Source organism: Pseudomonas sp. B329 (assembly GCF_023127835.1).
GTDB lineage: Bacteria > Pseudomonadota > Gammaproteobacteria > Pseudomonadales > Pseudomonadaceae > Aquipseudomonas > Aquipseudomonas synxantha_A.
This window is the reverse complement of record NZ_SPKP01000011.1, coordinates 1-57671: the sequence shown is the minus strand read 5'-3', so window position 1 is coordinate 57671 and position 57671 is coordinate 1. Positions and strand designations below refer to the sequence as shown.

Here is a 57671-nt window from a genome sequence, read left to right as displayed (position 1 = left end):
TTGCGCCTTAAGGTGAGTCAGCTGATTTTGCAGTGACTGCCAGAATGCCATCGGGGGCAAGCCCCCTCCCACACTTTGATTTGTGAATACATTCAAATGTGGGAGGGGGCTTGCCCCCGATGAACGATAACGCGGTGTTACTTCAGGACCACGGCACCTTTCATCATCGAGATGTGGCCAGGGAACGAGCAGAAGAAGCTGTACTTCTCATCGGCTTTGAGCTTGGAGACGTCGAAGGTCACCGAGTCTTTCTCGCCAGCACCAATGATCTTGGTGTGGGCGATGATGCGGTCATCACCGGCTTTCAGATAATCCTTATCGATACCTGCAGCCATACCGTCAGTAGCCACAGGCTGCATGTTGGCTTCAGTGGTCAGCACCCAGTTATGCCCCATCACGTTCTTGGGCAGGTTGCCCGAGTGAGTCAGCTCAACGGTGAACTGCTTGCAGCTCTTGTCGATGGTGATTTCTTTGGTATTGAAAGACATCTGGTCGGTGGAGTCGACAGTGACCTTGCACTCTGCAGCAAGCAACTGGCCGCTAGCCAGAGTCAGCAGGGAAACAGCAACGAGTTTGGCGAACATGTGAATCTCCAGGGCAGGGTTAGAAAACGCGTATTGCGACAAGGGTGCCTCAAGCAGGCTTAGTTTCTTATGATCTGCATCAACAGATTGTATACAACTTTAGGCTATCAGGTTGATCAACACAATCAACCAGCCAAACTGCCGCACCCTGCCTATGATCGCCCCATCACTCACGGGAGTTCATGCCATGCACCTCAATCACCTGTTCAACGGCCTGCTGGCCGCCTACGCCTGCGGTAAGTGAAAGCAAAGGGCCCCCTGAAGCTGCTACCATGACGACCCAAGGCAGCTGCGCGCCGCCTACCCTCACCTTCGACCCTAGAGGATCGCCCATGGCCAAACCTAATTACTCCTTCGCCAAACGTCAGAGAGACTTGGCAAAGGAACAGAAGAAAGAGGAAAAGCTGCAACGCAAGAAAGCCGCTGCAGACGAAGAAGCCGGCGCGCTGAACCCGGATGCGGAAGGTGAAGCAGCAACTGACGAGACCGAAACCCCGAAAGACCCGGCTGAATAAATTTTGTTGGGGTGAGCAGGCCCTCCCTGTTCACCCCAACCCACCGCTACTCCAGCGGCATCACCGTCACCCGCACCTCCGGGTCATGGCTCCCTCCTCCCAGAATCACCCCACGCAACGGCGACACATCGGAGAAATCCCGGCCCCAGGCCAGAGTGATGTGCTCCAGTGCCGGCTGCACATTGTTGGTCGGATCGAAATCCACCCAACCCGACCGCGGGCAGAACACCGAGACCCACGCATGGGACGCATCGGCGCCGATCAGCCGTGGCTGGCCGGGCGGTGGCTGGGTCAGCAGGTAGCCGCTGATATAGCGCGCCGCCAGGCCCCGTGAGCGCAGGCAGGCGAGCATCAGGTGGGCGAAGTCCTGGCACACACCGCGACGACGCTCCAGCACCTCCACCAGCGGCGTGGCGACCTGAGTGGCTTCGGCATCAAAGGTGAATTCGCTGAAAATCTTATGCATCAACGCCTGCACGCCGACCAACAACGGCTCGCCAGGTGGGAAGCAGCTTTCAGAGAACTCGACGAAGGTTTTTTTCAGATGCACGTAAGGCGATTCGAAGCGATAGCGGCAGGCTTCAATCACCTCCATCGACAGCGCCTGGCTGCTGTAGGTAAAACTGTCACGGGTGCGGTCCCACGCCGGCGATTGCCCCAGATCCAGCGCGGGTCGCGCCAGCACTTCCACGGTCAACCCGGCATTGACCAGCAGCTCATCATGAGGACGCTCGAACGCCAGGCGCGTGATCGGGTTGCCAAACACGTCCAGCTCATCACGGCGTGAAGAGGGCGGCGGGCTGATGTCCAGGGTTTGCCAGGTGCAACGCTGCCACGCACACGGCCGTGGCCACAAATGCGCCAGCTGCTGGGCCAGGGACACCGGGCTGTCGTAGTGGTAATGGGTATCGTGAAAAATCTGATAGCGCGCACTCATCACACCGACACCGTTTGCTGGCTGACATCATCCACATGGGCAAAATGGCGCAGCGCCAGGCGATCCGACACTTGCCCGCTCTCATCGGCGACCGCTTGCAGCAGGTCGGCCAGGCCATCCAGCGCGGCACGCACGCTGGGCTCGCCAAACAACGGGTTCTCCAGGCACCCCAGGTCAAAGCGCCCCAGGCGCTCCACCAACGGCGCGAGGCCGGTTTCCCTGGGCACCCCAAAATCATCATTGAGGCGACGCACGGTACGGCTCACCAGTTTGAGCTGGAACAGCACCGCATGGGGATTCTGCTCATCGAGCAACAACAGGTCGAGCACCGGGATCAGCTGCGGCACCGCCAGGTAGCGCGAGCGATAGGTGATGCTGCTGTTGCCCAGCTCCAGCAACCACTCCAGCCCCGCCTGATCGAACACCGCCACACCGCGCAGGAACGCTGCCAGGCTGGTACTCAGAAATTGCAGACGCTCAATGCGCCGGCCCATCATCAAAAAGCGCCAGCCTTCATCGCGGGTCATATCATCCAGGGCAAACCCGGACAGCGCCGCCAAAGACATCACCAAACGGTTGAGAAAATCCAGCAGCTCGCCGAAGTCCGGGGCCTGGCTTTCCAGCTCCATGGCTTCGCGTTGCAGCTCCACCAGGGCCTGCCAGTTTTCCCGCGACAGCTTGCCGCGCACCTGGGACGCTGCCCACTGCAAGCGCTGCAAATTGGCGCGCAGGCTTGAGGGCCAGTCATCACCGAGCAAGGCCGCGAGCAGACGCTCCGGTAGCTCGCCCTCCTCCGGCAACAGGCGCAGGCTTTCTCCAAGTTCGACCGCCGCCTGCAATGCCAACGGATCGTCGCCGTCGACATAACGCGCCAGCACAACGCGCAGCCAGCGCGCACTGTCATCGCAGCGTTCGCAATAACGGCCAAACCAGAACAGGTTTTCCACCACCCGCGACGGCAGATACGGGTCGCGGCGCACCAGATCATGCACGCCAATGGCGCGCTGGGCACGCCACTGTTCACCAGCGCTGGCGCGCTCGCCGAGCACCCATGTGTCCTTGCTCGCACCGCCGCGTTGCATCGACACCACTTCGGCATCGGCGTCGGCGGCCACACGGGTCAGGCCACCGGGCAGCACGCGATACCCTTCATCGCTGGCTACTGCGTACACACGCATCCCGATGGCGCGGTGTTGCAGATGATCTTCTTCGGTATGCCACACCGGCGCCTGGGACAACTGCGCCAGCTCCTGGGCGACATAGGCGTAAGGCCGCGCGCGCATCCGCTCGGCCAGGGCCTGGCGTTGTTGTTCATTCAAATCACGACCGAACACCGGGGCGAAACTTTGCGAAGGAAACGCCGGCTTGATCAACAGTTCCGGGAGCTTCTCCAGTGCCTCGGCCAGCACCGGTGCCTCGCCGCACCACCAGGTGGCAATCGACGGCAGGATCAGCGCTTCACCGAACAGGAACTCGTTGATCTTCGGCAGGAACCCCAACAAGCCCGGCGACTCCAGCACGCCGCTGCCCAAGGCATTGGCCACCAGCACATTGCCTTGGCGCACGGCGTCAAGCAGGCCGGGCACTCCCAGGGCCGAGTCGGTACGCAGCTCCAGAGGGTCGCAGAAATCGTCATCCAGGCGGCGCATGATCGCGTGGACCCGGCGCAGACCGCTGAGGGTTTTCAGGAACACCGTGCTGTCGCGCACGGTAAGGTCGCCGCCTTCTACCAGTGGGTAGCCGAGCTGGCGGGCGAGATACAGATGTTCGAAATAGCTTTCGTTGAAACGCCCCGGCGTGAGCAGCACGATCAGTGGCGGCTGGTCATCGCCGGGCGCCTGGCGGGCCAGGGTTTCCTGCAAGGTGCGAAAAAAACCGGTGAGGTGCTGCACCTGCAAATCACGGTACAGATCCGGGAAGGCGCGAGACACAATGGTGCGGTTTTCCAAGGCGTAGCCGGCGCCCGACGGCGCCTGGGTACGGTCGGCGGTGACCCACCAACGGCCATCGGGAGTGCGCGCCAGATCCACGGCGTACAGGTGCAGAAAAGCACCGTCCGGCGGCTGGATACCCTGGCACGGCCATAAAAAGTTGTTATGCCCAAATACCAGCTCGGCAGGCAACAGCCCCTCTTTGATCAGGCGTTGCGGACCATAGAGGTCGGCGAGTACCGCATTGAGCAGACGCGCGCGCTGGGCGATACCGGCCGACAACTGCCGCCACTCATCAGCGGCCAGCACATGGGGCAGCAGGTCCAGCTCCCATGGGCGATCAGCGCCCTTGGGGTCGGCGTAGACGTTATAGGTCACGCCGTTTTCCTGGATCTGCCGCGTCAGCAACGCCTGGCGCTGGGCCAATTGTGCGGGCGTACTGCGTTGCAGATGGTCGAGCAGGCGCTGCCAATGGGCACGCACCGCGCCGCCGGCGTCCAGCAGTTCGTGATAGGTGCCCGCGGTCAGCGGGTAACGGTCGAGCAAGTCGGACATGGAACGCTCGGCAGAGGCAAGGGAAGTCAGGTTAACTCAAATTCACTACGATCCAATGTGGGAGCTGGCTTGCCTGCGATAGCGGTGTGTCAGTCACCAGAACTGTCGACTGAACCACCGCTATCGCAGGCAAGCCAGCTCCCACACTTGGATCATGTTCATTCCTTATTTTTTGTAAAACGCCGCAAATCCAGGGTCATTGGCAATTCACCGTTCACCACTACAGTCGGCACCACAAGCTTGCCCGGGCTATGCCCCAACCGGAAAAACCGCGCCATTCGCCGGCTCTCTGCCTCATTGGCATTGACCGGCAAGCTGTCGTAATTGCGCCCGCCCGGATGCGCCACATGGTATTGGCAGCCACCCAGCGAGCGCTGCATCCAGGTGTCGAGCAGGTCGAACACCAACGGCGCATGGACTGCAATGGTCGGTTGCAGGCAGTTGGCCGGTTGCCAGGCGCGGTAACGCACACCGGCAACAAACTCTCCCACCCGACCGGTCGGTTGCAGCGGCACGGGTATGCCGTTGCAGGTCAGCAGATAGCGCTGCGCCGGCAGGCCAGTCAACTTGACTTGCAGGCGCTCCAGGGACGAATCCACATAACGTACCGTGCCGCCTACCGCGCCCTCCTCACCCAGCACATGCCAAGGCTCCAGGGCCTGGCGCAGTTCCAGTTCGATACCGCTGACGGCGTAATCACCCACTTTGGGAAAGCGGAACTCCAGATGCGCGGCAAACCACTCGGCCCGCAGCGGATAACCGGCAGCGTTGAGCTCGACAATGACGTCGGCAAAGTCCTGTTCGATAAAATGCGGCAACAAAAAGCGGTCATGCAGTTCGGTGCCCCAACGCGCCAGCTTCGGCGGCGCATAAGGTTCGCGCCAGAACCGTGCGACCAGCGCGCGCAGCAGCAATTGCTGAGTCAGGCTCATGCGCGCATGGGGTGGCATTTCGAAAGCGCGCAACTCCAGCAGCCCCAGGCGGCCGGTGGCACCCTCCGGCGAGTAGAGTTTGTCGATACAAAATTCGGCGCGATGGGTGTTGCCGGTCACGTCGATCAGCAGGTTGCGCAACAGGCGGTCCACCAACCACGGCGGGCATTCCTCGCCCGGTGCCGGCATCTGCGCGAAGGCGATTTCCAGTTCATACAGCGCATCGTTGCGCGCCTCATCCACCCGTGGCGCCTGGGAGGTCGGGCCGATAAACAGGCCGGAGAACAGGTAGGACAGCGACGGATGGTTATGCCAGTAGCTGATCAGACTGCGCAGCAAATCGGGGCGACGCAGGAATGGTGAGTCCTTGGGCGTCGCACCGCCGAGTACGAAGTGGTTACCACCGCCTGTGCCGGTGTGGCGCCCGTCGATCATGAATTTCTCGGTGGTCAGGCGGGTTTGCCGGGCTTCTTCGTAAAGAAATTCGGTGCGTTCCACCAACTCATCCCAGGTGGCGGATGGCTGCACGTTGACCTCGATCACACCCGGGTCCGGCGTCACGCGAAAATTGCTCAGGCGTGTGTCGGCGGGTGGCTCGTAGCCTTCCAGCAACACGGGGCAATGCAGTTCCTGGGCGGTGGCCTCGATGGCCGTCACCAGCTCCAGATAATCCTCCACGCGTTCCAGCGGCGGCATGAACAGGTACAGGCGTCCTTCCCGCGCTTCGGCGCACAGCGCAGTGCGGGTCAGCCAATCGGCGGATTCGTCGACCTTTGGCACACGCTCATCACTTGGGGCCGGCTCGTCGTGGCTGTGCAACTGCGCGGTCGTGGGCAGCTGCGGCTGATCCTGGTTCGGGTCAGTCGGGTGTATGAACGGATACTCCGCCGCTGTCACCCACGGCTGCGAAGCCAACGGCAGCCGATAACCCAACGGCGAATCGCCCGGCACCAGGCGGCAGTGGTCATCGCGCAAGTACCAGCGCCCACTCTGCCAGCGATCATTGGCGGCGGTGCGCGCCAACGGCAGCACTTGGCCGATGACCTTGTCCAGGCCCTGGACGAAGACTTTGCGCAGGCGTTCGCGCTCCAGTTCGTCGCTTAAGCGCGGGTCCTGGGCGCTAACGTTTTGCGGCAGTGTGCCTTCGCGCCACAGGTAGTAGAAGTTGTCCTCAAAGGCAGGGAACACAAAGCGCGCCGGCAACTTCAGACGCTCGGCGACGCTGGCCAGGAAACGTCCGGCCATCGCGCCGTCAGCCCCATAGTCCTCTTGCTCATCGGCGATCAGCGCACTGTTGTGCCAGACCGGCACCCCATCGCGGCGCCAGTAGCAATTGAGCGACCAACGCGGCAGTTGCTCGCCGGGGTACCACTTGCCCTGGCCGAAATGCACCAGGCCCTGGGGCGCATAGTGCCGGCGCAGGCGCTGGAACAGCTCGGCGGACAGGCGACGCTTGTCCGGCCCCAGGGCGGCGGTGTTCCATTCGGCGCCGTCGGGATCGTCGATGGACACGAAAGTTGGCTCGCCGCCCATGGTCAGGCGCACGTCATGCTTGAGCAGGTCACCGTCAATCTGTCGGCCCAGGGCCTGGATCGCCAGCCATTGTTCTTCGGTGTAGGGCTTGGTTACCCGAGGGGCTTCCCATATACGCTCCACCGACATCTCATGAGTAAATTCGCATTCGCACGGTTCCACCAACCCACTGATGGGTGCGGCAGACGATGGATCGGGGCTGCAGGCCAATGGGATATGCCCTTCACCGGCAAATAAACCGGAGGTGGCATCCAGGCCGATCCAGCCAGCGCCGGGCAAATACACTTCGCACCAGGCGTGCAGGTCGGTGAAGTCCACTTCGGTGCCGGAGGGGCCGTCGAGGGCTTTGACGTCAGCGGTGAGCTGAATCAGATAACCAGAGACAAATCGCGCCGCCAAACCAAGATTGCGCAGCAATTGCACCAACAGCCAGGCCGAGTCGCGGCAGGAGCCGGAAGCGTTTTCCAGGGTGAATTCCGGGGTTTGCACGCCCGGTTCCATGCGGATCAGGTAGCCGATATCGGCGGCCAGGCGCTGGTTCAGCCCAACCAGGAAATCCACCGCAGGCAAGGGTGTGCGGTCAATACCGGCCAGGTAGGCGGCAAACCTTGGCGTCAGCGGCAAGGTTTCCAGGTACGGCGCCAGCTCGCGCTGCTCATCGGCGGCGTAGCTGAAGGGGATTTTTTCGGCGTAGGGTTCCAGGAAAAAGTCGAACGGATTGAACACCGCCATCTCGGCGACCAGATCGACTTCGATGCGCAGTTGGTCGGTTTTTTCCGGGAACACCAGGCGCGCCAGGTAATTGCCCTGGGGGTCTTGCTGCCAATTGATGAAATGCTGCTCGGGCAGCACTTTCAGCGCGTAAGACAGGATCCGCGTGCGGCTATGGGCTGCCGGGCGCAAGCGCACAATTTGTGGGCCGAGTTCGACAGCACGGTCGTAGCGGTAATGCGTAACGTGGTGCAACGCGACATGTATCGACACGGCGGCCTCCTGCGAGCCTGGGCATGAGTACAACGCGCGCAAGACTTATGCCACAGCGGCCGTCATTGCGCTTTATCGTGGAGCCCGGTGCAGTACAGCACTAAAACGGTGCCAACGTACGTACCACGGTGCAAGAGCTGCACACATTTATGGCGTTAGTGTGAGGGTGGATGGTGAATCTACCCAATCAACGGGCTTTGCGCTTTGCGATTGCGGCTTGGCGCAGATGGCGTATCCCGGACAGTTTTTTGCGCATTTCGCGGTGGCGTTTGCTGTTGAGCAGCAGTAACCCCAACAGTGGAAAGAGTACAGCCGAGCCATAGACCAGCTTGTTGAGATCGTATTGAATCATTGGCAGTGCGAACAACAGACAAGCGCCCAAGTACGCCGCTACCAGCCGTGTAGCCCAGGGATAGCCGCGTGCGATCATGACGTTGCCAAAGACAAGCACTGCCACTAGCACCAGGATCGCGCCTACTGAATAGTTGGCCTTGAGCGCAGGATCAACACCGCGCAAATAGGTCACGCCAGCCATGGAAACCGCAGCCGAGCCGGAGAAGATCGCCATGAAAATCGTCCCCATGAATACGGGGAAATAGCGCGCCAGGAATCTGTTTATCGAAGGCGGCTCCTTCACATGCGACTACTCGATCTGACGGTTGATTTGACAGACTGCCGAATGCGACGGATTTCCACGAGTTTCGTGCGCATCTCTCGTTGAACCTTGCTATTAAGTGTCAATAATCCGAGCAATGGGAATAACAGCGCCAACCCATAAAGAACTTTGTGAGGCCGGAATTGAGCCATCGGAACGACAAACAGTAGACAGGCGACGTAGATACCGACCATTACCCACACCCAGGAGGGTCTGCCCCGCAAAATCATAAAGTTACTATGGACCGTCAACAGAATGAGCAGCGCCCCGACAGACATGATCTTGAGCCCCACTTGAGCCATCGGCGCATCACGAAAATAGGTGACGAACGCCAGCGCCACAGCCAACGCCAACGAAAAGTACGCAGCGAATACGCCGCCAATAAACGTCAGAAAGTAATGCCTGAAAAAGTCTCGCAGCGTCATTAACTCGCTCATTCGTTTATTTCCTCATACAACCCTATCGCGATGGTATTGACGTTCCCGGAGTACGCACTCCCGCCGAACCCAACACTTGCGCCTAGGACGTCTTTGATCTGGGTAGTTGTGCTGTGCTTGAGCTGCGTAGGGGTGAAACGCTTGGTGAGTTCGCCCGATGCCTGTCTCAATTTGAGCATCTTCGCGGTCAAGCTGGGATGGTTGATGCTCAGCAGCTCTTTCGTCAGCTTGGCTCTTTCCTGGCGATTCAAACCGCGAAGCACTTCACGCAGACTCTTGCCCGTCGATGCAGTGGCGGCCCTAACCAGCTTGACCGTCGTCAGGGCCGAGGCGCCCACGCCTGCCAGGGATACTGCGTCCAGCACAATGGAAGCATTCTGGTACCAGCCTTCACTGTCGAGCCGGTCTTTAACCTCAGGTTTAGCGACTTCCAGCGCTGTCCGGGCAATGCCGTTGAAACACTGAAGCGAACTTGCGCCGGCAGCCGCATACCCCACCACAACGATGACGGAACTGGCGCCGGCACTGAAAGGCACCAGAATTGTTCCACTGGCGATCGCAGCCCAACTGATGACAGCCCCAAAGCAGGAGACTCCGGTATTCACGGCTTCGCCAATCAGTCGCGATTCTCGAGGATTGCTCACGACATGTTGAGCAAACTGCGTTGGCGCAATGTACTTCTGCGCTTCACGCAAAATGATGCGCTTGGGCTTGATGCTGCAGATGGGCCTGAATTCGCGCAGGGTAATGACGTTGAAGTCGGCGTCGATGTATACGACGCCTGCGCCAACGATACCTGGATCGGCGTCGATGGCCGCAAACAGGCGCGGCAGGTTGATCTGGCTTTCGATGCGCTGGCGCGCCATGAACTGGGAGCGGTTGGAGTCCATGCCGATGTTGAGCAAGGGGTTGCCCATAAGTGTTCTTCCTTGAAATTAATAGTGCCCAGACCGGCCTCATCGCAGGCAAGCCAGCTCCCACTGGGGAATGCATTCCAAGTGTGGGAGCTGGCTTGCCTGCGATAGCAATCTAATGGACGCCACCTTACCAAACAGGCTCACCCTCGACCAGAAAGCAAAACGCCAGCACGAGGCTGGCGTTCTGCATATTCAAGCGATGATCAACGCGGCACTACCGGCTTGCGCGCAGGCTTGCCGCCCTTGCCCTTGGCCGCATCGGCACGCTCTTTGGCGGCCTGCTTGTTACGCGCCTGAGCAGCCGCCTTGGCTTGCTCACGCTTGTCCCACGGGTTGCTGCCGTCGCTGCCACGGGGCGGCAGGCCGGTGTGCTGGGTAAGGATCCTGGTGGTGGTTTCCTTGGCGACCTTGTGGCTGCCGGCCGGCGTCGAGTTCTTGCGACGGGCGCTCTGGTAGCTGTCGGTGGCCGGCTGGTGCAGCGGGATCAACTGGTCTTTACCCGGCCCGATCAGATCGGCGCGGCCCATGCGCGTCAGTGCTTCACGCAGCATTGGCCAGCCTTTCGGGTCGTGATAACGCAGGAACGCCTTGTGCAGACGGCGCTGCTCTTCGCTCTTGACGATGGTCACCGCGTCGCTCTTGTAGGTGACCTTGCGCAGCGGGTTCTTGCCCGAGTGGTACATCGCGGTGGCGGTGGCCATCGGCGACGGGTAGAACGCCTGCACCTGATCGGCACGGAAGCCGTTGCCCTTGAGCCACAGGGCCAGGTTCATCATGTCTTCATCGGTGGTACCCGGGTGGGCGGCGATGAAGTACGGGATCAGGTACTGCTCCTTGCCCGCTTCCTTGGTGTACTTCTCGAACATGCGCTTGAACTTGTCATAGCTGCCGATGCCCGGTTTCATCATCTGGTTGAGCGGGCCTTCCTCGGTGTGTTCCGGGGCGATCTTCAGGTAGCCACCCACGTGATGGGTCACCAGCTCTTTCACGTACTCAGGCGACTCGACGGCCAAGTCGTAGCGCAGGCCGGAAGCAATCAAAATCTTCTTCACACCCGGCAATGCACGGGCGCTGCGGTACAGCTGGATCAAGGAGGAGTGGTCGGTATTCAGGTTCGGGCAAATGCCGGGGAACACGCACGACGGCTTGCGGCACGCGGATTCGATTTCCGGGCTCTTGCAGGCAATGCGGTACATGTTCGCAGTAGGCCCGCCGAGATCGGAGATCACCCCGGTGAAGCCCGGCACCTTGTCACGGATTTCTTCGATTTCGCGAATGATCGACTCTTCGGAACGGTTCTGGATGATGCGGCCTTCGTGCTCGGTGATCGAGCAGAAGGTGCAGCCGCCGAAGCAGCCACGCATGATGTTTACCGAGAAGCGGATCATGTCGTAGGCCGGGATCTTCTCGTTGCCATACGCAGGGTGCGGCACGCGGGCATAAGGCATACCGAACACGTAGTCCATTTCTTCGGTGGTCATCGGGATGGGCGGCGGGTTGAACCAAACGTCCACGTCACCATGCTTCTGCACCAGGGCGCGGGCGTTGCCTGGGTTGGTTTCCAGGTGCAGCACGCGGTTGGCGTGGGCGTAGAGCACCGCGTCACCGCGGACTTTTTCCACCGACGGCAGGCGGATCACAGTCTTGTCGCGGGTCATGCGCGGGCTGGCCAGGATCTGCACGACCTTGGCTTCTTCCGGGTCATCCACCGGACCTTTCTCTTGCTCGATGGCGCAGGCCTGGGTGTCCTGGGTGTTCACGTACGGGTTGATGATCTTGTCGACCTTGCCCGGACGGTCGATGCGCGTGGAGTCCACTTCGTACCAGCCCGCGGGTGTATCACGGCGAATGAACGCGGTGCCGCGCACGTCGGTGATGTCTTCGATCTTGTGGCCCCACGACAGGCGCTGGGCGACTTCGACAATGGCGCGCTCGGCGTTGCCGTACAGCAGGATATCGGCGGTAGCGTCGATCAGGATCGAGTTGCGCACCCGGTCCTGCCAGTAGTCGTAGTGGGCGATGCGGCGCAGGGAAGCTTCGATGCCGCCAAGCACGATCGGCACGTTCTTGTAGGCTTCCTTGCAGCGCTGGCTGTACACCAGGCTGGCGCGGTCCGGGCGTTTGCCGGCCATGCCGCCTGGGGTGTAGGCGTCGTCGGAGCGGATTTTCTTGTCGGCGGTGTAGCGGTTGATCATCGAGTCCATGTTGCCGGCCGCGACGCCGAAGAACAGGTTCGGCTCGCCGAGCTTCATGAAGTCGTCTTTGGACTGCCAGTTCGGCTGGGCGATGATCCCGACGCGAAAGCCCTGGGACTCCAGCAGCCGGCCGATGATCGCCATGCCGAACGATGGGTGATCCACATACGCATCACCGGTGACGATGATGATGTCGCAGGAATCCCAGCCAAGCTGATCCATCTCCTCCCTGCTCATCGGCAGGAATGGCGCAGGACCGAAACATTCGGCCCAGTACTTGGGATAGTCAAATAACGGCTTGGCTGTTTGCATGACGGTGACCGGTGTTGAGATGAAAAATCGCGGGCGCGGAATATAGCACAAATTTTGACCAATTCCGACGGCAATGGTCGGCTTTTAGCCACACCGCGCCCGACGGTGCTTATAGCCCGGTTTTGCTGGGGGGGCGAGGCCCACATAGGCGCGCTGATCACGCGTCGTCATTGAGGGTGCAACTACCAGGCGTTTTCAGCGCACAGCTTTATGCACCTCTTCTTCTGGTACTGCCGGCCCTAATGTCGCTCAATCTTTCCAACAGAGCGCCTGCCACGCTGCTGTGCCAAGCGCTCTCTTCCCGAGCACACACCATGACCAACTCAGTCACCTTTGATGCAGAGCAACCTGCATTACTCACCAACGAAAGCTGGGCCGAACAACAGATCTTTCAACTGATACAGGAAAACGTAAATGCCTTCATGGGCAAAATGGGCGTGGACGAGCAAAAAGAATACCTGCGTCTGAGCAAGGATCTGGTGGAGCGCGAGCAAACCCTCGGCAACGCCCTCACAGATCTTTACAACGACTTGAGCCAGCAAATGGTCGACGCTCTGGACAGCGCGCTGAAGAGCAAAACCGGCACGGTCATCAACTCGCGTACCACTTACCTGAAGACGCGGATCCGGCAGCTACCGGCCTCCCAGGATGACCTCCCCGCCAACGACCGCCTGGGCAACAACGTGCGCATCTACAAAGAGGACCTGGGCATACGTGAGTACGAACGCTCGATCACCTTGCTGGAGGCGGCGTATCGCAACTTCGGGTTTACTGCGTATTTCTCCACCGAAGAACAACGCGCCAGCTCTATCAGCGGCAACGTCATCAGCGTCAAAGCGTTCGTGGCCGTCGCAAGGAGCGTGGACATCGGCACGCGCATCAGCGACTACATCGAAAAAGAGTTCAAGAAGCGTCTGTCCAATCCGCTATTCGGCCTGCAAAGCACCAAGCTGCTGGTCGCATTGAGGGACGCCTACCGCACCAATGAGTCCTGGAGTATCAGCGAATGGGAATTCAATGAACTTAAAGACTGGCTGTTCGACACCAGCGTGTATTGGGACCTCTACCAACTGGACGCCGGCGGCGAAAAGATTGCCCTGCCGTTCTTTACTCGTCGCTTTGACACGCCCGACGGCTCTTGCGTCTACAGCTACTTCCCGGACCGCCCCAATGGCGCGTTACGCCGACATGCCTCCAGGCAAGAAGCCGTGGACTCGCTGCAGGACCAGATCCGCAACGACGTGGGGCTGGCACACTTCAGTTGGTTCATGAAGGCCATCTCCCTGAACAATCAGGAAAAGCTGCGAGCCTTTATCAAACCGCTGAAGGTCAACCGGGACGAGCTCGCCTGGCATGCCAAAATCCTGTATGACCTGTTCGCCAGCAAGACCCCAAACAGACAAAAACTGGCGGTGGAAAAAATCGGCACGGACATCCGTTGCCTCGCCCACACCTTGCCGATCCACCAGGCGTGGCCGATACAATCGGACCTTATCCGACTGGCCCGCACCAATAAACTCGCCGACCAGGAGGCCGCCGTTGCGTTGGCCACCTATCTGGTCAGCGAAACCTTGTCGATGCTGCTGATCCCCCTCCCCGGCGGTGTGACGGGCTTGGGCAAAATCATGTTGGTCGCAATGCTGGGCGCCCTCGTCTATCAGACCTGGTCTGCCATTGCGGCGCTGCGCCGAGGCCAGCAGGCCGAGCTGGTGCAAGCTGTCGGCGACATCCTTGACCTGCTGGTGGGGCTGCGCTTGCAGGGGGCGGCAGCCAAGTTGTCTGCACGCCGCACCCGTCAGTTGATGAACGCGCTGGGTAACCCCAACTATGCTCTTGGCACGAACGGCAAGCCTGGGTTGTGGTTCATCAACGACTACACACAAATCGACCCCAACTACCCGTCGGGAGTTGAACAAAACCCTCAAGGCCTGTTTGAAAAGGACAACCGAAGCTACATCAAGCTACAGGTCGACAACCAAACCAGATTCGCCCAGGTCACCCTCGAAAAAATCTCCGGGCGCTATCAACTGGACATGCACGGTTCTTCAAGCATTCAGCCCTACGTTACCTATTCAGCCAAGCATGACCGCTGGACACTCGACCCGATCGATACCCGTGCGCTGAACGAAGCCCAACTGTTGCAGCACATGATCTCGCCCAGCGAGCTGCCGCTGAGCCCGACAGCTTGTAAGCGCTCGCTGGATGTCGCGCGGGTGGATCGCCAGGATCTGCTGGATATCTGGTTCGATCGCCGGCGCGCGCCCGTCGCACTGACGCAGGCCATAGAGAATCAGCAACTGCGCGAAGGGCTCACCCAGTTACAAGCGGCGCTCAGGCAGAGCGATGGCCCGCTGCCGCCCATTGCCGATCAGGTCATGCCTGCGCTACTGGCCGACCTGGGCACCTGCACGATCAAACTGTATGCCCCTGACGGCAAAACCTTGCTGTCCAGCCACGCACCGGTGCTCGCGGGCAACACACAGCCCTTGGCCACAATCGAACTACGCCAGGACGGCCGCGATCGTTACCTGGCACTGGCATTTGGCTCGCCGGTGGGCTCGCTCATGCAACAGGTATTGCAGGAACATGAACGGCTCGTCCCCAATAGCAGGTTGGGTAAGACAGGCCACAGCAGTGAAGACCAACACCTGGCGAGCCGATTGCTCGAGCTGAGAAAAAAAATAGCGACACACCTTCAAGCACATCAAGCCGCTGTGTATGAGGCGTTACGCGACGGCCAACCGCGCGACCACCTGAATGCAAAAAATTCAGCAGCTCGGTTTGCACCCACGGCGCTGTCCGGCCAGCCCACCAGTGATGACCTGGCAATCGGCCTGTTGCGGCGTCGCTTTCCGGACCTTTCACGGGCAATGGCTGCAGACTTGCTGCGTCGTCATCCCTCATTACGCGACGTCGGCCTGTACTCCTTCCTGGAAGCTCCGGTACGCGAGGCCATTCACAAAAGTCTTCAACAAAGCATCATCACTGAGGCGCTCAACGCACTTTCGGACCCAAGCGGCCTCGGCCTCAACGCGCACAGTGAAGCCCTGTTCTGCAACCTGCTGACGCTCTTGCCAGGTTGGCCAAGCGATGTCGGCGTGCAGGTGTATCAAGGCTCTACCGATCAGACCGGGCGGACCATCCGTCGAGGATCCCTGCTGGACACCTATGGGAGCGAAGACGCAGACAGCTTCGTCATGTTGGTCAAGTCCGGCACTGAATATGCTGGCTACCGACCGGACAGTGGCGATCTGAAAACGGCGGCCGTCGGGGAAAACAGCTTACTCGGTGCCACCTTGCGCACTCTCACCGAAACCCAACGCAATGAGCTGGGCCTTGGTCGCCACGACACCGCCGTGCTGGCTCAGGACGTGCTTGAGCAAGCGCGCGTACAGCAGGCGCACCTGCCAGAATTCCTCACACAATCGCGGGAGTCGCCGCTATCGAACCAGAGCATCAGTGGTTTGCGGATACTCCACAAGCAGGTGCCGGACAATGCCGATGCAGACGGCGTTCATGCCCTGAGCGGGCGTCAATACGTGACGATCGACGGCGGCACCTATCAAGTCATGCTCGACCGCGATGCTTCCTCGGCGGCAGGCAAAGTCTGGCGCATCGTCAAACCTGGCGATCCCGTGGCGATGGACGCGGCTAACGTCTACAACAGCAGTCGCCTCGGTGCAAGCCACGCCATCAGGCGCAACGCCGCCAATGTCTGGGTCAGCGCCATCGTCGGCGCACCGGGGGGCGTACGAGGCGAGAGGCATGACTGGTCGTTCTTCCGGCAATTGGCCGACAGTGCCAGCGCAGCCTTAAATCAACTGCGCAGCCCGCAGCGTCGGGTACACAGCTTGTTCCCGTCATTTGACGAAGGACAGATCAACGCGTTTATCCAGTCTCTTGGCAATGACATTGCTGGCGGGCTGGATAGACGAGAAGCCGAGTACAGAAACCTCAGCAGGGAGTTGAAGGCATGGCGACATGCAAACGCTTCCGAATCTACAAGCTGGGCCAAGCTTGCTACCGATGAGATCAAGCGCTGCTGGCGTCGTGAGACCGGGACATCATTCACAATGCCGTCAGGCACCTCCGCGCTTCCCGGGTTGAAAGCCGACTTCAGCCACGTGCGGGAGTTGGATCTTGTGTCGATTAACTGGTCGGATGCGACGGATACGTTCATGGGCAATTTCTCCAACCTGGAGCGACTGAGCATCACACACTCCAAGCTCGACAAACTCCCCACCGCGATCGGCAACATGAGTCAATTGACCACGCTGAACTTGAGTTCGAACCAGATCAGGCTGGATGTACCCAGTGCTGAAAAATTGGCCGGCCTTACCCAGCTTGAACATATCGATCTATCGGAAAACCCGCTGGGGATAACGCCCGACTTCAGCGGTATGTCGAAACTGCAAACACTGGACCTCAGCAGTACAAAGATTGATCAGTGGCCCGCCGGCCTACTGAGTCAGACCAACCTGAAAAGCCTCAACTTGCTCAATAACAAACTGCGTGCAGTTCCCGAAACCTACCTGAAACCGCCGGCCGACCAGTTGGAAACCATCGTCCGGATCAATAACGTCACCCAGCTACGAGGCAATGACTTTCCCTCTCAATACTGGAGAAAATTCGAAAGCTACTGGCGCAATCTGCATGAAAACCATCCGGACCTGATCAAAGACGCAATTGACAGCGCGTTTGACTCGGGTAACCCCAGGATAGAAAGGTATCAGCGGCTATATCCGGGCAAGACCCTCAAGCAGGCTAGGGAGTTTCTTTGGAGCTTGCCCAAAGGAACAGTGGCGGCAGAGTTGGACAGACTCGAACTTGAGTTCCATAAGCTCCAAACCCAACTGGACGCCTGGGCGTTTTCAGGCGGTGTTCGCCGCCAGGGTTATGTTCGCTCTGGCCAACTCGCAACCAATGCAGTGACTTGGGACGATCGTAACATCGCCCTGGAACGCATTTTGAGTTGCTGGAGACAGGAAACACCGCAGATGCTGGCCAAGGACGGCACACCGATTGGCCTGGAACTCGATCTCAGTGGCCTGAGGCTGCCGAGTCTGCCGGACCTGGACGTGGACTTCAGCCACGTAGGCTCACTCAAACTGAACAACATGTACCTAAGCGTTTCTCCAGAAAGCTTCCTGACACGATACCGACACGTACGCTGGCTCGACCTGGCAGATAATCAGCTCAGGGACCTTCCTCCAGCCTTGGGCGAAATGCATGGGCTCACCCGTTTATATCTGCAGAACAACCGGATTCGCCTGACCCCGGACACCGCCCGCATCCTGGCGGAACGCATCACGCTCAGAGGCCTCGTATTACAGGGAAACCAACAACTAGGCGTGACACCCGACTTCAGCCAGATGCCCGACATCCGCTCGATTGATCTGTCGGGTACAGGCATTGAGACATGGCCGACCGGCCTGGCAGAGCAACCGCTACTGGACACGATCGACCTGAGTGCCAATCAGATAACAGAGATTCCTGACTCCGTCATCGCGCCTACAGACGCGCTCCTGCCCCGTTCGGCACGGCTCAATAACTTGACCTCTGTCACCGGTAATCCGTTGTCCGATCAAACGTTGGCACGGGTCAGGCGTTACGCAGCCCGGTTGATCACAGCCGGACTCGCCGAAGTGGGGCAGCCAAACCGTTTAGTGGTCACATCCACGCTAAACAGACCGCCAGCACTCTTTAGAAATCGGGGCGACGAGTCGTTTCGACGCTTGACCAAGGGATTGGACTCAGCTCAGGTTTCGGCCAGGCGATCGCAATGGACTACGCTACGCGAACAGCAGGGGGCGGATCCCTTCTTCGACCTGCTCAAGCGTCTAGAGCAACTGGGTACGGGCCAGGAGGATCATCGGCGAAGAGTCTGGGAGTTGATCGACGCTATTACCGAAAACAGTTCGGAGTCCGAACAGTTGCGCAAAGAAATCTTCGATCGAGCCGGCGAACCTGCGTGCTGCGACCGAGCGGCCTTCTCGTTCGGCAACCTGGAAACCGCAGTCCTGGTATACAGGGCCCAAAGTCAGGCGATGGATCAGTCACAAGGCAAGCCGTTATCGGCATTGTCCAGAAGCCTGTTCCGATTGCATGAAGTGGACAAAATCGCCTCAGCCGACATCCTGCGCAGCGAAACGATTGTCAACGATCCGACGGTATCGGAAGAAGCGAAGCGCCCGCATCGCCTGCGCCTGGGCGAGGAGGTCGAGATCAGACTGGCTTATCGCTACGGCCTTAAAGACCGCCTCCAACTGCCTGGGCAGCCTCAGCGGACGGCATACACCCATATGGGTGGAGTCACACAGGGCATGCTAGACAGCGCCTATGAAAAAATAGTGGCACTGGATAATTCACCCGAGGAATTCCAGGCGCTACTTTCCAGAGAGTTCTGGCAGGTCTATATAACCAACAAATACCAGGCGCAATTCGAAGCGCAGCGTCAGCCCTTTCAGGAACGACTTGAGGCACTACGCGATAGTCTTACCGCCGGTTTACTGTCGAAAGCGGCCTACAAGGAGCAAACCGATAGCCAGCAGGCCCTGCTTGCGATTGAAGAAGCCGAGCTGATCCAGACACTGACTCGACAAATCCTGGCCGAGTGACTCGGCCAACGGTTACTCGTCGTCGTCGAAGTTGTAACTGCCCGGCGCCAGGTTCTCGAAGCGCGTGTACTTACCGATGAACGCCAGGCGAATAAAGCCGATCGGGCCGTTACGCTGCTTGCCGATAATGATCTCGGCAATGCCTTTGTGTTCCGTTTCGGGGTGGTACACCTCGTCGCGGTACACGAACATGATCACGTCGGCGTCCTGCTCGATCGCTCCGGATTCACGCAAGTCGGAGTTCACCGGACGCTTGTTGGGGCGTTGTTCCAGGGAGCGGTTGAGCTGGGACAGCGCCACCACCGGGCAGTTGAATTCCTTGGCCAGGGCTTTGAGGGACCGGGAGATTTCGGAAATCTCGTTGGTACGGTTATCGCCGCTGGAACCGGGAATCTGCATCAACTGCAGGTAGTCGATCATGATCAGGGCGATATCGCCGTGTTCACGTACCAGGCGGCGGGTACGCGCACGCATCTCGGACGGGCTGATACCGGCCGTGTCGTCGATGAACAGCTTGCGGTCATTGAGCAGGTTGACAGCCGAGGTCAAACGCGGCCAATCGTCGTCTTCCAACTGGCCGGAACGCACTTTGGTCTGGTCGATACGACCCAGGGACGAAAGCATACGCATGATCAGCGATTCGCCTGGCATTTCGAGGGAGTACACCAATACCGCCTTGTCGCTGCGCAGTACGGCGTTTTCCACCAGGTTCATCGCAAAGGTGGTCTTACCCATGGACGGACGGCCGGCGACGATGATCAGGTCGGACGGCTGCAGGCCGCTGGTCTTTTCGTCGAGGTCGGTGTAGCCGGTGGAAATACCGGTAATGGCCGCGTCGGTGTTGAACAAGGTATCGATACGGTCGATAGCCTTGGTCAGCAGGTCGTTGACACTGACCGGGCCACCGGTTTTGGGCCGCGCTTCGGCGATCTGGAAGATCTGGCGTTCGGCTTCATCAAGGATCTCGGCGGCGGTACGGCCTTCCGGGTTGAAGGCGCTGTCGGCGATTTCGGTGCTGATGCCGATCAACTGGCGCAGGGTGGCGCGCTCGCGGACGATCTGCGCATAGGCCTTGATGTTGGCGACGGACGGCGTGTTTTTCGCCAGTTCACCGAGGTAGCCCAGCCCGCCAACCTGGGAGGTCTGGCCTTCCTTGTCCAGCTGCTCGGCCAGGGTCACCACGTCGATCGGTGAGTTCTGGTCGGCCAGCTTGGCGATGGCGCGGAAGATCAGGCGGTGGTCATGGCGATAGAAGTCACCGTCCGAGACTTGATCCAGCACGCGTTCCCAGGCGTTGTTGTCCAGCATCAAGCCACCGAGCACGGCCTGTTCGGCCTCGATGGAATGCGGCGGCACCTTCAGGGCAGCGGTTTGCAGATCGTATTGCTCAGGAGCGGAGATTTCGTTCATGGCCACTTGGAATTTAAGGGTGTGTAGAAAAACAAAAGGCACGACCTGTAAACAGGATCGTGCCCGATGTTAACCGGCTGACACGCGAGGTGCCAGTCAGTTAGGTGCGACTTAAGCTGCTACCACGACAACGCGTACGGTGGCTTCAACTTCGGCGTGCAGGTGCACGGCTACGTCGAATTCGCCTACGTTGCGGATGGTGCCGTTCGGCAGACGAACTTCGCTCTTCTGCACTTCAACGCCGGAGGCGGTCAGTGCATCAGCGATGTCGTGGGTGCCGATCGAACCGAACAGCTTGCCTTCGTCACCGGCGGTGGCAGTGATAGTCACTTCCAGCTCAGCCAGTTGGGCAGCGCGAGTTTCGGCCGAAGCTTTTTTGTCTGCTGCGGCTTTTTCCAGCTCAGCACGACGCTCTTCAAACGCAGCCAGGTTGGCAGCGGTTGCAGCGGTGGCTTTGCCGTATGGCAGCAGGTAGTTACGACCGTAGCCGGCCTTAACGTTCACTTTGTCGCCCAGGTTGCCCAGGTTGGCGACTTTTTCCAGAAGGATCAGTTGCATGTGAAAATCCTCTAACTTTTAACCTTCACCGTTCGCGCTATCGGCATCTTTCGACGCCAGACGTCCGCGAAAATCAATCAGGCCGTCGACAATGGCCAGAACCACGAGTAACGGATAGATCAGCTGCATGAACAGCAACAGCGTGACGTACAACCCCACCAGCCAGAACCTGGCCAGGCGCTTTCGCGCAACCAGCCCGTGAATCAGGGCCAGCCCGGCAAACACCAGCGGTACGCTGCAAATCGGCGCCAGCAAGGCCATCTGTGGACCGAAGTTCGGTCCGACAACCATGCACGCCAGCAGCAACATCGCCGGCCCCGCAGGGATTCTGATACTGCGAAACTCGCGACCAAAACCACCCGGGTTGTACAACAACGCCTGCCAATAACGCCCAAGAATCAGGCTCAGCACGCTGACGACCTGCAACAATGCCGCAATCAGGCCGGTCAGGACCGGGGCAATCAGTGACGCAAACCGCGCTCGCTCATCTACCGACAACTGCTGGTAGAGATCCCCGAGAGCCAGTGGCAGGATCTTGACGATCTCCTGCGACAGCGCCTCGATTTGCGGGCGGAAAGCCGCGCCAAGCATCACTGAGTACACCAACCCCAATGCCACGCTGACCAGCAGCGTACGGACCCAGGACTCACTTGCGCGCAGAACCAACGCAAGGCTCGATGACCCCAGCAGTACCAGAAGTACCCGTGGATCACCCATTTGCAGCCACCAGATCAAGGCCGGCAACAAACCCAGGGCAAGAACGCCAAGGGCGTCCTTCAAACCGCGCCGCAGCAGCACAAGGCAACCTGCGGCAGCACCCAACCAATAAAGCAACGGCAATGCCGCACAGCCAGCCACTACCAGAGTGGCCTGCACGCGACCGCGCATGATGAACTCAGCTAAGGCGCGCATGCATTCAATCCCTTACTACTTGTCGACTGCCCGGTCTCAGCGGCCGTGGCTGTCGGTGTAGGCCAGCAGGGCCAGGAAGCGGGCGCGCTTGATAGCGGTGGCCAGCTGACGCTGATAACGTGCTTTGGTACCGGTGATACGGCTTGGAACGATTTTGCCGGTCTCGGATACGTAAGCTTTCAGAGTGTTGAGATCTTTGTAATCGATCTCTTTCACGTCTTCAGCGGTGAAGCGGCAGAATTTACGACGACGGAAGAAACGTGCCATTTGATAGGCTCCTTAATAAGGTCCGTGGATTACTCGTCAGCGTTATCGCTGTTGTCACTGTCATCAGCGCTATCATCAGCGCCTTCTTCAGGACGGTCGCGACGCTCACGGCGCTCACTGCGGTTTTCTTCAGCCTTGAGCATCTCGGATTGGCCGGTAACGGCTTCTTCGCGACGGATGACCAGGTTACGGATCACTGCATCGTTGTAGCGGAAGTTGTCTTCCAGCTCGGCCAGGGCCTTGCCAGTGCACTCAACGTTCAGCATCACGTAGTGAGCCTTGTGAACATTGTTGATTGCGTAGGCCAGTTGACGACGGCCCCAATCTTCCAGACGGTGGATTTTGCCGCCGTCTTCTTCGATCAGCTTGGTGTAACGCTCAACCATGCCGCCGACTTGCTCGCTTTGATCCGGGTGGACCAAAAAGATGATTTCGTAATGACGCATGAATGCTCCTTACGGGTTGTAGCCTGCCGCTCAAAAACGGTCAGACAAGGAGTGAATGACACTTATGGATCTTGCCGTAGGGGAGGCACATCGGTGCCTGCCAGGAAGGCAAGGGGCGCAATTGTAGAGAAGGGGGAGAAGCGGCGCAAGGTGATTGGTGATTATTTGAACAACTTTCCAAACACCACAAAATTAAATGTGGGAGGGGGCTTGCTCCCGATTGCGGGAGTTCAGTCACATCATCTGTAACTGACCCACCGCTATCGGGAGCAAGCCCCCTCCCACATTTTGGTTCTGTGCCAGGCTCGGGATTACTTCTTGGCTTTGACCTTGGCACCACGCTGACGCTGGGCTTCAAACAGGCACACGCCCGTCGCCACCGATACGTTCAGGCTGCTGACGCTACCGGCCATCGGCAAGTGCACCAGATAATCGCAATGCTCACGGGTCAAACGACGCATGCCTTTGCCTTCGGCGCCCATGATCAGGATGGTCGGGCCGGTCAAGTCCTGGTCATAAATGCTGACCTCGGCCTCGCCTGCCGTACCCACGACCCACAGGCCGCGCTGCTGGAGTTTCTCCAGGGTGCGCGCCAGGTTGGTCACGGCCACCAGCGGAATCACTTCTGCCGCGCCGCAAGCCACTTTGCGCACCACCGGCGTCAAGGTTGCAGACTTGTCTTTAGGCACGATCACTGCAAGCGCGCCGGCAGCATCTGCCGAACGCAGGCAGGCGCCGAGGTTGTGCGGGTCGGTCACGCCGTCCAGTACCAGCAACAGAGGCGCGCCTTCGGTACGGTCGAGCAGCTCGTCGAGCATCGCCTCGCCCCATACCTGGCTCGGGCTGACGTCCGCGACCACGCCCTGGTGTACACCTTCAACCCACACGTCCATTTCACGACGCTCGGCCTGGCCGATGGCAACCTTGTTTTGGGTGGCCAGTTCGACCAGCGCCTGCACACGCGGCTCACTGCGGCCTTCGGCCAACCAAACCTGCTTGACCCGCTTGGGGTGATGACGCAGCAGTGCTTCTACGGCGTGCACGCCGTAGATTTTTTCCAGACTCATGACTTGGCCTTAGGTTTGCGCGACCCGCCGCTTTTCGCGGGGGCAGAGCCCGCTTTGGGCGGGCCTTTACGATGTTTACTTGGCTTGCTCGACGGTTTTTCCGCCCCTTGGGACTTTCCCCCAGACGCCGCTTTACCACCACTTTTGGCTTCGTTGAGCAGCTGCTGCTTCAACTCGCGGCTCTTGCGCAGCTCGGCGTTTTTCGCCGCAGCATCGCTTGGGCGGTAGGCTTCAGGAGCCTTGTCCTTGGCGGAAGAGCGACGCCCCGACTTGGCAGGTGCAGGCTCGGCAGCCGTCTTCGCGCCAGTGGCCTTGCCTTTGGAAGCCGGCGCTGCGGTTTCGCTGCCACGCTTTTTGCGGCCAGCCGGCTCAGCGGGCTTGTCAGGCATACCGAAATCGATCTTGCGTTCGTCCAGATCGACGCGCATGACCTGCACTTCGACGGTATCGCCCAAGCGGAAGCTGCGACCGGTGCGCTCGCCCGCCAGACGGTGGTGCACAGGATCGAAGTGGTAGTAGTCACCCGGCAAGGCGGTGACATGCACCAGGCCCTCGACGTAGATGTCGGTCAGTTCCACGAACAGACCAAAGCCCGTCACAGCAGTGATCACGCCCGGGAACGATTCGCCCACGCGATCCTTCATGAACTCGCACTTGAGCCAGTTCACTACGTCGCGGGTGGCTTCGTCGGCGCGGCGCTCGCTCATGGAGCACTGCTCGCCCAACTGCTCCAGGGCCGCCTCGTCGTACGGATAGATCCGCGCCTTCGGAATGGTCATGGCACCGGCGCGCTTGACGTGCGGGGTGTTCTGCCTGGAGTGGATCACGCTGCGGATCGCCCGGTGCGTGAGCAAATCCGGGTAACGACGGATCGGCGACGTGAAGTGGGTGTACGCCTCGTAGTTGAGGCCAAAGTGGCCCTGGTTATCGGCGCTGTACACCGCCTGGCTCAGGGAGCGCAGCATCACGGTCTGAATCACGTGGTAATCCGGACGATCCTTGATGCTGGCCAGCAGAGCCTGGTAATCCTTGGGCGTCGGGCCGTCCTTGCCTTTATGCAGGGACAGGCCAAGCTCACCAAGGAAGGCGCGCAGTTTTTCCAGACGTTCCGGCGGCGGGCCGTCGTGGACGCGGTACAGCGCAGGAATTTCGTGCTTCTTCAGGAACTCGGCAGTGGCCACGTTGGCCGCCAGCATGCATTCCTCAATCAACTTGTGCGCGTCGTTACGGGTGGTCGGGGTGATAGCGGCGATCTTGCGCTCGGAACCGAAAACAATCCGGGTTTCCTGGGTTTCAAAATCGATCGCGCCACGGGTATGACGGGCGCCCAGCAACACCTTGTACAGCGAGTACAACTGCTTGAGGTGTGGGACCACGCCAGCGTACTCGGTACGCAGGGCCTTGGCTTCGCTGGTCTTCGGTGTTTCCAGAATGGTGCTGACCTTGTTGTAGGTCAGGCGTGCCTGGGAGTGAATCACCGCTTCGTAGAACTGGTAGTCGGTCATTTCGCCGGTTTTGGAGATGGTCATCTCGCACACCATGGCCAAACGGTCGACTTTCGGGTTCAGGGAGCACAAGCCGTTGGACAGCTGCTCAGGCAGCATCGGGATCACGCGCTCAGGGAAGTACACGGAGTTGCCGCGCACCTGGGCTTCGTTATCCAGGGCCGAACCGATCTTCACGTAGCTGGACACGTCGGCAATCGCGACGTACAGCTTCCAGCCGCCGGAGAACAGGCGCAGCTTGCCAGGCTTGGCTTCGCAGTAGACCGCATCGTCGAAGTCGCGGGCATCTTCGCCGTCAATGGTGACGAACGGCAGATGACGCAGGTCGATGCGTTTTTCTTTGTCTTTCTCTTCGACTTCCGGCTTGAGCTTGGCGGCTTCCTTGAGCACGGCATCAGGCCAGACGTGAGGAATATCGTAGGTGCGCAGCGCAACGTCGATTTCCATGCCGGGCGCCATGTAGTTGCCGACCACTTCAACGATATCGCCCTGGGGCTGGAAGCGCGCCGTTGGCCAATGGGTGATTTTCACCTCGACGAACTGGCCGACCTTGGCGGCACCGTTGCGGCCGGGGGTGATCAGCACTTCCTGCTGCACCTTCGGGTTATCCGGAACCACAAAGCCGATGCCGCCTTCTTCGAAGTAACGGCCGACGATGGACTCGTGGGCACGGGACACCACTTCGACGATCACGCCTTCGCGACGACCGCGACGGTCCAGGCCGGAAACCCGCGCCAGGGCGCGGTCGCCATCGAACACCAGGCGCATTTGCGCCGGGCTCATGAACAGATCGTCACTGCCGTCATCCGGGATCAGGAAGCCGAAACCGTCACGATGGCCGGCAATGCGGCCCAGGATCAGGTCGAGCTTGTCTACCGGCGCGTAAGTGCCACGACGGGTGTAGATCAATTGAGCATCGCGCTCCATCGCACGCAGACGGCGGCGCAGGGCTTCGAGCTGGTCTTCGGTGGTCAGACCGAATTCTTCGACCAACTGCTCGCGGCTAGCAGGCGAACCACGATCGGCGAGGTGCGCCAGGATCAGTTCGCGGCTAGGAATAGGGTTTTCATATTTTTCCGCTTCACGAGCGGCCTCGGGATCGAGGGACTGCCAATCGGCCATTAGAGAGTTTTCACCTTGTCTATATGTGGGTTAGTTTGGCATACGCGTATTGAAACGGGAAATTTCAGGTATCAACAAGCGTTTAAAAGACCTTTACGCCCCCCCACCGCGCACCTTGCACGACCACTGGCGAAATTTTCCAGGGTTTTTTCATGGCAGGGGTTTACAGCTCAAATATCGCTCCGTATAGTGCGCGCCATCGACGACGGCAACGTTGTCAGATAATGCCCAGGTGGTGAAATTGGTAGACACGCCAGCTTCAGGTGCTGGTGATCGCAAGGTCGTGGAAGTTCGAGTCTTCTCCTGGGCACCAAATTCAGATCAAACCCGCGAAAGCGGGTTTTTTCGTTTCAGACCTTTGATTTTTAACGGAAAAATTGATTTATATTTTTCGAATCAGGGGTTTACAGATCAAAAAGCCCGCCGTATAGTTCGCCCCATCAACAGCGGCAACGTTGTTAGATAATGCCCAGGTGGTGAAATTGGTAGACACGCCAGCTTCAGGTGCTGGTGATCGCAAGGTCGTGGAAGTTCGAGTCTTCTCCTGGGCACCAAATTCAGATCAAACCCGCGAAAGCGGGTTTTTTCGTTTCTGACGCTCGAAAAACTCCCCAGCGATTTCCCCCCCTCGTCCGCACTTGAGAAGTTTTATCGTTTATCCTTGCAATGATTTGTTGCATATAGCGAGGAACACTTCGGATGATGATCCGCGATAACCGTCTCAAAACATCCCTTCTGCGCGGCCTGAGCCTCACCCTGCTCAGCCTGACCCTGCTCTCGCCCGCCGCCTATTCTGCCGACAAGATCGCCCTGACCTTGTACAACGGCCAACACAAGGAAGTCGGCGATGAACTCGCCAAAGCCTTTGAAGCCAAGACCGGCATTCACGTCAACGTGCGCAAAGGCAGCAGCAATCAGTTGGCCAGCCAGGTCGTCGAAGAAGGTGACCGCTCCCCCGCCGACGTGATCTATACCGAAGAATCGCCGCCGCTGAACAAACTCGGCGAGCAAGGCTTGCTGGCGAAGATCGATGCCAGCACCCTCGACGTGCTGCCCAAGGATTACGTCGGTCGTAATGGTGATTGGATGGGCGTGACTGCACGCACCCGCGTCGTGGCGTTCAATCCAAAACTGATTGCTGAAAAGGACCTGCCCAAATCCGTCCTGGATTTCGCCGGCCCCGAGTGGCAAGGCAAGGTTGGCTTCGTGCCCACCAGCGGTGCCTTCCAGGAACAAGCCGTGGCGATCATCAAACTGCACGGTCGCGAAGCCGCCGAAGAGTGGCTGACCGGCCTGCGCGCCTTCGGCAAGGTGTACAGCAACAATATGGTCGCCCTCAAGGCCGTTGAAAATGGCGAAGTGGCCACCGTGCTGGTGAACAACTATTACTGGTTTGCCCTGAAAAAGGAAAAAACCAACCTGGACTCCCAACTGCACTACTTCACCGATGGCGATGCTGGCGGCCTGATCACCGTATCCTCCGCTGCCGCACTGAAATCCAGCAAACACCCCAAAGAAGCTCAGCAACTGCTGGCATTCATGGCCAGTGAAGAAGGCCAGCGCGTGATCACCAACACCTCGGCCGAGTACCCGCTGCGCAAGGGCATGCAATCCAACCGTGGCCTCAAGCCCTTCAGCGAGCTGCAGCCGCCGAAAGTCACCCCAGCCGACCTTGGCAACGCCGAGGAAGCGCTGGAGCTGGAACGTGATGTTGGCTTGAACTGATGACCGCCTCGCTAACGGCCGGGGCATTCAGCCCACGGCGCAAACGGCCGTCGATCTGGCTGTTGCTGCCGGTACTGCTGCTAGTGGGCCTGAGCCTGCTGCCGCTGGCGTATGTCGGGCTCAAGGCCTGGCAAGCGGGCTGGGCAGAGGCGGTGCATCTGCTGTGGCGGCCTTATGTGTTTGGCCTGCTGCGCAACACCCTCGCGCTGATGGTCGGCGTGACCGTGACCTGTGGTGTGATCGGCCTGTCCCTGGCTTGGCTACTGGAACGCAGCAACCTGCCGGGACGAAGGATCTGGGGCGTAATCCTGTGCCTGCCGTTTGCGGTACCTGCGTTTGTCAGCAGCTTTACCTGGGTGTCCCTGAGCGCGAGCTTCGAAGGGCTCGGTGGCGCGATTCTGGTGATGAGTCTGTCCAAGTACCCGCTGGTATTTCTACCGGTGGCAGCAACCTTGCGCAACCTTGACCCGTCCCTGGAAGAGTCCGCGCGCACCCTGGGACTGAATCGCTGGGGCGTGTTCTTTCGCGTCACCTTACCGCTGCTATGGCCGTCGCTATTGGCCGGGGCACTCCTGATAGCCCTGCACATGCTGGTGGAGTTCGGGGCCTTGTCGATCATCGGCCTGCAGACCTTTACCACCGCGATCTACCAGCAATTCGAACTGGAATTCAGCAACGCCAATGCCGCGATGCTCTCGGCGGTGTTGCTGGTGATGTGCCTGACCTTGCTGTGGCTGGAGTTGCGCGTGCGTGGCAAAGGCCGACACGTGCGCATTGGCCAGGGCGCGGCGCGACATGCCGAGCAGGTCCGGCTGGGCAAGTGGGCACCATTGGGGCAGGTGTATTGCCTGGCGCTGGCGATCATTGGCAGCGGCATTCCACTGGGGATGCTCGGTTATTGGTTGGCCGTCGGATCTTCCGCCGCGTTTCCACTGGCTGAAATTGGCGAGGCGTTGCTCTCCTCACTTGCCTTGTCGCTGGGAGGCGCGGCGTTGTGCCTGGTACTGGCGGTGCCCGTAGGTTTGCTGGTGGTGCGCTACAAAGGCCAGTTGGCACTGTGGGCCGAACGCCTGCCTTACCTGCTACACGCCCTGCCCGGCCTGGTGATTGCACTGACACTGGTGTATTTCGCGCTGCATTACGTGCCCGCGCTGTACCAGACCTCGGCGTTGTTGCTGATCGCTTATGCGTTGCTGTTTTTGCCATTGGCCCAGGCGCCGATTCGTACGGCCTTGAACAAAGCGGCACCACAACTGGAGGAGGCGGCGCGCACGTTGGGCGCTTCGTCGTTCAGTGCGTTTTGCCGAGTGACGTTGCCGATTATCTTCCCGGCGTTAGGGGCGGCATTTGCGCTGGTGTTTCTGGATGCGATGAAGGAATTGACGGCGACTTTGCTTCTGAGCCCGACCGGGTTGAATACCTTGGCGACGGCCGTGTGGGCGCATACTTCGAATGTGGAGTTTGCGGCGGCGGCACCGTATGCAGCGTTGTTGATATTGGTGTCGGGGTTGCCGGTGTATCTACTTACGACTCGGATGTATCTGAGTCGCTGAGACCGCTATCGGGGGCAAGTCGAATCGTCGCACCGCCCCTCCCACATTTGAATGTGTTCGCAAATCAAGTGTGGGAGGGGGCTTGCTCCCGATGAGGCCGGTATGGACACCACTAAGCCCGGAACTGCCCCAGGCTCGCCTTCAACTGCGCCGCCAACCCATCCAGCACCTTGCCACTGGCCGTCGTCTCCACCACAGCCTGCGCCGCACGCTCGGCCTGGGCATGGATCACTTCCACCCGCCCACGCACCGCATGGGCGCCCTGAGCCTGGTGCTCAGCCGCACGCGTCGCCAGACCAATCGCGGCGTGCACCTGCTCCACCGACGCTTGTACTGTCTGCTGCAAACGCACACTGTCGCGCAACACCAGCAAGCCCTCATTGGCCTGGCGGCCAGCCTTGCCGATTGTTTCCACCGCCTCACGCGCGCCCTGTTGCAACGCCACGATATGCGCCTGGATGTCGCCTGTGGAGCTTTGGGTCTTGCTGGCCAGCGCACGCACTTCGTCCGCCACCACCGCAAAGCCACGTCCAGTCTCGCCCGCCCGCGCCGCTTCGATAGCCGCATTCAGGGCAAGCAAATTGGTTTGCTCGGCGATACCGTGGATCACGGTGAGCACGACTTCGATCTGCTCGCTTTGCTGCGCCAGCCGCTCAATTACCTGGGAGCCAGCCTGCACCTGCCCCGCCAACGCCTCGATCAAGCTGCCGACCTCAGCCGAGGTGCGCGAGTTCTCATCCGTGGCCTGGCGAATATCCACCACCTGCTGCAAGGCCGCTTGCATGGCGTGACTTTCGGCCTGGGCCTCGTCAGCCATTTGCGAAAGTGCGCGCAAGCTCTCTGCAACCTCGTCGCGCTGCAAACCCGCTGCCGCGTCGGCGCCCGCGTTACGCAATGTCATGGCGCCGATTTCCACACCGGTACGCTGGGCCACATCGCCCGCCTCACGCACGATGGGCTGCAACTTATCCACAAAGCGATTGACCGCCGAAGCCATATCACCGATTTCGTCCTTGCTGTTGATCTGCACACGCTTGGTGAGGTCGCCCTCGCCTGCCGCCAGGTCGTCCATGGCGGCAATAAGCAGCTTGAGACGATTGACCACGCGCCGGCCCAACACAACAGCGAGCAACAGCAATACGCCAAGCCCCACCAATGCCAGGCCCATGCCGATACGCCAACGCAGGGCGCCCGCCGCTTCTTGCACGGCGCTGGAGGTGTTTGCAGTCATTTGGGTGGCAGTTGCCTGTGCCGACTGCAGCCTGGCGCCCATGGCGCTGGCACTATCAGCCGCCGCCCCCTGGAGGCTATCGCCCACCAGTTGATCACCGCTGGCGATCAGCGCGGCAAAGCGCTTATCCAATGCTTGCAGGTCGGCCTCAACCGCGACGGTCGACACGCCCATGCGCACCTTGCCGATTTCCACACCATTTGGGCTGATGGAGGCTTCGACGTAGTACACCGACGGGTCTGTCTTGGCCGCGTTCAGCACTTTATCGAGGGCACGCTCACCCGCGCCCTTTGCCAGCAACGCCTGGTTGATCGGGTTATCACGGTTCAGATAACGCGTCAGGTGCTCACCCGCGGCGTCGTCATACACGACGAACAACACGTTGGGATTGCGTTGGGCACGCCGGGCAAATTCCGAGAGTGTTGGCACATCGCTGTCCCACATGGCGCGGGGCGCGACCGAGGCCAGCAACTGCGCCATGTCATTGGCGGAGTCCTTCAGGTCTTTTTCCAGGGTCGCACGCAGTTGCTTCTGCTCTTCCTGCAGACGCGTGGAAAGCCCGGCTGTCAGGCGCTGGCGCGTGCTGGAGGACAAGCTGTCGAGGCTGGACGTGACCTCCTTGCCGGCCTGGGCCAATTCGCCAGACAGTTTCTGACTATCGATGCCCAGACGATTACCCAAATCAGCTTCCAGCGCGGTCACGGTGCTCCGCGTCAGCGCGACGGCAACCAGCACTTGCACCAAAAGGGCGATACCAAGGGTAACGAACACCGGCCGCAACAGACGGCTTTGTAACAACGAGAGAACGGCAGACACTGGAAACCCCTCCACCACGGGTGCCACTAATTTGATAGCACCTCGAAAGGGGGAAACACAGCAAGGGTCGTGCCGTTTGCCAGGCAGAAACGACAAAGGGCTCCCGAAGGAGCCCTTTGCTTTTTACATCAACACTTTATTAAGCGAACGGGTGACGCAGAACGATGGTCTCGTTGCGGTCCGGGCCGGTCGAAATAATGTCGATCGGTGCACCGATCAGCTCTTCCACACGCTTGATGTAAGCGCGGGCGTTGGCTGGCAGTTCTTCCAGGGTCTTGGCGCCCACGGTCGATTCGGTCCAACCTGGCACTTCTTCGTACACAGGCTGCAGGCCCACGTAGCTGTCAGCGTCGGTCGGGGCAACGTCGTTGCCTTGCGCGTCTTTGTAGCCGACGCAGATGTTGATGGCTTCCAGGCCGTCGAGTACGTCCAGCTTGGTCAGGCAAATGCCCGAAATGCTGTTCACATCGATAGCGCGACGCAGGATAACGGCGTCGAACCAACCGCAACGACGAGCACGGCCAGTGGTGGCGCCGAATTCGTGACCCTGCTTGGCCAGGTGCGCGCCAACGTCGTCGAACAGCTCAGTCGGGAACGGACCCGAGCCTACACGGGTGGTGTAAGCCTTGGTGATGCCCAGGATGTAGTCCAGGAACATCGGACCAACGCCTGAACCTGTGGCAACGCCGCCAGCAGTGGTGTTGGAGCTGGTCACGTACGGGTAGGTGCCGTGGTCGATGTCCAGCAACGAGCCCTGGGCGCCTTCGAACATGATGTCTTTGCCGGCGCGACGCAGGTCGTGCAGCTCGGCGGTCACGTCCAGCATCAGCGGCTTGAGCAGCTCTGCGTATTCCTTGCACTCGGCCAGGGTCTTGTCGAACTCGATGGCAGGCTCTTTGTAGTAACCCACCAGCATGAAGTTGTGGTAATCCACCAGTTCACGCAGCTTGTCTTCAAAGCGCGGCATGTTGAGCAGGTCGCCCACACGCAGGCCACGACGCGCAACCTTGTCTTCATAGGCCGGACCGATGCCGCGACCGGTAGTGCCGATCTTCAGCTCGCCACGGGCCTTTTCACGGGCCTGGTCCAGTGCAACGTGGAAGGACAGGATCAGCGGGCAGGACGGGCTGATGCGCAGGCGCTCGCGCACCGGTACGCCTTTCTCTTCCAGCTTGGTGATCTCGCGCAGCAAGGCGTCAGGTGCAACTACCACGCCGTTGCCGATCAGGCACTGCACGCCTTCGCGCAGTACGCCCGACGGAATCAGGTGCAAGACGGTTTTTTCGCCATCGATGACCAGGGTGTGGCCAGCGTTGTGGCCACCCTGGTAGCGCACTACGGCGGCAGCATGTTCGGTCAGCAGATCAACGATCTTGCCTTTGCCCTCATCACCCCATTGGGTGCCCAGGACTACGACATTCTTACCCATAACACTTGTCCTCATTCGCGCAAACTTGGTGCCGGCGATGGCCGGCAGGAAAACTCAAGAAGCCAGTGGCGATACTTGCCAAAGCCCGTTCTGCTGAATCAATTGCCGGTCGCAGTCCGCTTCACGGGCGGCGGCCAATGGCTGCCCAGGCAAGGCCTGGACCACACGCTGACCCTCACTGCGTAACTGGCAAACCTGCTGCCAGAGCGCCGCGTCCGTACTGTCGGGCATCCAGATGCCACCAGACGGCAGCTCGACCTCAGCACGCCCCAGGGTCACCAGGGTTTTCAAATCGGTGGAAAAACCAGTGGCCGGACGCGCGCGACCGAAGTCGGCGCCGATATCGTCGTAACGACCACCTTGGGCGATGGCCTGGCCAACACCCGGGACAAATACCGCGAACACCACACCGGTGTGGTAGTGGTAGCCGCGCAACTCGCCCAGATCAAAATACAGCGGCAGCTGCGGGAACCGCGCCGACAAGCGTTCGGCAATCGCCAGCACGTCATCCAGTGCCGCCAATACCGGCGCCGGCGCATTGGCCAGGCGCTCACGCGCAGCCACCAGCACTTCACGACCACCGCACAGGTCCACCAGCGCACGCAGCATACCGGCCAGTTCAGCCGGCACACCCTCGGTCAGGGCGATCACTTCGTCGATCGCCTTGCGCTGCAGGGCATCGAACAACTGTTGCTCCACTTCACCGGACAAGCCGGCCGCACGGGCCAGACCACGATAGATACCGACGTGGCCCAGGTCCATGTGGACATCCGGCACGTCAGCCAGTTGCAGCATGGCCAGCATCAGGCTGATCACTTCAACGTCGCTGCTCGGGCTGGCATCGCCGTACAACTCGGCACCCAACTGGATCGGGCTGCGCGAAGACGACAAGGCTCGCGGTTGGGCATGCAACACGCTGCCGGCGTAGCACAGGCGGCTCGGACCTTCGCGGCGCAGGGTGTGCGCGTCGATGCGCGCCACTTGCGGCGTGATGTCGGCACGGAACCCCATTTGCCGGCCCGATTGCGGGTCGATCACCTTGAAGGTGCGCAGATCCAGGTCCTGGCCCGCGCCGGTCAGCAGGGATTCCAGGTACTCGATATGGGGAGTCACGACAAACTCGTAACCCCAGCTCTGGAACAGATCCAACACCTGGCGACGCGCTACTTCAATGCGCGCAGCTTCTGGTGGCAGTACTTCTTCGATGCCATCTGGCAGCAGCCAGCGGTCTACCGTTGCCATTACGCCATTCCCCTTTGATCCGGGCGGCCAGCCCTCGGCCGAGCCTTGAGTGAAGCAGAAAATACCCGCCTCCTGCATAAACCACGCGCAAGAGCGACGTGACGAACGGCCTGCAAACGGCCTCGTCGGGCACTTTCCTCGAAAAACCTGTCACGCCTGCCGAATCAAACATGCAGACGCAAAAAAGCCGGGAATTTCCCGGCTGCCGCATCATACACCCGTTTTCTGAAAGGATCACCCCGCCAGGCATTTTAGCCGCCCGACGGAGTGCCCCCTACAGAATCACAGGCCTGTTACTTGGACTTTTCCAGGTAGCGGAAGAAGTCGCTGCTTGGGTCCAGCACCAGTACGTCGGTTTTGTTCGCGAAGCTTTCACGGTAGGCACGCAGGCTACGGTAGAACGCGTAGAACTCCTGGTCCTGGCCGTAAGCCTTGGCGTAGATCGCCGCCGCTTGAGCATCACCATCACCGCGGGCCTCTTCAGACTCACGATAGGCTTCTGCAAGCAGGACTCGGCGCTGACGGTCAGCATCGGCGCGGATACCTTCAGCCAGCTCGTTACCCTTGGCACGGTGCTCACGAGCTTCACGCTCACGCTCGGTGCTCATACGTTCGAACACGCTGCGGTTCACTTCCTTGGGCAGGTCAATGGCCTTGACCCGGACATCGACGACTTCGATACCCAGCTCTTTTTCCGCCATGGTGTTCAGCGAACGGGTGATATCCGCCATCAGCGCATCACGTTCACCAGAAACCACCTCATGCAGGGTGCGCTTACCAAACTGGTCACGCAGGCCCGATTCCAGACGACGGGACAAACGCTCGTCGGCAATCTGCTTGAGGCCGGAGGTCGCGGTGTAGAAGCGCTCGGCATCCTTGACGCGCCACTTGGCGTAGGCGTCAACCATCACGGCTTTCTTTTCCAGGGTCAGGAAGCGCTGTGTCGGTGCATCCAGGGTCATCAGGCGGGCGTCGAACTTGCGCACCTGGTTGACGTAGGGGACTTTCACATGCAGGCCTGGCTGGACATCCGCCTGGACCACGCGACCGAATTGCAGCAGCACCGCACGCTCGGTCTGAGCCACGATGTAGAAGCAGTTCCAGGCAGCGATGACCACGACGACGCCCACAATCAGGGCGGTCAGCGATTTATTGCTCATCAACGACTCTCCCTGGTACGTGTTTGCTGTTGCAGCAAGTCAGCGGCCGCACGGGCGCTCGCTTCGTTGGCAGCGGCATTCGAACCGGTGGACGGTGCGCTGGTGCCGCTACGACCACTTTCGATCATCTTGTCCAGCGGCAGGTACAGCAGGTTGTTCTGCCCACCCTTGTTGCCGGTCACGAGAACCTTGCTGGTGTTGCTGAAAACTTCCTGCATGGTGTCCAGGTACAGACGCTCACGCGTGACTTCCGGCGCCTTGCGGTACTCGGCAACCAGCTTGGTAAAGCGATCTGCCTCACCCTTGGCGCGCGAGACCACTTCGTCGCGATAACCGTTGGCATCTTCAAGGATGCGCTGGGCCTGACCACGGGCTTCCGGCACAACGCCGTTGGCATAGGTTTCAGCCTGGTTGCGCGAACGCTGCTCGTCTTCACGGGCGCGGATCACATCGTCAAACGCTTCCTGCACTTCACGCGGTGCCGCGGCGCTCTGTACGTTCACCTGAGTGACAGTGATACCGGTGCGGTAGGTATCGAGGAACCGTTGCAGGCGCTCCTTGATTTCACTGGCCATCAATTCACGACCTTCGGTCAGCACCTGGTCCATGGCGGTGGAACCCACCACATGGCGCAGGGCACTTTCGGTTGCGTGTTGCAGGCTGATCTCCGGCTGATCAACGTTCAGCACGAAATCCTGCAGGTTGCTGATCTTGTACTGCACGGTCAGCGGCACTTCGACGATGTTCTCGTCTTCGGTCAGCATCTGGCCCTGCTTGGTGTACGCACGCTCACGCGTGACGTTTTCCATGTACTTCTTGTCGATCGGCGGGAAATAGATGTTCAGGCCCGGCCCGACAGTCTCGTAGTACTTGCCGAAGCGCAGCACCACGGCTTGCTCCTGCTCGTCCACCACGTAGACCGCGCTGTACAGCCATACGGCCGCGAGCACGACAAGACCCAGGCCCAGCAGGCCGTAGCCGCCGCCCTTGCTGGTGCGACCGCCGTCGTCACCGCCACGTTTTTTTCCACCACCGAACAACCCATTCAGGCTTTCCTGCAGCTTTCGGAAGGCCTCGTCGAGATCCGGTGGCCCCTTGCGGTCGCCATTATTGCGGCGCTTACCACCCCAAGGATCCTGATTATTCGAGTTGCCACCCGGCTCATTCCAAGCCATAGCGCTCTCCATCTGATAAAGCAAAGACGCACCCACGGCGCGCCGACCAATGCTACAGAATGCCTGCTACTGCGGCACAACCGCTTTCTCAGGCTTTTATTGCAAAGTGTGTTGTTCAATGAACTCCGCCGGCACAACACCCTCGCGACTGACCAGTCGATTGAGCTCCGAGCGTGGCAATCGAACGGCCAGCAAGCTGACACCTTCTTCGTCGTGTTCTTCTTTCTGTACCGCACCCAGTTCGAAAAACTGTGCCCGCAGTCGAGCAAAACGCTGCGGCAAGCGCAAGGTGCCGACAAACAAATCGCTGCCCAGCAGTTCGGCAATTGCTTGCTCAAGCAGGTCCAAACCACTGCCATCACGCGCCGACAGCCAGACCCGCTGGGGCTTGCCGTTTTCGTCACGCTGGATTTGTGGCTCAACACCTTCAAGCAAATCGAGTTTGTTATAGACCTCGAGGATCGGCAAGTCCTGGGCACCAATCTCGCCCAGCACCACCATGACCTGTTCAATCTGCAACATGCGATCCGGTTCGGCCGCATCGATCACGTGCAGCAGCAGGTCGGAATTGCTCGACTCTTCGAGCGTAGACCGAAATGCCTCGACCAGCTTGTGCGGCAAGTGACGAATGAAACCCACGGTATCGGCCAGGACAATCGGCCCCAGGTCGTCTATGTCCAGACGGCGCAAGGTCGGGTCGAGGGTGGCGAACAGTTGGTCGGCCGCGTACACGTCCGATTTCGTCACGTTGTTGAACAGCGTGGACTTGCCGGCGTTGGTATAGCCCACCAGGGACACGGTAGGGATATCCGCACGGGAACGGCCACGGCGCGATTGTTCGCGCTGGCTGCGGACTTTTTCCAGGCGGCCCTTGATCTGGCGCAGGCGAACCCGCAGCAGACGCCGGTCGGTTTCCAGCTGGGTTTCACCCGGACCGCGCATACCGATGCCGCCACCTTGACGCTCAAGGTGAGTCCAGCCGCGAACCAGGCGGGTGCTCATGTGATCAAGCTGAGCCAGTTCGACCTGGAGCTTGCCTTCATGGGTACGGGCGCGCTGGGCGAAAATATCGAGAATCAGGCCGGTACGGTCGATCACGCGACACTCGAAAACACGTTCGAGGTTACGTTCCTGACTGGGCGTGAGGGTGTGATTGAAGATCACCAGATCGGCTTCTTCAGCGTGAACCAGGTCGCGCAGTTCCTCGACCTTGCCGCTGCCGATCAGGTATTTGGCGGTTGGCCGATGACGCGGCACGTTAAAAAACGCAACGGTCTCGGCGCCGGCCGAATTTGCCAACTCCTGAAACTCCTGCGGATCTTCGCGCGCCTCAGGGTCCTGTCCATCCAAGTGAACGAGGATTACTCGCTCACCACCACCGTGGCGCTCAAAGAACAAAGGAGACTCCTATCAGGCGTTACCTGGCTCAGCGTCACCCTGTTCATCACCTGCTGCGCTAGGCAGACGGATTGGACGAACTGGAACGACTGTCGAGATAGCGTGTTTGTAGACCATCTGGCTGACGGTGTTTTTCAGCAGGATCACGAACTGGTCGAACGACTCGATCGTGCCTTGCAACTTGATACCGTTGACCAGATAGATGGAAACCCCAACTTTCTCTTTACGTAAAGTATTCAAGTAAGGGTCTTGTAGCGAATGCCCTTTTGACATGTGCCGCACTCCTTTAAGGATCAATAATAAAAAATCGGAAAATAGATAGCTTATGGCCGTCACACCCCCAAGGATAGACGGCAATTGCAAGGACTCAGCTCAATATGGAGACCGTTCCCAAGTATTTCAAGGCGCGTGACAGATTGTCGCTGTCCAGGCTGTCCAACCAGTGCAAATCGCTCCAGCTGCGCAGCCAGGTGAACTGGCGCTTCGCCAATTGGCGCGTGGCGATGATGCCGCGCTCCTGCATTTCGGCTGACGTCAGCTTGCCATCCAGATGATCCCAGACTTGGCGGTAGCCTACAGCACGTATCGAAGGCAGCCCGGCATGCAGGTCACCTCTTGAACGCAGTGCTACGACCTCGTCCACAAACCCCTGTTCCAACATAATTGTGAATCTTTGTGCAATTCGTTCATGCAGCACCTGGCGATTTGCCGGAGCGATGGCCAGATTCGCCACAGTATAGGGCAATTGTGACTGTCCAGATGCGCCTGCATCAGCACTTTGCGCACTTTGTTTGCGCCGATGTTCAGTCATGGTCTGGCCGCTGACACGCCAAACTTCCAGGGCACGGGTAAGGCGCTGGGGATCATTGGGGTGGATGCGCGCTGCGGACACGGGGTCCACCGCTGCCAACTGGTCGTGCAGGGCTTGCCAGCCAAGGCGTACAGCCTCTTCTTCGAGTTCGGCGCGCACCTGGGCATCGGCAGGCGGCATATCGGCCAGCCCCTCCTGCAATGCCTTGTAGTAGAGCATGGTGCCACCCACCAGCAGCGGGATATTGCCGCGCGCGGTGATCTCGGCCATGGCCGCCAGGGCATCGGTGCGAAAATCCGCAGCCGAATAGCTCTGCGCCGGGTCGATGATGTCGATCAATTTATGCGGATATTGGGCCAATAGCGCTTTGGACGGCTTGGCCGTGCCGATATCCATGTCCCGGTAAACCAGGGCAGAGTCGACACTGATCAACTCGCAGGGCAACACCTTGGTCAGCTCGATGGCCAGGTCCGTCTTGCCGGCGGCCGTGGGGCCCATCAGGAAGATCGCGGGGGGCAAGGCGCTCATCAACGGCCGCGCAAGAACAGTTTGTCCAGATCGTCCAGGCCCATTTGGGTCCAGGTCGGTCGGCCATGGTTGCATTGGCCGCTGCGCTCGGTGTTTTCCATGTCACGCAGCAGGCCGTTCATTTCCGGCAGGGCCAGGCGGCGATTGGCGCGGATGGCGCCGTGGCAGGCCATGGTGCCGAGCAATTCGTTGATATGCGCCTGGATACGGTCGCTGGTGCCGTATTCCATCAGGTCTGCCAGCACGTCGGCCACCAGGCGGTTGGCTTCGGCCTGCTTGAGCAGCGCGGGAATCTGACGGATCGCCAGGGTTTCCGGGCCCAGGCGTTGTAGCTCAAAACCCAGCTTCTGGAACACGCTGTGGTGTTCTTCGGCGCAATCGGCCTCGCGCTGGCTCACGGCCAGGGACTCCGGCACCAGCAGCGGCTGACCGCTGAGGCCTTCGCTGGCCATGGCGATCTTCAGGCGTTCGTACATGATCCGCTCATGGGCGGCATGCATGTCCACCAGCACCAGGCCATGGGCGTTTTCCGCAAGGATGTAGATGCCCTTGAGCTGCGCCAGGGCATAGCCCAGCGGCGGGATATCACCGCCGCCTTCCGGCAACGAGGGAGCAGCACCCGGCTCGGCACCCGGCAGCGGCGCGAAAAACTCCCGGTAAGCCGCCTGGGCCTCAGCCACCGGCACCGTCGATTGCGGACGCGGTGTGTATTGGTACTGGTAACCCGCACCGGCACCCGAGTTTGGCGCCGTGTAGGCTGGCTGCGACGGCGTCGATTGCAGCAGGTTGGCCGCCAGGCTCATTTCACCTTGCGGACCGAACTCACCGGCCTCAGGACCGCTCGGGCGCACCACCGCCGTGACAATCGGCGCTAACAGTTGATCATCCGGGCGCACATCGCCCAAGGCGCGGTGCAGCGTGCCATACAGGAAGTCATGCACCATGCGCCCGTCCCGGAAGCGTACTTCGTGCTTGGTCGGGTGCACGTTGACGTCGACCACCGACGGGTCGACCTCGAAGAACAGCACAAACGTGGGGTGCCGGCCGTTGAACAGCACGTCGCGATAAGCCTGGCGCACCGCGTGGGCTACCAGCTTGTCGCGAACCGCACGGCCATTCACAAAGAAGTACTGCAAGTCGGCCTGGCTACGGGAGAACGTCGGCAACCCCACCCAACCCCACAACCTCAGGCCATTGCGCTCGATTTCAATCGGCAGCGCCTGCTCCAGGAAACCGCTGCCGCACACGGCTGCCACACGTCGTGCGCGGGCGGCGTCGTCGTTGGCTTCGTGCAGACTGAGGATGGTCTTGCCGTTGTGGCGCAGGTGAAACGCCACATCGAAACGGGCCAGGGCCAGGCGCTTGATGACTTCTTGCAGGTGATCGAATTCGGTTTTCTCGGCCTTGAGGAATTTGCGCCGCGCCGGGGTGTTGAAGAACAGGTCGCGCACCTCCACCGAAGTGCCCACCGGGTGTGCAGCCGGCTGGACCCGAGGCGCCATGTCGCGGCCTTCGGTTTCCACTTGCCAGGCTTGCTCGGCGTCGCGGGTGCGGGAGGTCAGGGTCAGGCGCGCCACGGAACTGATGGAGGCCAGGGCTTCACCGCGAAAACCCAGGCTCATGACCCGCTCAAGGTCTTCCAGATCACGGATCTTGCTGGTGGCGTGACGGGCCAGAGCCAGCGGCAGATCATCGGAGGAGATGCCGCTGCCGTCATCACGTACCCGCAGCAACTTGACGCCGCCCTGCTCCACGTCGACATCGATGCGCCTGGCACCAGAGTCGATGCTGTTTTCCAGCAGCTCCTTGATCACCGACGCAGGGCGCTCGACGACCTCACCCGCAGCAATCTGGTTAGCCAGGCGCGGGCTGAGCAATTCGATGCGCGAGCCGCTGTTCAACAAGGATTCGCTCATTACTGTGCCGCCAATTCAGTGCCGGGAATGGTCAACACCTGGCCGATCTTCAACTCATCGGTTTTCAGGTTATTGGCGCTGCGCAAGGCCGCAGGCGTGACCTGGAAACGTACCGCCAGCATGGCAACGGTGTCGCCGGGCTGCACACGATGGTCACGCGGGCCCTGGGCGATTTTGCCGGAATCGCGTAGCCAGGCGATATAAGTGCCCGGTGGTGGGTTCTGCTGGAAGAACTGGCGCACGCCCGCACTGATGGAGCGCGCCAGCGCTTGCTGGTGGCTGGCGCTGGCCAGCTTGGAGGCCTCGTTGGCGTTGGAGATAAACCCGGTTTCCACCAGGATCGACGGGATGTCCGGCGACTTCAACACCATGAACCCGGCTTGTTCCACCCGCTGTTTATGCAGCGACGTCACACGACCGATATTGCTCAGGACTTTCTGGCCAACGTTAAGGCTGGAGGTCAGCGAGGCGGTCATCGACAGGTCGAGCAGCACACCGGCGAGCATCTTGTCCTTGTCATCGAGGGACACGTTGCCGGCCCCGCCGATCAAGTCGGAGCGGTTTTCACTGTCGGCCAGCCAGCGGGCGGTCTCGGACGTGGCACCGCGATCCGACAGGGCAAATACCGAGGCACCAAATGCAGCAGTTGAAGGCGCGGCGTCGGCGTGAATGGACACGAACAGGTCAGCGCCCTTCTTGCGCGCAATTTCGGTACGGCCACGCAACGGAATGAAGTAGTCACCGGTGCGGGTCAGCTCGGCGCGGTAGCCTTTCATGCCGTTGACCTGGCGTTGCAGCTCGCGAGCGATGGCCAGTACCACGTCTTTCTCATGCTGGCCGCGTGAGCCGGAAGCCCCCGGATCTTCGCCACCGTGGCCGGCGTCGATCACCACGATAATGTCGCGCTTGCCTGCCGGCGCGGGCGGCGGCGGTGGCAATTTGACCTGGGGTTGCGACGGGTTGACCGGCACCGCAGGCACGGTAGCCACGCTTGGCGTCGGCGCAGGCGGTGGTGCCGCGTCGGCGGGGTTGTCGAACAGGTCGACCACCAGTCGGTTACCGTATTGGGCGTTGGGCGCCAGGGAGAAGCTCTTAGGCGTCACGGCCTTTTTCAGGTCGATGACCACGCGCAGGTCGGTCGGCGTACGCTGGGCCGAGCGCATGGCGGTAATCGGGGTATTGGCGGTAGACACCTTCAGCGGCGCGGCCAGGCTCGCACCGTTGATGTCGATCACCAGGCGATCAGGCGCCGTCAGGGTAAAGACGCTGTGCTGGACCGGGCCAGACAGGTCGAACACCAGTCGCGTGTTATCCGGCGCTCGCCACAGGCGAACGCTCTTTACCTGTGAAGCAGCCAGAGCATTGACAGTCATTGCCGCAAGCAACACCCCCACGACAGCAACCAACGCGCGAAAGCGCATACCTAACCCCACCAATTTTATTTGAATTCCAATGCCAGAGCGGTGCACCACGCTTCAGCGCGCACGCTCTGGGGCAACAACTTCAGCTGACGTCCGTGCTCATGCGGCGTAATGGTAATGGTCATGTCTGGCTTTGGCAAAAAGCCTGTGCCTTTATCTGGCCATTCGATCAGGCACAGCGCATCTTCATCGAAGTAATCACGGATGCCCATGTACTCCAGTTCCTCTGGATCTACCAGGCGATAAAGATCGAAGTGGAAAGCACGCACGTCGCCGATCTCGTAGGGCTCGACCAACGTAAAGGTCGGGCTTTTTACCGCGCCGGTATGGCCCAGGCCGCGAATAATCCCCCGGGACAATGTGGTTTTGCCTGCGCCGAGATCGCCTTCGAGAAAGATCAACCCTGCCCCTTGCGTGACCTGCGAAAGACGCTGCCCCAACGCGACCATGGCCTCTTCATCTGCCAGGAAAAGAATTACTTCAGGCACGGCGACTGCTCCTCCAGCAATTGACGAATGGCAGGGATCAGGTCGCTGGCAGCCAGCCCCCGACCAAAACTGCCCTGGCGGTCGCCAGCGGTAGCGTGCAACCACACGGCCAGGCAGCTTGCCTCGTACGCGGGCATACCCTGAGCCAATAGCGCGCCGACCAGACCAGCCAAGACATCCCCAAGCCCCGCCGTCGCCATCGCCGGGTGGCCTTGATCACAACGGGCAAGCCGTCCATCCGGGCTGGCAATCAAACTGCCAGCACCCTTGAGGATAGCCACTGCATTGAATTTGTGACTCAACGCGCGCGCCACATTAAGGCGATCGGCCTGAACCTCGGCTGTCGATAGCCCCAACAAACGCGCAGCTTCGCCCGGATGAGGCGTAATCACACAGTTGGCCGGCAGCTCGACGCTGCCAGTGGCCAGTTGATTGAGCGCGTCGGCGTCCCACACCTGCGGCTGGCGGGCATTGGCCGCGACCGACAACAGGCTTTTGCCCCAAGCGGCATCGCCCAGGCCTGGGCCAATGACGATCACCGAGATTTTTTCCAGCAGGCCCATCAACTGGTTGGCCGAGCTCACGCCGACAGCCATGACTTCCGGCAGCCGGGCCAGAGCGGCTGGCACATGTTCCGGTCGAGTTGCCAGCGAGACCATGCCGGCGCCACCGCGCAGGGCACTTTCGGTGCTCAGCAGCGCCGCACCGCCAAAGCCACGGTCACCACCGATGACCAGCAGGTGGCCGAACTGGCCCTTATGGGCGTCCGGAGAACGCGCAGCCAGTTGCGGCAAATGGCCGGGCAACAACAGCTGAACGTCGGTAATTGGGTGTTTTGTCTGAGGCATGCGTCTTCAAGCTCCGATGTCTGGCAGAATTATACGCATCTAACCTGTGGTTTCCCGTGTCTCATGCCTGCTATTACCTCCGATTTGCCCGCCCTCGCCCAATCGATCAAAGACTGGGGCCGCGAGCTGGGCTTTCAACAAGTCGGCATCAGTGGCCTGGACCTGGCTGAGCATGAACAGCACCTGCAACGCTGGCTCGACGCGGGCTACCACGGCGAGATGGACTACATGGGCGCCCACGGCAGCAAACGCTCCCATCCCGAGGAACTGGTACCCGGCACCTTGCGCGTGGTGTCACTGCGCATGGACTACCTGCCCGGCGACACCCAGATGGCGCAACTGCTGGGCCAGCCGGAAAAAGCCTATATCTCGCGCTACGCCCTGGGCCGCGACTACCACAAGCTGATCCGCAAGCGCGTGCAGCAGCTGGCCGACCGCATCCAGGCGCAGATCGGGCCGTTCGGCTTTCGCGCCTTTGTCGACAGCGCGCCGGTCCTGGAAAAAGCCATCGCCGAACAAGCCGGACTGGGCTGGATCGGTAAAAACACCCTTGTGCTCAACCGCAAGGCCGGCAGTTATTTCTTCTTGAGCGAACTGTTTGTCAATTTACCGTTGCCGGTGGACCCACCCCACACTACCGAGCACTGCGGCCGTTGCACGGCGTGCCTGGACATCTGCCCCACCAACGCCTTCGTCGGCCCTTACGTGCTGGATGCCCGGCGCTGCATTTCCTACCTGACCATCGAACTCAAGAGCGCCATTCCCGAGGACCTGCGCCCACTGATCGGCAACCGCGTCTTTGGCTGCGATGACTGTCAGATCGTTTGTCCATGGAATCGTTTCGCTCGACCCACTGCCGAAAGCGATTTCAAGCCCAGGCACAACCTGGATAACGCCGAGTTAGCCGAACTATTTATGTGGGACGAGGATAAATTCCTCAGCAGCACCGAGGGCTCCCCCCTGCGCCGCGCCGGTTACGAGCGCTGGTTACGCAATCTGGCGGTGGGCCTGGGCAATGCGCCGTCAAGCATTCCGGTATTGGAAGCCTTGAAGGCGCGGCGGGACTACCCCTCAGAGCTGGTTCGCGAGCATGTGGAATGGGCGCTGAACCAGCACGCGGCCCGCTAGTGTACGTCGTCGTTGTAGACGAACTTGGGCATTTCCCAGTGAAAACGGATCGCCAGCAGGCGCAATAGAAAGCCGCTGAACAGCGTCAACAGAATCGCCTGTTCGCTCGGCAGTTCCAGATACAGGCACAGCAAGTAGAACCAGGCGGCCAGGAACGACACGCTGGCGTACAACTCGCGGCGGAAGATCAGCGGAATGTCGTTACAGAAGATATCCCGCAGGATGCCCCCGAATACGCCGGTGATGACCCCGCTGACGGACGCCACCAACATGCCGTGACCCATTTCCAGGGCGGTCATGCAGCCGATCAGGGTGAATGCCACCAACCCCAAGGCGTCCAGCGCCAAAAACAGTGAGCGCAGGCGGCGCATCAGCGGCGCGATAAAGATCGTCACCAGCGCCGCGACGGAGGTCAGCACCAGGTACTCCGGGTGCTTGACCCAGGTCAGCGGGTAGTGGCCGAGCAGCACATCGCGCACCGAACCACCGCCCAGGGCCGTCACGCAGGCGATGAGCACCACGCCAAACCAGTCCATGCCGCGCCGACCGGCGGACAAGGCGCCGGTCATGGCTTCGGCGGTGATGGCGATGAGGTAGAGCATCAACAGCATGATGGCGATCCTTGCAGGGAGGCCGGCAGTCTAATCATTTGCTGATGGCACCAAAAGGGGGCAAACGCTCTCCAACACTTGGATTTGCAAACCCATTCAAGTGTTGGAGGGGGCTTGCTCCCGATGAGGGAGTGTCAGTCAATGCATCTGGGGCTGACACAACGCCATCGGGAGCAAGCCCCCTCCCACATGTTCAGCAGTCGCCCGTTTTCAAGCCTTGATGAAATGCTTGCGGTAATGCTGCAACTCGGCGATCGACTCACGAATATCATCCAGCGCCAGGTGCGTGCTGCCTTTATGGAAGCTGTCTTTGACTTCCGGCGCCCAACGCGCAGCCAGCTCTTTAAGCGTCGATACGTCCAGGTTGCGATAGTGGAAGTAGCTCTCCAGCGCCTTCATATGCGTATAAAGGAAGCGACGGTCCTGGCAGATGCTGTTGCCGCAGATCGGCGACTTGCCCTTGGGCACCCATTTTTCCAGGAATGCGATGGTTTCGGCTTCGGCTTCGGCCATGCTGATGCGGCTGTCGCGCACACGCTGGGTCAGCCCGGAGTTACCGTGGGTGCGGGTGTTCCACTCGTCCATGGTGGCGAGCACGGCGTCGCTGTGGTGGATGGCGATCACCGGACCTTCGGCCAAGGTGTTGAGGTTGCTGTCGGTGACAATCGTCGCCATCTCGATGATGACGTCGCTGTCGGGGTTCAGACCGGTCATTTCCAGATCGATCCAAATCAGGTTCTGTGGGTTTTGCATGGCTTGATTCTCTTGGCACCTTGGCGTAGCTGCGCAGTTTAGCAGGCGGGGCCGTGCTAGACTCGCGACCGTTTTACCCAACTTTTGCATTATCGACACGGAACACCAATGGCCAAACGCCAGCTCAACCGTCGCCAAAACTGGCGCATCGAAAAGATTCAAGGTGAACGCGCAGCGCGTGCCGCCAAACGTGAATCCTCCGCCGTGGAAGCGCTCGAGGGCGGCGACTTGGGCCCCGAACAAACGGGCCTGGTGATCGCGCACTTTGGTGTGCAAGTCGAAGTCGAGGCGCTGGAAGGCGAACTCGCAGGCTCGGTGTCCCGTTGCCACCTGCGCGCCAACCTGCCTGCGCTGGTGACCGGCGACAAAGTCGTGTGGCGCGCCGGCAACCAGGGCATCGGCGTGATCGTCGCCCAGTTGCCGCGTAGCACCGAACTGCGTCGCCCCGACAGCCGTGGCCAGCTCAAGCCGGTGGCAGCCAACGTCGACATGATTGTGATCGTGTTCGCACCGTTGCCCGAGCCCCATGCCAACCTGATCGACCGCTACCTGGTCGCGGCCGAACACGCCGGCATCCGCCCGCTGTTGCTGTTGAACAAATTCGACCTGATCGACGAGCAAAACGCCCCGGCGCTCAATGCGTTGCTGGCGGTCTATCGCACCCTGGGCTACCCGGTGCTGGAAGTGTCGGCCCATCACGGCAACGGCATGGAACAGCTGCAACAGCAGCTGGACGGGCGCATCAGCGTGTTTGTCGGCCAGTCTGGCGTGGGCAAGTCATCGCTGGTCAACAGCCTGTTGCCGGAAGTCGATACCCGCGTGGGGCCACTGTCGGAACTGTCCGGCCAGGGCACTCACACCACCACTACCGCGCGGTTGTTCCACTTCCCCGGCGGCGGCGAGCTGATCGACTCCCCGGGCATCCGTGAATTCGGCTTGGGCCACGTCAGCCGCAGCGATGTGGAGGCGGGCTTTATCGAGTTCAACGACCTGATCGGCACCTGCCGCTTCCGCGACTGCAAACACGACCGCGAGCCGGGCTGTGCATTGCTCAAGGCCCTGGAAGATGGCCGCGTGCAACAGCAGCGGATGAACAGCTATCGGTCGATTATTGCGAGCTTGCCTGAGAGCAGTTATTGACGGTCAATTTCTTGATACACATAAACCACGGCGCTGAACGCCCTAGCCCATTGATTTAACAGGAGCGGGAATCAAGAATCCGGATCAACTGGGTGGCTCATACACACAAGCCAGCTTGTATTCAGATTTCCTGATGCCCATAATTGCTCCGTCACCAGCGAAAGCTGGCAGGAGTCTGGATCCTTTTCGGGGTTGATCCAGCGGCGCAGAAGGGGCGAAGCAAGCTCCGCTGTGTGTCGAATGAAGCCGCCTTCGGGCGGCTTTGCTTTTTGTGGGGAATTAACATTGGCTCTCTACTATCACCCCAAACAAGGCGACGTGCTGCTGTGTGACTTCACACGAGGTTTTGTTGCACCGGAAATGCTGAAAATCCGCAAGGTTGTCCCACGCCTGTGCGCCGACGACATGCGAGGCGTAGTTAATGGTGTCAAAGCCTACCTGCCACTCTGACCGCCAATGAAAACGCCCCGAATGATTCGGGGCGTTTTGGTTTCTGCTGTAGAGAGATAAGTTACGAGGCCGGCGCAGGCACCGTAGGATCCTTCATCCCACCATCATCAAACAGGTTCAGCTTCTGCCGCAACTCATGGGCCGGCAGTGGTTCCTGCTCAGGCGGCAGTGCGTTAGGGTCGGCCGGCACTTCGCCAGGGGCACCATCGCCCTGAGTCGGTACCGGTGGCGGTGGCTGGTCGCCTTCAATCGCACGCTGGGCCTTTTTGGTCAGCACCACGATATCGATACGGCGGTTGACCGGGTTGAACGGGTCTTTGGGATCAAATAACTGCGATGAGGCAAAGCCCACCACCCGTGCCACTTGTGGGTCCGGATAGCTGCCGGCCACCAGCGCACGGCGGGCGGCGTTGGCGCGGTTGGCCGAGAGTTCCCAGTTGCCGAAGTCGCCCTGGCCCGCGTAGGGCTTGGCGTCGGTATGGCCGCTGATGCTGATCTTGTTCGGTACCGCCTTGATGGTGTCGGCCATGGCCAGCAGGATGTCTTCAAAGTACGGCTTCAAGCGCGCACTGCCGGAATCGAACATCGGCCGGTTGGCGGCGTCCGTGATCTGGATGCGCAGCCCTTCGGGCGTGATCTCGAACGAAATCTGGTCCTTGAACTTCAGCAGTTGCGGGTTTTCCTCAACCTTGGTCTGCAACTCCTGCAGCAACAGTTCCAGGCGTTCCTGCTCGACCTGCTCGGCCATGGTTTCGACGGTATCGCGCTCAATCGGGATTTTTTCCTGGGGCGACTCAGTTTGCACTTCCGGGTTGATGGTGCGCTCTGGCGCCAGTTGCGGTGAACCGCCCAGATCGATGACAAATGGCGTACCGCTTTCCGAAAAGCCAATCGGGTCTTTGAAGTAACCGGCGATGGCGATCTTCTGTTCCGGTGTGGCGGTGGACATCAGCCACAGCACCAGGAAGAACGCCATCATCGCCGTGGCAAAGTCGGCAAACGCGATTTTCCAGGCACCACCATGGTGCCCCGCAGCGAAGCGCTTGACGCGCTTGATGATGATCGGCTGGTTGTTTTCCATGGCTTAGCGACCGCGAACCGCTTGTTCCAGCTCGGAGAAACTTGGGCGATGCTTGGGGTACAGCACCTTGCGCCCGAACTCCACGGCCAGCGATGGCGGCATCCCCGATGCTGATGCCACCAGGCACGCCTTGATCGCTTCGTAGAGGTTGACCTCTTCCTTGGCATCGTGGGCCAGGGAAGTAGCGAGCGGGCCGAAGAAGCCATAGGCCGCGAGAATACCGAAGAAGGTACCCACCAGCGCCGCACCCACGTGCATGCCGATGGCCGCTTGATCGCCCTCGCCCAAGGACGCCATGGTCACCACGATACCCAGCACCGCCGCGACAATGCCGAAACCGGGCATGCCATCGGCGATGCCGGTCACGGCATGGGAAGGATGCTCCAGCTCTTCCTTGAGGCTGAACAACTCCATGTCGAACAGGCCTTCCAGCTCGTGGGGAGCCATGTTGCCGGAGGACATGATGCGCAGGTAGTCACAGATATAAGCGGTCATGCGCTCATCTTTGAGCACGGCCGGGTACTTGGCGAAAATCGGGCTGGCGGCGGCGTCTTCGATGTCGCCTTCGATCGCCATCATGCCTTCGCGGCGGCTCTTGTTGAGGATCTCGTAGATCAGCCCCAGCACTTCCAGATAGAAGGTGTGGGAAAAACGCGAACTGAACATGCCCAGCGATTTCTTGATCACGTGCATGGTCATGTAGCCGGGGTTGGCCTGCAAGAATGCGCCAAACGCGGCGCCGCCGATGATCAGCACTTCGAAAGGTTGGATCAATGCGGCGATTTTACCGTGGGAGAGGACGTACCCTCCGAGCACACTTGCGATGACGACAATGATGCCGATAATTTTAGCCATAGGAGATGGGTACTTGCGCCGTCGGGTTCATGGACATAGTGGGTGCAGCAGAAAACTCTTGTTCTACTTATCGGCAAAACTGCGCCAGACTATAGCCCGTTAAGGCGAAAAGCCAATTCGGCCCGTTCCGGGTGTGTTGAACACAAGTGATGATCGCGCCCCAATCATGGCAATCGAAACGACAGTCCCAACGAACCGCCCCACCACCCTCGCCGCTTGGATCAAGCGCCTGGACGACGTGCTGCTGCCCGTTCCCCAGGCCAACCATGAGCGCGTGTGCAAAGCCATCCGCGACAGTCGCAGTTCATTGCGAGATATTGCCGAGCTGATGCAAAACAGCCCGGCGCTGGTGCTGAGCGTGATGCGCGAGGCCAACAGCCAAGCCCATGGGAGCCTGGCCGAGCCCGCCGAAAACCTCGAAGTAGCGCTTAACCGTCTCGGCCTCAAACGTGCCGAGGAGTTGCTGGCACGCCTACCTTCGGTGCCGGCTGGAGAAATCCCAGCCGCATTGCGCCAACTGCTGCTGGTCAGCCAGCACGCGTCCCAGCAAGCCAACGGCTTGTTCGGCAGTCGCCTGGCGCGGCTATGGCAGGACATCCACTGGGGCAGCCTGCTGTTTCTGTCGCCACTGTGGCCGATGGCCGTCGCCTACCCCAAGCTTTTGGAGGAATGGGAGCTGCGGGTGATTCACAAGGGCCAGTCGGCGCGCCAGGTCGAGCAGGAACTGTTCGGTGTGCGCTTGCTGGACCTGTGCCGGGGCCTGACCGAAGCCTGGCACCTGCCGATCTGGGTTTCGCAGGGCTACAAGCTGCTGCTGGCCGAGCAACGCCTGCTGGTCAAGGCGCTGCACATTGCCCGCGAAGACGACGCCTTGCGCCACCAGCAATTGCTCGACGCCGACCCCAACCTGCGCCGCTGGCTGAACCAGCCAGCCAATACCGTGTTGCTGGCCAACGGCCTGGCGATGTCCGCCCAGGAATCCTGGACCTGCCCGCACACCGAACGCTGGCAATACCTCACCGCGCTATACCTGCAAGTGCCCTTGAGTGATGTGCAACAACAGGCGCACCAGCAGGCAGTCACGAGCGCCCGCACCACCTTGATGCCCGACCTCTGGCACCCGGCGCTGTCGCTGATCTGGCCGTGGCATGTGCAAAAAGTCCATCGCGGCTTGTTGCCCGCGCCGCCGCCCACGGCTGAAGCCCTGGCCGTATGGCGCACTCATTGCACCGAGTTGCTGGTCGAGCCGAGCCGCTTTGCCAACGCCATGCACCTGACCACCTGCGCCAAGCACGCCTTGGTTGCCAGTGGCATGCAGCGGGTGTTGTTGTTCATGGCCGATCGCGCCCTGAGCACCCTGCGCGTGCATCAGGCCGACGGTTTGCCCAGGGACGCCGCGCACCTGAGCCTGGATGTGGTCAACAGCACATTGCTGCAACGCCTGCTGGAAAAGTCCGCTCAGGTGCGTCTGACCCCCGACAACCATGCGCAGTTTTCCGCCCTGCTGCCGCCTATCCTGCGTCGCCTGTTTACGGGCGAGCACTTGCTGCTGCGTTCGCTGAGCTGCAATGGCCGCGTGGTGATGCTGGTAGTGGCGGACCAAGGCGGCGGACCATTCTCGGAAACCACCGTGCAGGCGTTCGGCAAAACCGCCCAATGCATCGAAAAAGCCCTGCACAGCTTTACCAACCGCAGCGCCTGATGCTTGCGCTACAATCAGCGGCCTTTATCACCAACATTTGTGCCCAGGAGACCTCACATGCCTGACTTCTCTGGCTTGCCGCTGGTGATCGAATCCAGTGACCTGCTCGCTCAACTGGATGCCGAGCACTTGATTCTGGTGGACCTCACCAGTGCCGCCCGCTACGCCGAAGGGCATATCCCCGGCGCGCATTTTGTTGACCCCAAGCGCACCCAACTGGGCCAGCCACCGGCACCCGGCTTGCTGCCGAGCAAGGCCGACCTGGAAAAACTGTTCGGCGAACTGGGCCACACCCCGGACGCGACCTACGTGGTCTATGACGACGAAGGCGGCGGCTGGGCCGGACGCTTTATCTGGATGCTCGACGTGATCGGTCACCAGAAATATCACTACCTCGACGGCGGCCTGCTGGCATGGCTGGAGGAAAAGTACCCACTCTCCATCGAAGTGCCCGCGCCGGCAGGCGGCCCCGTCAGCCTCACGTTGCACGATGGCCCCACGGCTACCCGTGAGTACCTGCAAAGCCGTCTCGGCGCGGCCGACCTGGGCGTCTGGGATGCCCGCGGCCCGCTGGAATATTCCGGCGAAAAAGTGCTCGCCGCCAAGGGGGGCCATATTCCCGGCGCGGTGAATTTCGAATGGACCGCCGGCATGGACAAGGCGCGCAACCTGCGCATCCGTCGCGACATGCCACAGGTCCTCGAAGAGCTCGGGCTGACCCGCGATAAAGAAATCATTACCCACTGCCAGACTCACCACCGCTCTGGCTTCACCTACCTGGTGGCCAAGGCGCTCGGTTATCCACGAGTCAAAGGCTATGCCGGTTCCTGGGGCGAATGGGGCAACCACCCCGACACCCCCGTTGAGATTTAAGGTTTAAGGACAGTTATGAAAAAGCAGTTGTTTATCCTCAGCCAGTACTTGCTGCCACACCACTTGCTCTCGCGCCTGGCCGGCTGCATTGCCGAGTGCCGCGTGCGCTGGTTCAAGAACGCCTTCACCGCCTGGTTCGCCAAGCGCTATCAAGTGGACATGTCCCAGGCCCTGGTTGAAGACCTGAGCGCCTATGAGCATTTCAACGCGTTCTTCACCCGCGCCTTGAAAGACGGCGCCCGCCCGCTCGACCAGACTCCCGGTGCCGTGCTGAGCCCGGCCGATGGCGCCGTCAGCCAGCTAGGCCCTATCGAACATGGCCGTGTGTTCCAGGCCAAGGGCCACAGCTTCAGCGTGCTGGAATTGCTCGGTGGCGACGCGGCGCTGGCTGCACCGTTCATGGGAGGCGATTTTGCGACTATTTACCTGTCACCCAAAGACTACCACCGGGTGCACATGCCACTGGCCGGCACCTTGCGTGAGATGGTCTATGTGCCAGGTCGGATTTTCTCGGTCAACCAGACCACCGCCGAAAACGTACCGGAGCTGTTTGCGCGCAACGAGCGGGTTGTATGCCTGTTTGACACCGAGCGCGGCCCGATGGCCGTGGTGTTGGTGGGTGCGATGATCGTCGCGTCGATTGAGACGGTGTGGGCCGGGTTGGTAACCCCGCCCAAGCGCGAGCTGAAAACCTTCCGCTACGACGAAGCCGCACGTGCGCCGATTCATTTGGAAAAAGGTGCGGAGCTGGGCCGTTTCAAGCTGGGCTCGACCGCCATCGTGCTGTTCGGGCCGGATCAGGTGAAGTGGGCTGAAGAACTGGCAGCGGGTACGCCAGTGCAGATGGGCCAGGGTATCGCATTGCCGAAAGCCTGATATTGCTGGTGGCATCCTATGTGGGAGCCGGGCTTGCCCGCGATAGCGGAGTGTCAGTCAACACATCATTGACTGAACTGCCGCTATCGCGGGCAAGCCCGGCTCCCACATTTTTGACTGTATTTCTACAGTGAGATCGGCTTATAACTGACCGTCGCGGTCGCGCAAGCCCAGCAGATACAACACGCCATCGAGCCCCAGCGTTGAAATCGCCTGTTTGGCCGACTGCTTGACCAACGGCTTGGCGCGAAACGCCACACCCAATCCTGCAATCGCCAGCATCGGCAAGTCATTGGCGCCGTCGCCGACCGCAATGGTCTGCTCCAGGCGCAAGCCTTCCTTGTGCGCCAATTCCTTGAGCAGGTCGGCCTTGCGCTGCGCATCGACAATCGGCTCGACCGCCACGCCGGTCACCTTGCCATCCACTACTTCCAGCTCGTTGGCAAATACATAGTCAATGCCCAACTTCGCCTGCAACTGCTTGGCGAAGTAGGTGAAGCCGCCGGACAGAATGGCGGTCTTGTAGCCCAGGCGCTTGAGTTCGGCGAACAGGGTTTCGGCGCCTTCCGTCAGGCGCAGCGATGCGCCGATGGAGTCCAGCACGCTCACGTCCAGGCCCTTGAGCAACGCCAGGCGCTCCTTGAAACTGGCACGGAAATCCAGCTCACCGGCCATCGCCCGCTCGGTAATCTCGCTGACTTGCTCGCCGACTCCCGCTGCCTTGGCCAGTTCGTCGATGACTTCGGCTTCGATCAGGGTGGAGTCCATGTCGAACACCGCCAAACGACGGTTGCGACGGAACAGCGAATCTTCCTGGAAGGCGATATCGACATTCAACTCCTGGGCCACGCTCAGGAATTCGGCCCGCAGCGCTTGCGCGTCAGCCGGTTCACCGCGTACAGAAAACTCGATGCAGCCCTTGCCTTTGTCGGCCGGTGTGTCCAAGGGCATACGACCCGACAGACGGTCGATATGGTCGATATTCAACCCGTAGTGGGCCGTGATCGAGCTGACACGCTGCAATTGTTCAGCCGTTACCTTGCGAGTAAGCAACGTGACGATATGGCGTTTTTTGCCCTGGCCTTCCACCCAGTGCTGGTAATCAGCTTCGGACACGGGGGTGAAACGCACCTGTTGATCCAGCTTATAGGCCGTAAACAGGATGTCCTTGAGTACCGACGAAGCCTGTTCGGTGCTGGGGATCTCCACCAGAATGCCGAACGACAGGGTGTCGTGGATCACCGCCTGACCGATGTCGAGGATGTTCACACCACCCTGGGCCAGGACGCCGGTAATGGCCGCGGTGAGACCCGGTCGGTCTTCACCCGTGATGTTGATCAGGACAATTTCGCGCAAAGCGCACCCCCAGGCTGGAAAAAAACCGCATTCTACCCACTTTCAGTGACCATCGGGCACAGCCAGTGCTTTGCCGGTCATGGGCCTGTCGCTATACTGCGCGTCAACTTCACGGACCAAGAGCCGAGCGCAAGTGAACCGGCCCACGCCAGTAAAAACCGATAACTTCTTCCTGCTGATCTTCCGGGCACTGCGCCACCGCCGTGTACCGATCGCATTACGCATCGCCAGCCATAACGTGATCCTGGTCGCCTTGGCCCTGGTAATCTACGCCTGCGTGATGGGTTTGCAGTTCAAGCAGGCCATGCATGAGCAAGCCGACGCCCTGGGTGCGAGCCTGACGACCCAGACGGCCACCTCGGCGACTGAGTTGCTGGTGTCCAACGACATCCTCAGCCTCAACGTGCTGCTCAACAACCTGACCAAGAACCCGCTGGTAGCTCACGCCGCCATTTATAGCGTGGACAACCGGATCATGGCCGAAGCCGGGCAGCGCCCGAAGAACGGCTTGCTGGGTGAAGCCGAGGGCCTCTACCAGAGCAATATCACCTTTCAGGATGTGAAAGCCGGCCAACTGCGTATCAGCCTCGACATGCAGCAGTTCCAGCAGCCGATGACCATCAGCCTGCAAAGCATGGGTATCTTGAGCGCGATCCTGCTGGCCCTGGCCCTGGCCTTGAGCCTGCGCCTGGGGAGGCATATCTCCACACCGCTGATGCAACTGCGTATCTGGCTGCGGGATATCGACGAACACACCCCGGCCACTGATCGCCAGGATGAAATCGGCGACCTCGCGCGCCAGCTCCATACCAGCTTCGCTCCGGAGCCGAAAGCGCCTGAAGTCGAACCGGAACCCGAATACGACGATACCGACGACTACAGCGATGAGCCTGAGTTTGAAGTACGTGACCTGCGCGACCCAGGCTTTGACGAAAGCGCTCCGGTGGCCGGCCTCAAGCCTGCACCGCGCCATGTGGTCAAGGCCGAGGAAGACGAACTCGACGAGGAAGACCCCTTCGCCGACCTGCGCGATACCTCGGCCGTGGCCCCGGCCGCTGCGACAAAACCCGTTGCGGTGGTCAGGAACACCGAGCCGCAGCACAGTGCAGTACTCGCCGTGCAACTGGGCTCCCAGGAGCAGCTGCGCCGCCTGCCTCGTGCCCGGCTGACCGAACTGCTCGAACGCTACCGCGACTGTCTCGACCAGGCCGCCTCGCTGTACCAGAGCGAGCTGCACACGTTGAACGATGGCAGCACCCTGATGCTGTTCCACAGCGAAGACAGCGGCGAAGACTACCTGACCAATGCAATTTGCTGCGGCGAATTGCTGCGCGCGCTGGGCCATGCCCTGCAGATCGAAGTGGCCGACAGCGGCATTACCCTGCAATTGCAGCTTGGCTTGACCGTGGGTGATGACCTGTTCGGCATGAGCCAGATCGACCTGCTGCTCACCGAAATCGCCCAGGATGCCCTGGCCCTGTCCCAACACAGCCGCAACCTGCTGCTGGTGGAACGCAAGATCAGTGAAGACACGCTGATCCGCCAACGCGCACGTATCCGTCCGATTGCCAGCCCTGAAGGGGCCAGTTGCGTAGAGCGGTTGATGGAGCCGTACCCGTCGATGCTCGAGCGCCAGCTGGCGCGGATGCATGAGACCCGCAAGCCCTGAAATACCTACTGTGGAGTGGGTCCCGCTCCCACAGTTGATCTTCAACATGACTCAAATCCTGCACAAACAAAAAGGCCCGCTTATTCAGCGGGCCTTTTGTTTGGCTGCGATTCAGATCAGAACCTGAACACTTCCAGATCGGTACGAATCGGCGTAGCCATCGGCATCTTCGGCTTTTCCGGGGCTGCCGGTTTGGCCTGGGCTGGGGCCTGTTTACGCGGCTGCACCTCGGCAATCGGCGGCTGGTTCGCCAATGGCTTGAGCGCCACCGACAACTGCTGCGCCAAGTGCTGCAACAGCACACCCTGGGCCTGGACCTGAGAAGCGGTGGTGCCGGTATGTTCTTCCTGCAGGTGCACGATGCGGTTATCCCGTACTTGTCCGCGACGGTCGATCAGGCGCCACTGTGCATCCAGAATCGCCGGTTGCGATTTGCCGGAGTCGAGCCGCGTAATCGTCAGCAGCACCTGCACATCCGGAGTGAATCCCGATGGCCCTGGTGCCAGGACCACACGCTGGCTATCCAACTGCCCTGCAACCTGACGCAACATCAGTTGATTGATATCGGACGACAAGCTGCCCGCCCAACGACCATCAGTGGAACCTTGCAGGCTGCCGTCGTTCTGACGTTGCAGCAGGGTTTCGCGTTGCAGGTAATCGGCAACGACTACCGGACCGAGCAATACCGCCATGCCAGCCGTTTGGGCTGGCTGAGCCGGGCTACCGCTGTCCAACTGGTACAGCGACACCGGTTGGTGCGTGCTGCAACCCGCCAGCCCCAAAAGGCCAGCGAGCATCAAAAATAGAGGAAGGCGTGGAGCAGTCATCATCCCATCCAAGTGGCTGCCACAAGGCGAACCACAATGTAATACTAAAAATAACCTGAACACGCTCGGCCACGCCGGCGCTGGAAAGGCCATATCATCCGTGAATATGCGCCATGACTCCAGCGCGAAAGCATCGATCTACAGGTTAAATCGTAGATCGAGTGCTCTAGGGGGCGTTCTCAATTAGTTTCCCCGCCGCGTTGTCGCCTTAAAGCGGG

At 60.3% G+C, this 57671-nt stretch carries 45 protein-coding genes and 2 tRNA genes (1 of these 47 running past the window's edge); 14 read left to right on the top strand and 33 right to left on the bottom strand.

Annotated features, from left to right (window positions below; genetic code table 11):
* A protein-coding gene (gene nadE / locus E4P00_RS06650) for an ammonia-dependent NAD(+) synthetase (RefSeq protein ID WP_248130982.1) crosses the window boundary here: on the top strand, positions 1-11 show its end. Its footprint begins 817 nt before the window's first position; only the last 11 of its 828 coding nucleotides appear in the window; its start codon lies off the left edge, out of view; it ends in the stop codon at positions 9-11.
* 126 nt (positions 12-137) lie between these two features.
* Here nadE and azu read toward each other — a convergent pair whose 3' ends face one another.
* The gene (gene azu, locus E4P00_RS06645) at positions 138-584 is read right to left on the bottom strand and encodes an azurin (RefSeq protein ID WP_043047849.1); all 447 of its coding nucleotides are present in this window, start codon (positions 582-584) and stop codon (positions 138-140) included.
* A gap of 332 nt (positions 585-916) precedes the next feature.
* Between azu and E4P00_RS06640 the strand changes: the two genes are divergently transcribed.
* Positions 917-1099, top strand: a complete 183-nt coding sequence (locus tag E4P00_RS06640) for a hypothetical protein (protein ID WP_005784271.1) — start codon at positions 917-919, stop codon at positions 1097-1099.
* A 46-nt stretch (positions 1100-1145) separates the two neighbouring features.
* Here E4P00_RS06640 and E4P00_RS06635 read toward each other — a convergent pair whose 3' ends face one another.
* The 7 genes from E4P00_RS06635 to E4P00_RS06605 form a co-directional block, all read right to left on the bottom strand.
* A complete protein-coding gene (locus E4P00_RS06635) occupies positions 1146-2036 on the bottom strand; it encodes a transglutaminase family protein (RefSeq protein ID WP_103733900.1) in 891 nt (296 codons plus the stop codon).
* Positions 2036-4522, bottom strand: coding sequence for a circularly permuted type 2 ATP-grasp protein (locus tag E4P00_RS06630; RefSeq protein WP_216090663.1), 2487 nt, complete (start codon positions 4520-4522; stop codon positions 2036-2038). The genes E4P00_RS06635 and E4P00_RS06630 overlap by 1 nt, the downstream gene beginning before the upstream one ends.
* 158 nt (positions 4523-4680) lie before the next feature.
* Positions 4681-7971, bottom strand: a complete 3291-nt coding sequence (locus tag E4P00_RS06625; protein ID WP_248130980.1) for a transglutaminase family protein — start codon at positions 7969-7971, stop codon at positions 4681-4683.
* A 187-nt stretch (positions 7972-8158) separates the two neighbouring features.
* Positions 8159-8539, bottom strand: coding sequence for a hypothetical protein (locus E4P00_RS06620; protein WP_228309281.1), 381 nt, complete (start codon positions 8537-8539; stop codon positions 8159-8161).
* Between the two features lie 65 nt (positions 8540-8604).
* Positions 8605-9063: a hypothetical protein gene (locus E4P00_RS06615; protein WP_032878185.1), complete on the bottom strand. Its 459-nt coding sequence runs from the start codon at positions 9061-9063 to the stop codon at positions 8605-8607.
* The gene (locus E4P00_RS06610) at positions 9060-9980 is read right to left on the bottom strand and encodes an NAD synthetase (RefSeq protein WP_032878187.1); all 921 of its coding nucleotides are present in this window, start codon (positions 9978-9980) and stop codon (positions 9060-9062) included. Before E4P00_RS06610 ends, E4P00_RS06615 begins: the two co-directional genes overlap by 4 nt.
* A 203-nt stretch (positions 9981-10183) precedes the next feature.
* On the bottom strand, positions 10184-12487 hold the full coding sequence (locus E4P00_RS06605; RefSeq protein WP_005784258.1) for a YgiQ family radical SAM protein: 2304 nt from the start codon (positions 12485-12487) through the stop codon (positions 10184-10186).
* A gap of 314 nt (positions 12488-12801) precedes the next feature.
* Here E4P00_RS06605 and E4P00_RS06600 point away from each other — a divergent pair, with 314 nt between their 5' ends.
* Complete coding sequence (locus E4P00_RS06600) at positions 12802-19104, top strand: NEL-type E3 ubiquitin ligase domain-containing protein (protein ID WP_248130978.1); 6303 nt, start codon at positions 12802-12804, stop codon at positions 19102-19104.
* Between the two features lie 12 nt (positions 19105-19116).
* Here E4P00_RS06600 and dnaB read toward each other — a convergent pair whose 3' ends face one another.
* From dnaB to rnr, 7 genes are all read right to left on the bottom strand, one after another.
* Positions 19117-20514 (bottom strand): replicative DNA helicase, encoded by a 1398-nt coding sequence (dnaB, locus tag E4P00_RS06595; RefSeq protein WP_003188079.1) that lies wholly within the window; start codon positions 20512-20514, stop codon positions 19117-19119.
* A gap of 111 nt (positions 20515-20625) precedes the next feature.
* Complete coding sequence (gene rplI, locus E4P00_RS06590; RefSeq protein WP_003171376.1) at positions 20626-21072, bottom strand: 50S ribosomal protein L9; 447 nt, start codon at positions 21070-21072, stop codon at positions 20626-20628.
* Between the two features lie 18 nt (positions 21073-21090).
* Complete coding sequence (locus tag E4P00_RS06585; protein WP_005784252.1) at positions 21091-21984, bottom strand: hypothetical protein; 894 nt, start codon at positions 21982-21984, stop codon at positions 21091-21093.
* A gap of 36 nt (positions 21985-22020) precedes the next feature.
* Complete coding sequence (rpsR, locus tag E4P00_RS06580) at positions 22021-22251, bottom strand: 30S ribosomal protein S18 (protein WP_002551829.1); 231 nt, start codon at positions 22249-22251, stop codon at positions 22021-22023.
* A gap of 29 nt (positions 22252-22280) precedes the next feature.
* A complete protein-coding gene (gene rpsF, locus E4P00_RS06575; protein WP_005784250.1) occupies positions 22281-22697 on the bottom strand; it encodes a 30S ribosomal protein S6 in 417 nt (138 codons plus the stop codon).
* Positions 22698-23008: 311 nt separating this feature from the next.
* Entirely contained in the window at positions 23009-23764 is a 756-nt protein-coding gene (gene rlmB, locus E4P00_RS06570; protein WP_021493242.1) for a 23S rRNA (guanosine(2251)-2'-O)-methyltransferase RlmB, read from the bottom strand.
* Entirely contained in the window at positions 23761-26391 is a 2631-nt protein-coding gene (rnr, locus tag E4P00_RS06565; protein ID WP_148852921.1) for a ribonuclease R, read from the bottom strand. The genes rlmB and rnr overlap by 4 nt, the downstream gene beginning before the upstream one ends.
* A gap of 226 nt (positions 26392-26617) precedes the next feature.
* Here rnr and E4P00_RS06560 point away from each other — a divergent pair.
* The 4 genes from E4P00_RS06560 (at position 26618) to E4P00_RS06545 (ending at position 29669) form a co-directional block, all read left to right on the top strand.
* Positions 26618-26704: transfer RNA gene (locus E4P00_RS06560), tRNA-Leu, on the top strand.
* Between the two features lie 154 nt (positions 26705-26858).
* Positions 26859-26945: transfer RNA gene (locus tag E4P00_RS06555), tRNA-Leu, on the top strand.
* Between the two features lie 145 nt (positions 26946-27090).
* A complete protein-coding gene (locus E4P00_RS06550; protein WP_032878194.1) occupies positions 27091-28116 on the top strand; it encodes an iron ABC transporter substrate-binding protein in 1026 nt (341 codons plus the stop codon).
* Positions 28116-29669 carry an iron ABC transporter permease gene (locus E4P00_RS06545; RefSeq protein WP_032878196.1) on the top strand — a complete coding sequence of 518 codons (1554 nt, stop codon included), beginning with the start codon at positions 28116-28118 and terminating at the stop codon, positions 29667-29669. Before E4P00_RS06550 ends, E4P00_RS06545 begins: the two co-directional genes overlap by 1 nt.
* A gap of 112 nt (positions 29670-29781) precedes the next feature.
* On the opposite strand, the gene E4P00_RS06540 is transcribed toward E4P00_RS06545, so the two are convergent.
* From E4P00_RS06540 to E4P00_RS06485, 12 genes are all read right to left on the bottom strand, one after another.
* Entirely contained in the window at positions 29782-31716 is a 1935-nt protein-coding gene (locus E4P00_RS06540) for a methyl-accepting chemotaxis protein (RefSeq protein WP_103733909.1), read from the bottom strand.
* A gap of 139 nt (positions 31717-31855) precedes the next feature.
* The gene (locus E4P00_RS06535) at positions 31856-33145 is read right to left on the bottom strand and encodes an adenylosuccinate synthase (protein WP_005784238.1); all 1290 of its coding nucleotides are present in this window, start codon (positions 33143-33145) and stop codon (positions 31856-31858) included.
* A gap of 54 nt (positions 33146-33199) precedes the next feature.
* Positions 33200-34387, bottom strand: coding sequence for an ATP phosphoribosyltransferase regulatory subunit (locus E4P00_RS06530; protein WP_032878199.1), 1188 nt, complete (start codon positions 34385-34387; stop codon positions 33200-33202).
* A gap of 293 nt (positions 34388-34680) precedes the next feature.
* On the bottom strand, positions 34681-35547 hold the full coding sequence (gene hflC, locus E4P00_RS06525; RefSeq protein ID WP_003188064.1) for a protease modulator HflC: 867 nt from the start codon (positions 35545-35547) through the stop codon (positions 34681-34683).
* Positions 35547-36722 (bottom strand): FtsH protease activity modulator HflK, encoded by a 1176-nt coding sequence (hflK, locus tag E4P00_RS06520; protein WP_005784234.1) that lies wholly within the window; start codon positions 36720-36722, stop codon positions 35547-35549. The genes hflC and hflK overlap by 1 nt, the downstream gene beginning before the upstream one ends.
* A gap of 96 nt (positions 36723-36818) precedes the next feature.
* Positions 36819-38120 carry a ribosome rescue GTPase HflX gene (gene hflX, locus E4P00_RS06515; RefSeq protein WP_032878202.1) on the bottom strand — a complete coding sequence of 434 codons (1302 nt, stop codon included), beginning with the start codon at positions 38118-38120 and terminating at the stop codon, positions 36819-36821.
* Positions 38121-38132: 12 nt separating this feature from the next.
* Positions 38133-38393 carry an RNA chaperone Hfq gene (hfq, locus tag E4P00_RS06510; RefSeq protein WP_003188059.1) on the bottom strand — a complete coding sequence of 87 codons (261 nt, stop codon included), beginning with the start codon at positions 38391-38393 and terminating at the stop codon, positions 38133-38135.
* Between the two features lie 94 nt (positions 38394-38487).
* Positions 38488-39459: a tRNA (adenosine(37)-N6)-dimethylallyltransferase MiaA gene (miaA, locus tag E4P00_RS06505; protein ID WP_078820143.1), complete on the bottom strand. Its 972-nt coding sequence runs from the start codon at positions 39457-39459 to the stop codon at positions 38488-38490.
* On the bottom strand, positions 39459-41360 hold the full coding sequence (mutL, locus tag E4P00_RS06500; protein WP_248131187.1) for a DNA mismatch repair endonuclease MutL: 1902 nt from the start codon (positions 41358-41360) through the stop codon (positions 39459-39461). The genes miaA and mutL overlap by 1 nt, the downstream gene beginning before the upstream one ends.
* Before the next feature lie 14 nt (positions 41361-41374).
* The gene (locus tag E4P00_RS06495; RefSeq protein ID WP_032878208.1) at positions 41375-42796 is read right to left on the bottom strand and encodes an N-acetylmuramoyl-L-alanine amidase; all 1422 of its coding nucleotides are present in this window, start codon (positions 42794-42796) and stop codon (positions 41375-41377) included.
* Positions 42797-42813: 17 nt separating this feature from the next.
* A complete protein-coding gene (gene tsaE, locus E4P00_RS06490) occupies positions 42814-43284 on the bottom strand; it encodes a tRNA (adenosine(37)-N6)-threonylcarbamoyltransferase complex ATPase subunit type 1 TsaE (RefSeq protein WP_032878210.1) in 471 nt (156 codons plus the stop codon).
* Complete coding sequence (locus tag E4P00_RS06485) at positions 43272-44132, bottom strand: NAD(P)H-hydrate dehydratase (protein WP_078820142.1); 861 nt, start codon at positions 44130-44132, stop codon at positions 43272-43274. Before E4P00_RS06485 ends, tsaE begins: the two co-directional genes overlap by 13 nt.
* Positions 44133-44195: 63 nt before the next feature.
* Between E4P00_RS06485 and queG the strand changes: the two genes are divergently transcribed.
* Positions 44196-45260 (top strand): tRNA epoxyqueuosine(34) reductase QueG, encoded by a 1065-nt coding sequence (queG, locus tag E4P00_RS06480; protein ID WP_248130976.1) that lies wholly within the window; start codon positions 44196-44198, stop codon positions 45258-45260.
* Here the strand turns inward: queG and E4P00_RS06475 are convergent.
* Positions 45257-45874 (bottom strand): trimeric intracellular cation channel family protein, encoded by a 618-nt coding sequence (locus tag E4P00_RS06475; RefSeq protein WP_172833454.1) that lies wholly within the window; start codon positions 45872-45874, stop codon positions 45257-45259. The genes queG and E4P00_RS06475 overlap by 4 nt on opposite strands.
* Positions 45875-46081: 207 nt before the next feature.
* Positions 46082-46624 carry an oligoribonuclease gene (gene orn, locus E4P00_RS06470; RefSeq protein ID WP_005784217.1) on the bottom strand — a complete coding sequence of 181 codons (543 nt, stop codon included), beginning with the start codon at positions 46622-46624 and terminating at the stop codon, positions 46082-46084.
* A gap of 108 nt (positions 46625-46732) precedes the next feature.
* Here orn and rsgA point away from each other — a divergent pair, with 108 nt between their 5' ends.
* Positions 46733-47764, top strand: a complete 1032-nt coding sequence (gene rsgA / locus E4P00_RS06465) for a small ribosomal subunit biogenesis GTPase RsgA (RefSeq protein ID WP_005784215.1) — start codon at positions 46733-46735, stop codon at positions 47762-47764.
* A 240-nt stretch (positions 47765-48004) separates the two neighbouring features.
* The gene (locus E4P00_RS06460; protein WP_078820139.1) at positions 48005-48214 is read left to right on the top strand and encodes a hypothetical protein; all 210 of its coding nucleotides are present in this window, start codon (positions 48005-48007) and stop codon (positions 48212-48214) included.
* A 61-nt stretch (positions 48215-48275) separates the two neighbouring features.
* Here the strand turns inward: E4P00_RS06460 and motB are convergent, their stop codons facing one another.
* Both motB and motA read right to left on the bottom strand, forming a co-directional pair.
* Positions 48276-49295: a flagellar motor protein MotB gene (gene motB / locus E4P00_RS06455; protein WP_032878216.1), complete on the bottom strand. Its 1020-nt coding sequence runs from the start codon at positions 49293-49295 to the stop codon at positions 48276-48278.
* Between the two features lie 3 nt (positions 49296-49298).
* Positions 49299-50150: a flagellar motor stator protein MotA gene (motA, locus tag E4P00_RS06450; protein WP_005784209.1), complete on the bottom strand. Its 852-nt coding sequence runs from the start codon at positions 50148-50150 to the stop codon at positions 49299-49301.
* Positions 50151-50316: 166 nt separating this feature from the next.
* On the opposite strand from motA, the gene E4P00_RS06445 reads away from it, so the two are divergent.
* From E4P00_RS06445 to asd, 3 genes are read left to right on the top strand one after another with little or no spacing between them, the layout of a single operon-like run.
* Complete coding sequence (locus E4P00_RS06445) at positions 50317-51852, top strand: HDOD domain-containing protein (protein ID WP_248130974.1); 1536 nt, start codon at positions 50317-50319, stop codon at positions 51850-51852.
* A gap of 57 nt (positions 51853-51909) precedes the next feature.
* On the top strand, positions 51910-52725 hold the full coding sequence (rhdA, locus tag E4P00_RS06440; RefSeq protein ID WP_032878220.1) for a thiosulfate sulfurtransferase: 816 nt from the start codon (positions 51910-51912) through the stop codon (positions 52723-52725).
* 15 nt (positions 52726-52740) lie between these two features.
* A complete protein-coding gene (gene asd / locus E4P00_RS06435) occupies positions 52741-53601 on the top strand; it encodes an archaetidylserine decarboxylase (RefSeq protein WP_032878223.1) in 861 nt (286 codons plus the stop codon).
* 141 nt (positions 53602-53742) lie between these two features.
* On the opposite strand, the gene serB is transcribed toward asd, so the two are convergent.
* On the bottom strand, positions 53743-54957 hold the full coding sequence (serB, locus tag E4P00_RS06430) for a phosphoserine phosphatase SerB (protein ID WP_057702577.1): 1215 nt from the start codon (positions 54955-54957) through the stop codon (positions 53743-53745).
* Positions 54958-55090: 133 nt separating this feature from the next.
* Here serB and E4P00_RS06425 point away from each other — a divergent pair, with 133 nt between their 5' ends.
* A complete protein-coding gene (locus E4P00_RS06425; RefSeq protein ID WP_032878227.1) occupies positions 55091-56626 on the top strand; it encodes a HAMP domain-containing protein in 1536 nt (511 codons plus the stop codon).
* A 116-nt stretch (positions 56627-56742) separates the two neighbouring features.
* Here E4P00_RS06425 and E4P00_RS06420 read toward each other — a convergent pair whose 3' ends face one another.
* Positions 56743-57456, bottom strand: a complete 714-nt coding sequence (locus E4P00_RS06420; protein ID WP_005784196.1) for an ABC-type transport auxiliary lipoprotein family protein — start codon at positions 57454-57456, stop codon at positions 56743-56745.
* Positions 57457-57671: the final 215 nt, after the last annotated feature.

Coding starts and splice junctions, on each gene's coding strand:
- azu (WP_043047849.1), bottom strand. CDS start 584: ATGTTCGCCAAACTCGTTGCTGTTTCCCTGCTGACTCTGGCTAGCGGC.
- E4P00_RS06640 (WP_005784271.1), top strand. CDS start 917: ATGGCCAAACCTAATTACTCCTTCGCCAAACGTCAGAGAGACTTGGCA.
- E4P00_RS06635 (WP_103733900.1), bottom strand. CDS start 2,036: ATGAGTGCGCGCTATCAGATTTTTCACGATACCCATTACCACTACGAC.
- E4P00_RS06630 (WP_216090663.1), bottom strand. CDS start 4,522: ATGTCCGACTTGCTCGACCGTTACCCGCTGACCGCGGGCACCTATCAC.
- E4P00_RS06620 (WP_228309281.1), bottom strand. CDS start 8,539: ATGGCGATCTTCTCCGGCTCGGCTGCGGTTTCCATGGCTGGCGTGACC.
- E4P00_RS06615 (WP_032878185.1), bottom strand. CDS start 9,063: ATGAGCGAGTTAATGACGCTGCGAGACTTTTTCAGGCATTACTTTCTG.
- E4P00_RS06610 (WP_032878187.1), bottom strand. CDS start 9,980: ATGGGCAACCCCTTGCTCAACATCGGCATGGACTCCAACCGCTCCCAG.
- E4P00_RS06605 (WP_005784258.1), bottom strand. CDS start 12,487: ATGCAAACAGCCAAGCCGTTATTTGACTATCCCAAGTACTGGGCCGAA.
- E4P00_RS06600 (WP_248130978.1), top strand. CDS start 12,802: ATGACCAACTCAGTCACCTTTGATGCAGAGCAACCTGCATTACTCACC.
- dnaB (WP_003188079.1), bottom strand. CDS start 20,514: ATGAACGAAATCTCCGCTCCTGAGCAATACGATCTGCAAACCGCTGCC.
- rplI (WP_003171376.1), bottom strand. CDS start 21,072: ATGCAACTGATCCTTCTGGAAAAAGTCGCCAACCTGGGCAACCTGGGC.
- E4P00_RS06585 (WP_005784252.1), bottom strand. CDS start 21,984: ATGCGCGCCTTAGCTGAGTTCATCATGCGCGGTCGCGTGCAGGCCACT.
- rpsR (WP_002551829.1), bottom strand. CDS start 22,251: ATGGCACGTTTCTTCCGTCGTCGTAAATTCTGCCGCTTCACCGCTGAA.
- rpsF (WP_005784250.1), bottom strand. CDS start 22,697: ATGCGTCATTACGAAATCATCTTTTTGGTCCACCCGGATCAAAGCGAG.
- rlmB (WP_021493242.1), bottom strand. CDS start 23,764: ATGAGTCTGGAAAAAATCTACGGCGTGCACGCCGTAGAAGCACTGCTG.
- rnr (WP_148852921.1), bottom strand. CDS start 26,391: ATGGCCGATTGGCAGTCCCTCGATCCCGAGGCCGCTCGTGAAGCGGAA.
- E4P00_RS06550 (WP_032878194.1), top strand. CDS start 27,091: ATGATGATCCGCGATAACCGTCTCAAAACATCCCTTCTGCGCGGCCTG.
- E4P00_RS06545 (WP_032878196.1), top strand. CDS start 28,116: ATGACCGCCTCGCTAACGGCCGGGGCATTCAGCCCACGGCGCAAACGG.
- E4P00_RS06535 (WP_005784238.1), bottom strand. CDS start 33,145: ATGGGTAAGAATGTCGTAGTCCTGGGCACCCAATGGGGTGATGAGGGC.
- E4P00_RS06530 (WP_032878199.1), bottom strand. CDS start 34,387: ATGGCAACGGTAGACCGCTGGCTGCTGCCAGATGGCATCGAAGAAGTA.
- hflC (WP_003188064.1), bottom strand. CDS start 35,547: ATGAGCAATAAATCGCTGACCGCCCTGATTGTGGGCGTCGTCGTGGTC.
- hflK (WP_005784234.1), bottom strand. CDS start 36,722: ATGGCTTGGAATGAGCCGGGTGGCAACTCGAATAATCAGGATCCTTGG.
- hfq (WP_003188059.1), bottom strand. CDS start 38,393: ATGTCAAAAGGGCATTCGCTACAAGACCCTTACTTGAATACTTTACGT.
- miaA (WP_078820143.1), bottom strand. CDS start 39,459: ATGAGCGCCTTGCCCCCCGCGATCTTCCTGATGGGCCCCACGGCCGCC.
- E4P00_RS06495 (WP_032878208.1), bottom strand. CDS start 42,796: ATGCGCTTTCGCGCGTTGGTTGCTGTCGTGGGGGTGTTGCTTGCGGCA.
- E4P00_RS06485 (WP_078820142.1), bottom strand. CDS start 44,132: ATGCCTCAGACAAAACACCCAATTACCGACGTTCAGCTGTTGTTGCCC.
- queG (WP_248130976.1), top strand. CDS start 44,196: ATGCCTGCTATTACCTCCGATTTGCCCGCCCTCGCCCAATCGATCAAA.
- orn (WP_005784217.1), bottom strand. CDS start 46,624: ATGCAAAACCCACAGAACCTGATTTGGATCGATCTGGAAATGACCGGT.
- rsgA (WP_005784215.1), top strand. CDS start 46,733: ATGGCCAAACGCCAGCTCAACCGTCGCCAAAACTGGCGCATCGAAAAG.
- E4P00_RS06460 (WP_078820139.1), top strand. CDS start 48,005: ATGAAGCCGCCTTCGGGCGGCTTTGCTTTTTGTGGGGAATTAACATTG.
- motB (WP_032878216.1), bottom strand. CDS start 49,295: ATGGAAAACAACCAGCCGATCATCATCAAGCGCGTCAAGCGCTTCGCT.
- motA (WP_005784209.1), bottom strand. CDS start 50,150: ATGGCTAAAATTATCGGCATCATTGTCGTCATCGCAAGTGTGCTCGGA.
- E4P00_RS06445 (WP_248130974.1), top strand. CDS start 50,317: ATGGCAATCGAAACGACAGTCCCAACGAACCGCCCCACCACCCTCGCC.
- rhdA (WP_032878220.1), top strand. CDS start 51,910: ATGCCTGACTTCTCTGGCTTGCCGCTGGTGATCGAATCCAGTGACCTG.
- asd (WP_032878223.1), top strand. CDS start 52,741: ATGAAAAAGCAGTTGTTTATCCTCAGCCAGTACTTGCTGCCACACCAC.
- E4P00_RS06420 (WP_005784196.1), bottom strand. CDS start 57,456: ATGATGACTGCTCCACGCCTTCCTCTATTTTTGATGCTCGCTGGCCTT.